At 65.1% G+C, this 44,110-nt stretch carries 41 protein-coding genes and 3 tRNA genes; 32 read left to right on the forward strand and 12 right to left on the reverse strand.

Features of this window, described 5'->3' with window-relative positions:
• From ASE59_RS01875 to ASE59_RS01890, 4 genes are all read right to left on the reverse strand, one after another.
• Window positions 1–1,164 (reverse strand): dihydroorotase (locus ASE59_RS01875; RefSeq protein ID WP_056451418.1); only part of this gene is annotated, 1,164 nt, incomplete at its 3' end.
• A complete protein-coding gene (locus tag ASE59_RS01880) occupies window positions 1,161–2,150 on the reverse strand; it encodes an aspartate carbamoyltransferase catalytic subunit (protein WP_056451420.1) in 990 nt (329 codons plus the stop codon). The genes ASE59_RS01880 and ASE59_RS01875, both read right to left, overlap by 4 nt.
• Before the next feature lie 40 nt (window positions 2,151–2,190).
• Entirely contained in the window at window positions 2,191–2,661 is a 471-nt protein-coding gene (gene ruvX, locus ASE59_RS01885; protein WP_056451422.1) for a Holliday junction resolvase RuvX, read from the reverse strand.
• Complete coding sequence (locus ASE59_RS01890; protein WP_056451424.1) at window positions 2,658–3,767, reverse strand: DUF3089 domain-containing protein; 1,110 nt, start codon at window positions 3,765–3,767, stop codon at window positions 2,658–2,660. The genes ruvX and ASE59_RS01890 overlap by 4 nt, the downstream gene beginning before the upstream one ends.
• Window positions 3,768–3,871: 104 nt before the next feature.
• Between ASE59_RS01890 and gatC the strand changes: the two genes are divergently transcribed.
• The 4 genes from gatC to ASE59_RS01910 are packed head-to-tail and all read left to right on the forward strand — an operon-like array spanning window position 3,872 to window position 7,791.
• Window positions 3,872–4,159: an Asp-tRNA(Asn)/Glu-tRNA(Gln) amidotransferase subunit GatC gene (gatC, locus tag ASE59_RS01895; RefSeq protein WP_056451426.1), complete on the forward strand. Its 288-nt coding sequence runs from the start codon at window positions 3,872–3,874 to the stop codon at window positions 4,157–4,159.
• On the forward strand, window positions 4,159–5,640 hold the full coding sequence (gene gatA, locus ASE59_RS01900) for an Asp-tRNA(Asn)/Glu-tRNA(Gln) amidotransferase subunit GatA (RefSeq protein WP_056451428.1): 1,482 nt from the start codon (window positions 4,159–4,161) through the stop codon (window positions 5,638–5,640). The genes gatC and gatA overlap by 1 nt, the downstream gene beginning before the upstream one ends.
• 40 nt (window positions 5,641–5,680) lie before the next feature.
• Window positions 5,681–7,165 (forward strand): Asp-tRNA(Asn)/Glu-tRNA(Gln) amidotransferase subunit GatB, encoded by a 1,485-nt coding sequence (gene gatB / locus ASE59_RS01905; protein ID WP_056451430.1) that lies wholly within the window; start codon window positions 5,681–5,683, stop codon window positions 7,163–7,165.
• Window positions 7,165–7,791 carry a peptidylprolyl isomerase gene (locus ASE59_RS01910; protein ID WP_414899151.1) on the forward strand — a complete coding sequence of 209 codons (627 nt, stop codon included), beginning with the start codon at window positions 7,165–7,167 and terminating at the stop codon, window positions 7,789–7,791. The genes gatB and ASE59_RS01910 overlap by 1 nt, the downstream gene beginning before the upstream one ends.
• 122 nt (window positions 7,792–7,913) lie before the next feature.
• Here ASE59_RS01910 and ASE59_RS01915 read toward each other — a convergent pair whose 3' ends face one another.
• Complete coding sequence (locus tag ASE59_RS01915; protein ID WP_056451432.1) at window positions 7,914–8,132, reverse strand: hypothetical protein; 219 nt, start codon at window positions 8,130–8,132, stop codon at window positions 7,914–7,916.
• 1 nt (window position 8,133) lies between these two features.
• Window positions 8,134–8,352: a hypothetical protein gene (locus ASE59_RS01920; RefSeq protein ID WP_056452694.1), complete on the reverse strand. Its 219-nt coding sequence runs from the start codon at window positions 8,350–8,352 to the stop codon at window positions 8,134–8,136.
• A gap of 137 nt (window positions 8,353–8,489) precedes the next feature.
• Between ASE59_RS01920 and ASE59_RS01925 the strand changes: the two genes are divergently transcribed.
• The 7 genes from ASE59_RS01925 (at window position 8,490) to ASE59_RS01955 (ending at window position 15,454) form a co-directional block, all read left to right on the forward strand.
• Window positions 8,490–8,574 (forward strand) — tRNA-Leu (locus ASE59_RS01925).
• Between the two features lie 66 nt (window positions 8,575–8,640).
• The gene (gene tig, locus ASE59_RS01930) at window positions 8,641–10,257 is read left to right on the forward strand and encodes a trigger factor (RefSeq protein ID WP_056451434.1); all 1,617 of its coding nucleotides are present in this window, start codon (window positions 8,641–8,643) and stop codon (window positions 10,255–10,257) included.
• A 110-nt stretch (window positions 10,258–10,367) separates the two neighbouring features.
• A complete protein-coding gene (locus ASE59_RS01935) occupies window positions 10,368–11,294 on the forward strand; it encodes a glycosyltransferase family 2 protein (protein WP_056451436.1) in 927 nt (308 codons plus the stop codon).
• Between the two features lie 93 nt (window positions 11,295–11,387).
• Window positions 11,388–12,017 carry an ATP-dependent Clp protease proteolytic subunit gene (locus ASE59_RS01940; protein WP_056451438.1) on the forward strand — a complete coding sequence of 210 codons (630 nt, stop codon included), beginning with the start codon at window positions 11,388–11,390 and terminating at the stop codon, window positions 12,015–12,017.
• A 127-nt stretch (window positions 12,018–12,144) separates the two neighbouring features.
• Window positions 12,145–13,410 (forward strand): ATP-dependent Clp protease ATP-binding subunit ClpX, encoded by a 1,266-nt coding sequence (gene clpX, locus ASE59_RS01945; protein WP_055756400.1) that lies wholly within the window; start codon window positions 12,145–12,147, stop codon window positions 13,408–13,410.
• Between the two features lie 100 nt (window positions 13,411–13,510).
• Window positions 13,511–14,221: an HAD family hydrolase gene (locus ASE59_RS01950; RefSeq protein WP_056452697.1), complete on the forward strand. Its 711-nt coding sequence runs from the start codon at window positions 13,511–13,513 to the stop codon at window positions 14,219–14,221.
• 66 nt (window positions 14,222–14,287) lie between these two features.
• Window positions 14,288–15,454, forward strand: a complete 1,167-nt coding sequence (locus ASE59_RS01955; RefSeq protein WP_235515605.1) for a calcium:proton antiporter — start codon at window positions 14,288–14,290, stop codon at window positions 15,452–15,454.
• Here the strand turns inward: ASE59_RS01955 and ASE59_RS01960 are convergent.
• Both ASE59_RS01960 and ASE59_RS01965 read right to left on the reverse strand, forming a co-directional pair.
• Window positions 15,438–15,644 (reverse strand): hypothetical protein, encoded by a 207-nt coding sequence (locus tag ASE59_RS01960; RefSeq protein ID WP_235515606.1) that lies wholly within the window; start codon window positions 15,642–15,644, stop codon window positions 15,438–15,440. The two genes, ASE59_RS01955 and ASE59_RS01960, sit on opposite strands and share 17 nt — an antisense overlap.
• Window positions 15,645–15,670: 26 nt before the next feature.
• On the reverse strand, window positions 15,671–17,371 hold the full coding sequence (locus tag ASE59_RS01965) for a M1 family metallopeptidase (RefSeq protein WP_235515607.1): 1,701 nt from the start codon (window positions 17,369–17,371) through the stop codon (window positions 15,671–15,673).
• A gap of 94 nt (window positions 17,372–17,465) precedes the next feature.
• Between ASE59_RS01965 and lon the strand changes: the two genes are divergently transcribed.
• The 5 genes from lon (at window position 17,466) to ASE59_RS01990 (ending at window position 25,350) form a co-directional block, all read left to right on the forward strand.
• On the forward strand, window positions 17,466–19,949 hold the full coding sequence (lon, locus tag ASE59_RS01970; protein WP_056451444.1) for an endopeptidase La: 2,484 nt from the start codon (window positions 17,466–17,468) through the stop codon (window positions 19,947–19,949).
• A gap of 184 nt (window positions 19,950–20,133) precedes the next feature.
• A complete protein-coding gene (locus ASE59_RS01975) occupies window positions 20,134–20,406 on the forward strand; it encodes an HU family DNA-binding protein (RefSeq protein WP_055756411.1) in 273 nt (90 codons plus the stop codon).
• A 51-nt stretch (window positions 20,407–20,457) separates the two neighbouring features.
• A tRNA-Val gene (locus ASE59_RS01980) sits at window positions 20,458–20,532 on the forward strand.
• 268 nt (window positions 20,533–20,800) lie between these two features.
• Window positions 20,801–22,429, forward strand: a complete 1,629-nt coding sequence (locus ASE59_RS01985) for a hypothetical protein (protein WP_056451446.1) — start codon at window positions 20,801–20,803, stop codon at window positions 22,427–22,429.
• A 104-nt stretch (window positions 22,430–22,533) separates the two neighbouring features.
• The gene (locus tag ASE59_RS01990; RefSeq protein ID WP_056451448.1) at window positions 22,534–25,350 is read left to right on the forward strand and encodes a TonB-dependent receptor domain-containing protein; all 2,817 of its coding nucleotides are present in this window, start codon (window positions 22,534–22,536) and stop codon (window positions 25,348–25,350) included.
• Window positions 25,351–25,404: 54 nt separating this feature from the next.
• Here ASE59_RS01990 and ASE59_RS01995 read toward each other — a convergent pair whose 3' ends face one another.
• Complete coding sequence (locus tag ASE59_RS01995; protein WP_056451450.1) at window positions 25,405–26,082, reverse strand: prolyl hydroxylase family protein; 678 nt, start codon at window positions 26,080–26,082, stop codon at window positions 25,405–25,407.
• Between the two features lie 81 nt (window positions 26,083–26,163).
• On the opposite strand from ASE59_RS01995, the gene ASE59_RS02000 reads away from it, so the two are divergent.
• Together ASE59_RS02000 and ASE59_RS02005 are read left to right on the forward strand one after the other, a co-directional pair.
• Window positions 26,164–26,240 (forward strand) — tRNA-His (locus ASE59_RS02000).
• Window positions 26,241–26,266: 26 nt separating this feature from the next.
• Window positions 26,267–27,316 (forward strand): Glu/Leu/Phe/Val family dehydrogenase, encoded by a 1,050-nt coding sequence (locus tag ASE59_RS02005; protein WP_056451452.1) that lies wholly within the window; start codon window positions 26,267–26,269, stop codon window positions 27,314–27,316.
• Window positions 27,317–27,391: 75 nt separating this feature from the next.
• Here the strand turns inward: ASE59_RS02005 and ASE59_RS02010 are convergent, their stop codons facing one another.
• Together ASE59_RS02010 and ASE59_RS02015 are read right to left on the reverse strand one after the other, a co-directional pair.
• Window positions 27,392–29,167 carry a cation:proton antiporter gene (locus ASE59_RS02010; RefSeq protein WP_056451454.1) on the reverse strand — a complete coding sequence of 592 codons (1,776 nt, stop codon included), beginning with the start codon at window positions 29,165–29,167 and terminating at the stop codon, window positions 27,392–27,394.
• A gap of 106 nt (window positions 29,168–29,273) precedes the next feature.
• Window positions 29,274–30,494 (reverse strand): NADP-dependent isocitrate dehydrogenase, encoded by a 1,221-nt coding sequence (locus ASE59_RS02015; protein ID WP_056451456.1) that lies wholly within the window; start codon window positions 30,492–30,494, stop codon window positions 29,274–29,276.
• 121 nt (window positions 30,495–30,615) lie between these two features.
• Between ASE59_RS02015 and ASE59_RS02020 the strand changes: the two genes are divergently transcribed.
• Together ASE59_RS02020 and ASE59_RS02025 are read left to right on the forward strand one after the other, a co-directional pair.
• Window positions 30,616–31,347 (forward strand): phosphatidylserine decarboxylase, encoded by a 732-nt coding sequence (locus ASE59_RS02020; RefSeq protein WP_056451458.1) that lies wholly within the window; start codon window positions 30,616–30,618, stop codon window positions 31,345–31,347.
• 1 nt (window position 31,348) lies between these two features.
• Window positions 31,349–32,116: a CDP-alcohol phosphatidyltransferase family protein gene (locus ASE59_RS02025; protein WP_056451461.1), complete on the forward strand. Its 768-nt coding sequence runs from the start codon at window positions 31,349–31,351 to the stop codon at window positions 32,114–32,116.
• Here the strand turns inward: ASE59_RS02025 and ASE59_RS02030 are convergent.
• Window positions 32,079–32,303: a hypothetical protein gene (locus tag ASE59_RS02030; protein WP_056451463.1), complete on the reverse strand. Its 225-nt coding sequence runs from the start codon at window positions 32,301–32,303 to the stop codon at window positions 32,079–32,081. The two genes, ASE59_RS02025 and ASE59_RS02030, sit on opposite strands and share 38 nt — an antisense overlap.
• A 255-nt stretch (window positions 32,304–32,558) precedes the next feature.
• Between ASE59_RS02030 and rpsB the strand changes: the two genes are divergently transcribed.
• The 12 genes from rpsB to rpmE all read left to right on the forward strand — a co-directional run bounded on the left by rpsB (window position 32,559) and on the right by rpmE (window position 43,895).
• Window positions 32,559–33,344, forward strand: coding sequence for a 30S ribosomal protein S2 (rpsB, locus tag ASE59_RS02035; protein ID WP_056451465.1), 786 nt, complete (start codon window positions 32,559–32,561; stop codon window positions 33,342–33,344).
• Between the two features lie 90 nt (window positions 33,345–33,434).
• Entirely contained in the window at window positions 33,435–34,364 is a 930-nt protein-coding gene (tsf, locus tag ASE59_RS02040; RefSeq protein WP_056451467.1) for a translation elongation factor Ts, read from the forward strand.
• Window positions 34,365–34,508: 144 nt separating this feature from the next.
• Window positions 34,509–35,231, forward strand: coding sequence for a UMP kinase (gene pyrH / locus ASE59_RS02045; protein WP_056451469.1), 723 nt, complete (start codon window positions 34,509–34,511; stop codon window positions 35,229–35,231).
• A gap of 18 nt (window positions 35,232–35,249) precedes the next feature.
• Complete coding sequence (frr, locus tag ASE59_RS02050) at window positions 35,250–35,807, forward strand: ribosome recycling factor (RefSeq protein ID WP_056451471.1); 558 nt, start codon at window positions 35,250–35,252, stop codon at window positions 35,805–35,807.
• Window positions 35,808–35,851: 44 nt separating this feature from the next.
• Window positions 35,852–36,568 (forward strand): isoprenyl transferase, encoded by a 717-nt coding sequence (locus ASE59_RS02055; protein WP_056452706.1) that lies wholly within the window; start codon window positions 35,852–35,854, stop codon window positions 36,566–36,568.
• Window positions 36,565–37,368, forward strand: a complete 804-nt coding sequence (locus ASE59_RS02060) for a phosphatidate cytidylyltransferase (RefSeq protein ID WP_056451473.1) — start codon at window positions 36,565–36,567, stop codon at window positions 37,366–37,368. Before ASE59_RS02055 ends, ASE59_RS02060 begins: the two co-directional genes overlap by 4 nt.
• The gene (locus ASE59_RS02065) at window positions 37,365–38,522 is read left to right on the forward strand and encodes a 1-deoxy-D-xylulose-5-phosphate reductoisomerase (protein WP_056451475.1); all 1,158 of its coding nucleotides are present in this window, start codon (window positions 37,365–37,367) and stop codon (window positions 38,520–38,522) included. The genes ASE59_RS02060 and ASE59_RS02065 overlap by 4 nt, the downstream gene beginning before the upstream one ends.
• Entirely contained in the window at window positions 38,519–39,652 is a 1,134-nt protein-coding gene (locus ASE59_RS02070) for a M50 family metallopeptidase (protein ID WP_056452708.1), read from the forward strand. Before ASE59_RS02065 ends, ASE59_RS02070 begins: the two co-directional genes overlap by 4 nt.
• A 61-nt stretch (window positions 39,653–39,713) precedes the next feature.
• Window positions 39,714–42,479: an outer membrane protein assembly factor BamA gene (gene bamA, locus ASE59_RS02075; RefSeq protein ID WP_056452711.1), complete on the forward strand. Its 2,766-nt coding sequence runs from the start codon at window positions 39,714–39,716 to the stop codon at window positions 42,477–42,479.
• Window positions 42,479–43,096 carry an OmpH family outer membrane protein gene (locus ASE59_RS02080; RefSeq protein WP_056451478.1) on the forward strand — a complete coding sequence of 206 codons (618 nt, stop codon included), beginning with the start codon at window positions 42,479–42,481 and terminating at the stop codon, window positions 43,094–43,096. Before bamA ends, ASE59_RS02080 begins: the two co-directional genes overlap by 1 nt.
• Window positions 43,097–43,146: 50 nt before the next feature.
• Window positions 43,147–43,569, forward strand: a complete 423-nt coding sequence (gene fabZ / locus ASE59_RS02085; RefSeq protein WP_056452714.1) for a 3-hydroxyacyl-ACP dehydratase FabZ — start codon at window positions 43,147–43,149, stop codon at window positions 43,567–43,569.
• Window positions 43,570–43,664: 95 nt separating this feature from the next.
• On the forward strand, window positions 43,665–43,895 hold the full coding sequence (rpmE, locus tag ASE59_RS02090) for a 50S ribosomal protein L31 (RefSeq protein WP_056451480.1): 231 nt from the start codon (window positions 43,665–43,667) through the stop codon (window positions 43,893–43,895).
• Window positions 43,896–44,110: the final 215 nt, after the last annotated feature.

Genomic DNA, 44,110 nt, shown 5'->3' on the forward strand with positions numbered 1-44,110 from the left:
GCCCTGCACCGGCAGCCCGTCGAACGGCGTGTTCGCGGCCTTGCCCGCCAATGCATCGGCCCGGACCTGCCACGGCGTACCTTGATCGATGACGATCAGGTCGGCGGGGGCGCCGGCCGCCAACGTCCCCGAATGCAGGCCGAGCAATTTGGCGGGGTTGCGCGCCAGCAACGCGAACAGGCGGTCGAGTTCGATCAACCCGTCGCGCACCAGCCCCAGTCCCAGCGACAACAGCGTTTCCGCCCCCGCCATGCCGGGTTCCGAATCGGCGAAGGGCAGGCGCTTGGCCTCCGGTCCACGCGGGTCATGGCCCGAACACAATACGTCGATTGTCCCGTCCGCCAGCGCGGCGCGCGCCGCCCGGCGATCGCTTTCGTCGCGCAGCGGCGGCGAGAGATGCGCGAAGGTGCGGAAATCGCTCATCGCGATGTCGGAAAAATACAGATGGGCAGGGGTGATGCCGCACGTCACGCGAACCCCGCGCCGCTTCGCCGCACGGATCAGATCGAAGCCGGCGGCGGTCGTCACCTGCCGGAAGTGCAGCCGCGCGCCGGTATCCTCCGCCAGCATCAGGTCGCGCGCGATCGCCAACGCCTCGGCCGTGGCCGGCGCCGCGGGCAGGCCCAGCCGGGTCGCAGTCTCGCCCGACGTCGCGACCGCATCACCGGCAAGGCCACCATCCTCGGCATGGGCGACGACAACGAGGTCGCAGTCCCGTGCATAGGCGAGGACCTTGCGCATCACCCCGCTGTCCGCGATCCAGCGTCGCCCGGTCGCCACCGCCACCGCGCCCGCTTCGGCATTGATCGCCATTTCGGCAAGGTCGGTGCCGCGCAGACCCTGCGTCGCGGCCGACAGCGGGTGGATCCAGATGTCGGGCTTGCCCATATGTGCCGCCCGCGCGACGATGCCCGGATCGTCCAGCACCGGCGCCTGATCGGGCATCAGCCCGACGCGAACGATCCCGCCCGCCCGGCACGCGGCGGCATCGATCCCGAAGACGCCGAGATCGACGATCGCGGGCGCCAGCAGCTTGCCCGAAATGTCGATGCGTTCGGCATCGGCTGCGTAGGGGGCGATGACGTCACTCGTTATCGCAAGGTCGCCGCTACGCACGCCGCCATCGGGGCAGACCAGCGTGCCGCCGGTGAAGATCATGTTCATGCCCAGCCCTCCACGCCGCGGCTGCGCCGGGTCAGTACGTCGAGGCACGCCATGCGCACCGCGACGCCCATCTCGACCTGTTCGGTGATGGTCGATCGTTCGGGATCGTCGGCGACGTCGCTAGTGATCTCGATCCCCCGATTCATCGGTCCCGGATGCATGACGATCGCGTGCGGCTCGGCGCGTTTCAGCCGTTCGCGGGTCAGGCCGTAGCGGAGGTGATATTCCCGGCTCGACGGGATGAAGCCGCCATTCATCCGCTCATTCTGCAAGCGCAGCATCATGACGACATCGGCCCCTTCCAATGCGGCATCGAAGTCGGTGAATGGGGTGACGCCCATCGATTCGATCGCCTGCGGCATCAGCGTCGTTGGGGCGACGACGCGGACTTCGGCCGCCAGCGTGGTGAGTGCGAGGATGTTCGACCGTGCGACGCGGCTGTGCAGAATGTCGCCGCAGATCACGACCCGCCGGTGCGCGATATCGCCGAGCCGGCGGCGGATGGTCAGTGCATCCAGCAGCGCCTGCGTCGGGTGTTCGTGCCAGCCGTCCCCGGCGTTGAGCACCGGGCAATCGACCTTGTCGGCGATCAACTGCACCGCACCCGACGAACTGTGGCGGATGACGATTACGTCGGCGCGCATCGCGTTCAGCGTGACGGCGGTATCGATCAGCGTCTCGCCCTTCTTCACGCTCGACTGGCCGGCATGCATGTTGACGACATCGGCGCCCAGCCGCTTGCCGGCGATCTCGAACGACAGCAGCGTGCGTGTGCTGTTTTCGAAGAAGGCGTTGATCTGGGTCACGCCGTCCAACCGGTGGTCGCTGGGACCGCGGCTGCGATTGGCGTCGATCCATTGTTCCGCTTCGTCGAGCAGGAACAGGATCTCATGGGGCTGCAACCCCTCGATCCCGGTCAGGTGGCGATGCGGGAAAACGGCACCCCCATCGATCATGGCGGCGGGGCGGTGGTCTGAACTAGGCATCGAGGCGATCGGTTAGGCCGGGCAGCGCCGCGACGCAAGGTCAGCCGAGTGGCACATTGACCAGCGCGTCGATCGCGCCTTGCAGGATGTACGCGGCGGCGAGTTTGTCGACGCGTTCGGCGCGTTTCGCGCGGCTGAGATCCTCGGCGATCATCTGCCGCTCGACCGCGACCGTCGACCAGCGTTCGTCCCACAGGAAGATCGGCAGGCCGGTAGCGTCGAGATTGCGGGCAAAGGCGCGGACCGATTGCGTGCGCGGCGAATCGCTGCCGTCCATGTTCAGCGGCAGGCCGATGACGATGCCGCGTACCGATTGCTGGCGGATGAGGGTTGCGAGCTGCGCCTTGTCGGCGGTGAATTTGGTGCGGTTCACCAGCAGGGCCGGACTGGCGAAGCTCCAGCCGGCGTCGCACAGCGCCGTGCCGATCGTCTTGGTCCCGACGTCCAGCCCGATCAGCCGTCCGCCATCCGGCAGCGCGTCGCGAAAGACGGCGCGGTCTTCGGTAATCATCGTTTCTCCCAAGCAGCCAGCCGGCGCAGCGCGTCGGCGCGGACATTCGCCCAGAACAGGCTGTAATCATACACGTGCCAGTTATTGCCCGGCAGCACATAGGGGCCGAGATCGGGCGGATTGTCGCCGATCAGCAGGAAACCGCGTTCGTCGCAGCGCGCGGGGACCAACCCCGGTGCCATGGTCGCATCGGTCAACGCCTTGTCGGGGATCAGCGTACCCTGGTTGACGCTCGCCGGCGCGGCGGCACTGGCGGTGCCGGTCAGCGGGTTCGTGCAGACCATCGGCGTGCCCTTTCGCGGGCGGCCGTCGAAGCCGGTCGAGGCGTCATATTGGTCGACGATCAACGCCGGGTCGGCGGGTTCGGCGAAGCTCTGCCATGACAGGATGCAACCGGCCTGACCGGCTGCGGCGCATTCGGGCAGGCCAAGCGCGGTCAGATCGGTCGCCTTCGACACCGGCCAACCGACGACATAGGCGGCGACGATGCGGCGGGCGAGGGGCGTCCCGGCGACCTTTTCGCGCAGCAGGCGCGTCAGGTGCAGCGCGCCCTGGCTATGTCCTGCAAGGATGATGGGACGCTTCGGATCGGCCTCGGCGACGAACGTGTCGAACGCCGCCGCGACGTCGCGATAGGCGAGGTCGAGCGCCTGCGTCGCCGCGGCATCGCCGGTCAGGAACGCGCCGAACGTCGCCTGCCGATAACGCGGCGCCCAGACCCGGCCGGCGGCGCTGAACGCGCTGGCCTGTCCGCGCAGGAACACTTGCGCCCGGCCATTGGTCTCGCTGTCGTTCAGCGCCGCGTTCCACCGGTCGGTGCCGACGAACGAAGTCGGGTGGACGAAAAAGATCTCGGCATTGCCGGGTGCGGTTCGCGCAAGCCCCTGCGGCAACCAGTCGACCGGCGTGTTGATCAGCCCCGGCCGGGCGAACCACATCGCGCGGTCGGCATAGGCGTTGCCGGGCATCGCCGGTTCGGCGCGGAACGCCACGCTTGGCACCATCGCGCGGCGCAACAGGTCGTTGCCGAACAGGCGAAAGGCGAACATCGCGGCGATCGCCAGGACGATCAGTGCCGCCACGACATACAGGAATTTGCGCGCCAACCGTCTCTCCGCCGCTATCGCCGCCTTGGTGGGCGAAGCGGCGTTCCCGCGCAACCGCTTTGCGGCGCTTGTGGGGGGCGCGGCAGGATGCTAGCCGCCGTGCCATGTCCGTCGAACCTGCAACCGTCAAACGCGTGGCCGGCCTTGCCCGTATCGCGATCACCGATGCCGAAGCCGAAAAGCTGGCACCCGAACTCGGCAATATCCTCGGCTGGATCGAGCAATTGGGCGAAGTCGATACCCACGGCGTCGAGCCGATGACTGCGGTCATCCCCAACCATCTGCGCCTGCGCGACGACGTCGTCACCGATGGCGATGTCCGTGACCGCGTGCTCGCCAATGCGCCGCAGGGCGAGCATGGCTTTTTCACCGTTCCGAAAGTGATCGAATAGTGTCGAATCTGACCGACCTTGGCGTCGCCGCGATCCGCGACGGCGTACGCGGCGGCGATTTCTCCGCCTGTGATGTCGCCGATGCGTTCATCGACGCGGTCGCCGCTGCGAAGCCGCTCAACGCCTTCCTCGTCGAAACCCCCGACCATGCCCGTGCCGCCGCCAAGGTGGCCGACGAGGCGCGGGCAGCGGGTGAGACGCTCAAGCCGCTGGCCGGCGTGCCGATCGGCATGAAGGACCTGTTCTGTACGCAGGGCGTCGAGACGACGGCAGCGAGCGGCATCCTGAAAGGCTTCGTGCCGCAATATGAGTCGACCGTTTCCGGCAATCTGTGGAATGCCGGTGCGGGGATGCTCGGCAAGCTGAACCTCGACCAGTTCGCGATGGGATCGTCCAACGAAACCAGCGCGTTTGGTAACGTGATCTCGCCATGGCGGCGGCCGGGCGATACCGCGCCGATGGCGCCGGGCGGGTCGTCGGGCGGGTCGTCGGCGGCGATCGCGGCGCGGCTGTGCCCGGCGGCGACCGGTACCGATACCGGCGGCTCGATCCGTCAGCCGGCTGCGTTCGTCGGCATCACCGGCATCAAGCCGACCTATGGCCGCTGCTCGCGCTATGGCGTGGTTGCCTTCGCCTCGTCGCTGGATCAGGCCGGGCCGATGGCGCGCGACGTGCGCGACTGTGCGATCATGCTGGAGGCGATGGCCGGGTTCGATCCGAAGGATTCGACCTCGCTCGATCTGCCGGTGCCGGCGTGGGAAGCGGGGCTGAACGCCGACCTGCGCGGCAAGCGCGTCGGTATCCCGAAGGAATACCGCGTCGACGGTATGCCAGCGGAGATCGAGGCGCTGTGGCAGCAGGGCATTGATTGGCTCAAGGATGCGGGCGCGGAGATCGTCGAGGTTTCGCTGCCGCACACCAAATATGCGCTGCCGGCCTATTACATCATCGCGCCGGCCGAAGCGTCGACGAACCTCGCCCGCTATGACGGTGTGCGCTTCGGCCAGCGGGTGCTGCCCGAGGGGGCGGGATTGCAAGACATGTACGCTGCGACCCGCGCCGCCGGCTTCGGTGACGAAGTGAAGCGTCGGATCATGATCGGCACCTATGTGCTCTCGGCCGGCTTCTACGACGCGTACTATACGCAGGCGCAGAAGGTGCGGACGCTGATCGCTCGCGACTTCGAAGCGGCGTTCGAACAGTGCGACGTGCTGCTGACCCCGACCGCGCCGTCGGCGGCGTTTGCGCTGGGCGAAAAGAGCGCCGATCCGATCGCGATGTATCTGAACGACGTCTTCACCGTGCCGTCGTCGCTTGCCGGCTTGCCCGCGATGAGTGTTCCGGGCGGCGTCGACAAGGACGGGCTGCCGCTCGGGCTACAGATCATCGGCAAGCCGCTTGATGAGCAGGGCGTGCTGAACGCCGGTCTGGCGATCGAGCAGCGGGCCGGGTTCGTCGCGCGTGCGGATAAATGGTGGTGATTGGCCGCGCCGCCTTCGGGCGGTGCGAGAGGAATGCGAAATGACTGAATCGAACTACCGCATCCGTGGCGCGACCGGCGACTGGGAGGTCGTGATCGGCCTCGAAGTCCATGCGCAGGTCACGTCGAACGCCAAGCTGTTCTCCGGCGCGGCGACCGCGTTCGGTGCCGAACCGAATACGCAGGTGGCGCTGGTCGACGCGGCGATGCCGGGCATGCTCCCGACCCCGAACCGCGAATGCATTCGGCAGGCGGTGCGGACCGGCATGGCGATCGATGCGGTGATCAACAAATGGTCGCGGTTCGACCGCAAGAATTATTTCTACGCCGATCTGCCGCAGGGTTACCAGATCAGCCAGCTCTACCATCCGCTGGTCGGCGAAGGCGTAGTCGAGATCGTGCTCGACGAAAAGGACCCGAACAGCGTCCGCAAGGCGATCGGTGTCGAGCGCATCCATGTCGAACAGGATGCCGGCAAGCTGATGCACGACCAGCATCCGACGCGCTCCTATGTGGACCTCAACCGCTCGGGCGTAGCGCTGATGGAAATCGTCAGCCGTCCCGACATGCGTTCGCCAGCAGAAGCAGGTGCTTACCTATCGAAGCTCAGGACCATTCTCCGCTATGTCGGATCGTGCGACGGCAATATGGACCAGGGGTCGATGCGCGCCGACGTCAACGTGTCGGTGCGCCGTCCGGGCGAGGAACTGGGTACGCGGACCGAGACGAAGAACGTCAATTCGGTGCGCTTCGTCATGGCCGCGATCGAATATGAGGCGAACCGGCAGGTCGCGGTTCTGGAGGATGGCGGCCGCATAGTGCAGGAAACCCGCCTGTTCGATCCCGACAAGGGCGTGACCCGGTCGATGCGGTCGAAGGAAGATGCGCACGACTATCGCTACTTCCCCGATCCTGACCTGCTGCCGCTCGAACTCGACGATGCGTTCCTTGAGGAATGCCGCGCGAGCCTGCCCGAACTGCCGGATGCCAAGCGGCAGCGGTATGAGGGCGAACTCGGCCTGTCGGCGTACAACGCGGCGGTGTTGACGGCCGAAGTCGAAACGGCGCGCTGGTTCGAGGCGCTGCTGGCGGAATGCGGTTCGGACGTGCCAGCCAAGTCGGCTGCCAACTGGCTGATTTCGGACCTGTATGGCGCGCTGAACCGGCTAGGCAAAAATGTTGTCGACAGTCCGGTGTCACCGGCGCAGGGCGCGGAATTGCTGAAGCTCGTCGCCGACGGCACGCTGTCGGGTACGCTGTCCAAGCAGGTGTTCGAGATCATGCTCGAAACCGGGCAGGGGGCGAACGCGATCGTTGAGGAACGCGGCCTCAAGCAGACCAGCGACACCGGCGCGATCGAGGCGGTCATTGCCGAGGTCATGGAAAAGAACGCCGACAAGGTCGCCGACTATCGCGGCGGCAAGGACAAGCTGTTCGGCTTCTTCGTGGGCCAGACGATGAAGGCGATGGGCGGCAAGGCCAATCCCGGCGTGGTCAACGACCTGCTGAAAAAGGCGCTGGGATGATGAAGACGACGAGGCGCGCGCTGTTGGTGGCGATGGCACTGGCCGGTCCGGCGTTGGCCCAGACGCCGGCGCCAGAGCCGGTGGCCGAACCGCCGTTGCCGCGCGTCGCGATCGTCACGACGGCGGGCACGATGGTCGTCGAGGTCGAGACGAAGCGCGCGCCGATCACCGCGGCCAATTTCCTGCGCTATGTCGATCAAAAGCGCTTGGACGGCGTCAACTTCTACCGCGTGGTGAAGGTCGCGCCGGAGTTCGGCTTCGTCCAGTTCGGTCCGCATACCGACGCCAAGCGCAACCTGCCGCCGATCAAGCATGAGCCGACGACCCAGACCGGCCTGTCGCATATCGACGGCACGCTCTCGATTGCCCGGCTCGGTGTCGGTACGGCGCGCGGTGAGTTCACGATTTCGGTGGGTGACCAGCGGCGCGCGCTCGATGCGGCGCCGGGCGTTCCTGCGGACGGACAGGGCTATGCTGCGTTCGCGCGGATCGTCGAAGGGCGCGACGTCTTGGTGAAGATCCTCGATACGGCGGTCGATCCGGCCAAGGCGAGCAACGGTGCTTTCAAGGGCGAGATGCCCGCCGCGCCGGTGAAGGTCATCACCGCGCGGCGGATGGTTAGGTAGCGGAACTGATCCCCTCGCTGACTAGGGAGGGGCGGGGGTGGGTCCGTCCGCGAGGGAGCGGTGTGCCCGCCTCAAACCTACCCATCCCAACCCTCCCTGGGCAGGGAGGGTAGTGAAGGCGATCACTGACCGTCGCCCTCCTGATTGCGAACGACCCCACCCGATCCGCCGGCGGTGTCGGGCGAGACGGTAGGTTCGGTCGGCGACGTCGCGCCTATATCGGTTCCGCCCCGCTCGACATCGCCGTTGACGGAGTCGACCGCCTTTTCGATGTCGGTACGACGATCGGTTTCTCCTTCAGGCGGGCTGTCGGGATGGCTGCTGCGGTCACGATCGCTCATGTCAGTTTCCTTGCATGACGGGTTGGCCGGGCACCGGCGTCACGCCGGGCATCGGGCTTGGCACGTCGATATCGGGGGCGGGTACGTCGATTTCCGGTGGCGGTGCGGTGGGTTGGCCGGGTTCGGTCTGTGGAGCGGGGTGTTCGGGCGGCGGCGTGGTGGGTTCGACGCCGGGGTCGGGGGCGGGCGTTTCGGCGGGGATCGGTGGCTCGACGGGCATGGATGCGCTCTCCTTGTCGCCATCCAACGCGTCCGATCGATGCGGGTTGCGGCCGCCATGCAACTCTGCGAAGCGTGGCGACTTGCCCCGGCGTGCACGGCTGCTATAGACGCGCCCGTGCCGGCGGCGTCCGCTCGGCGGGCGTGGCGGAATTGGTAGACGCGCTGGATTTAGGTTCCAGTATCGAAAGATGTGGGGGTTCGACTCCCTTCGCCCGCACCAGTGACGCCGCCGCCCGGTCGAGGCTGGAGCCGCCCCGAATCGATTCCTTTGACGAAAGCTTCGAGAATGCAGACTGTCGAGACGTTGAACGAGGGCCTCAAGCGCGCCTACACGCTGACCATCACCGCCGCGGATATTGATTCGAAGGTCGATGCCGAGGTCAAGCGCGTTGCGCCGACCGTGAAGATGCCCGGCTTCCGCCCCGGCAAGGTGCCCGCGAACCTGATCCGCAAGATGCACGGCGAGGCGCTGGCGCAGGACGCGCTCAACAGCTCGATCCAGGACGGCATTCAGGCGCTGATCGCCGAGCAGAAGCTGCGCCCGGCCACCGCGCCGCAGGTTTCGCTCGACGGCGCCTATGCCCCGGGTCAGGATGCCGCGGTCACCGTGTCGCTGGAAGTGCTGCCCGACGTGCCGGCCCCCGCGATCGACGGACTGAAGCTGGAGCGCCTGACCGTTCCCGCCGACGAAACGGTCGTCGACCAGCAGCTCGAGCAGCTTGCCAGCAACAACAAGCGCCACGACGAAGCCGAGGAAGGCCATGAAGCCACCACCGGTGATCTGGTCGTGATGGATTTCGTCGGCAAGGTCGACGACGTCGCGTTCGATGGCGGTACCGGCGAAGGCATGGCGATCGAGATCGGATCGGGTCGCCTGATCCCCGGTTTCGAAGACCAGCTGGTCGGCGTGAAGAAGGGCGACGAGAAGACGATCAACGTCACCTTCCCCGAAGATTATCAGGCGGAAAACCTGAAGGGGAAGGCCGCGACCTTCGACTTGAAGATCACCGAAGTGAAGGTTCCCGCCGAAGGCGGTCCGGACGACGAGTTCGCCAAGTCGCTGGGTCTGGAAAGCCTCGAGCAGCTCCGCGGACTGATCAAGGGCCAGATCGAGCAGGAACTGAACGGCCTGACCCGCACCCACATGAAGCGCAAGCTGCTCGACCAGCTCGCCGCCGGCCACGATTTCGAAGTGCCGCCGTCGATGGTCGAGGCCGAGTTCGAGCAGATCTGGGCACAGCTCCAGCACGAAGCCGGCCACGAAGCCGATCCGGAAGCGGCGCGCGCCGAACTGGAAGCCGAGCGTGAGGATTACCGCCAGATCGCGGTTCGGCGCGTCCGCCTCGGCCTGCTCCTGTCGGAAATCGGTCAGGCAAATGGTATCGAGGTCAGCCAGCAGGAAATGCAGCGGTTGATCATGCAGGCTGCGCAGCAATACGGCCCGGAAGATCGCCAGCGCTTCATCCAGTATGTCCAGCAGGAGCCGATGGCGGCTGCACAGCTGCGTGCACCTCTTTACGAAGACAAGGTTGTCGACTTCCTGTTCGGCAAGGCCGAAATCACCGACCGCGAAGTGACGCGCGAGGAACTGGAAGCCGAGATCGAGAGCGAAGAAGGCGCGGTGCCGCATGTGCACGGTCCGGGCTGCGGTCACGATCACAGCCATGACAACGATCATGACCATGCCGAAGCCAAGCCGGTGACGGCGAAGGACATGGAGCCGGCCGCAGCCGACGCCCCGGCGGAAGCCGAAGCGCCGAAGAAGAAGGCTGCGACCCGCAAGGCGCCTGCCAAGAAGGCGGAAGAAGCGCCGAGCGAAGCTGCTGATGGCGAGGCTGCTCCCGCGCCTGCCAAGAAGCCGCGCGCCAAAAAGAAGACCGAGACCGAAGCCAGCGAAGGCTGACCGGGTCTGACCGAACGGCATAGGGGCCGTCCGCTTCCTGAACGGGAGCGGGCGGCCTTTTGCTGTCGGGATGCTTGCTTTCGGCGGCTCGGGGTGTTGTACGACGCGCCATGTCCATGACCGTCGCCGTCCTGCTGCCATGCTACAACGAAGAAGCCGCAATCGGCGCGACCGTCGCTGGTTTCCGCGCCGCGCTGCCGCAGGCGACGGTCTATGTCTATGACAATAATTCCACCGATCGGACGGTGGAGGTCGCCCGCGCCGCCGGCGCGGTGGTGCGGAACGAGCGCCTTCAGGGCAAGGGCGCGGTCGTGCGACGGATGTTCGCCGACATCGATGCTGATATCTATGTCATGGCTGATGGCGACGCGACCTATGATGCGGAGGCTGCACCGCAACTGGTCGCACGGTTGATCGACGAGCAACTCGACATGGTCGTCGGGCAACGGGTCAGCGAGGCGGTGCTGGCCTATCGGCGCGGCCACCGGTTCGGGAATGCCATGCTGACGGGCATGCTCGCGCGCCTGTTCGGACGGAGTTTCACCGATATCCTGTCGGGTTACCGGGTGTTCTCGCGACGCTTCGTCAAGAGTTTTCCGTCGCTGTCGGCCGGGTTCGAGATCGAGACGGAGATCAGCGTCCACGCGCTCGAACTGCGCATGCCGGTAGCCGAAGTCGCGACGCGCTATTTCGCACGGCCGGAGGGGTCGGCGTCGAAGCTGTCGACCTATGGCGACGGGTTTCGCATCGCCCGTACCATCGCCACGCTGTACCGGATCGAGCGGCCCTTGTGGTTCTTCGGCGCGATCGGGCTGGCCTTGGCTATGCTGGCGGTAATCCTCGCGGTTCCGCTCGCCATCACCTATGCGCAGACTGGGCTGGTGCCGCGCTTCCCGACGGCAATCCTTGCGACCGGCCTCGTCATTCTCGCCTCGCTCTGCCTGTTCTCGGGGTTGATTCTCGACACGGTGGTGCGTGGCCGGCGTGAAGTACGACGTCTCGCCTATCTCGCCCACCGGGCGCCCGGCGGGCACTAACCATCTTTCCGGGTGCACTGCGGCAGGGTCGCCTCTTGCGTCGCCTCTCGCGAGCGCCGATGTAGGGGGCGAAATCTACTCAGCGGGAACCCAATGCACGCTATCCACGACGCCCTCGTCCCCATCGTCATCGAACAGTCGAGCCGCGGCGAGCGCAGCTTCGATATTTATTCCCGCCTGCTGCGCGAGCGGATCGTGTTCGTGACCGGCGGCGTCGAGGATCATATGGCCTCGCTCATCACTGCCCAGTTGCTGTTCCTCGAATCGGAAAATCCGAAGAAGGACATCTGGATGTACATCAACTCGCCGGGCGGGGTGGTGACGGCCGGCATGGCGATCCATGACACGATGCAGTATATCCGTCCGCGCGTCGGCACGGTCTGCATCGGCCAGGCGGCGTCGATGGGCAGCTTCCTGCTCGCAGCGGGGGAGCCAGGCATGCGCGTCGCGCTCACCAATGCCCGCATCATGATCCACCAGCCCTCGGGCGGTGCGCAGGGCATGGCGTCGGACATTCAGATTCAGGCGAAGGAAATCCAACGCATCAAGGATCGGATGAACGCGCTGTACGTCAGATACACCGGAAAGCCGCTGGAAGAGATCGAACGCGCGATGGACCGCGATACCTTCCTCGAGGCCGAAGAAGCCAAGGCGTTCGGGCTGGTCGATCAGGTGTTCGACAAGCGTCCGGGCGCGCCGGAGGAAGCGACCCCGGCGGCGTAAGCGGCTTGGCCGACCGCGCCTCACTGGGCGGCGCGGTCGGGTAAAGTTTTAAGGCATTGCCGGATATGAGCCTGTGTGTATCCTGACAGGCGGAAAGACGCGTCACGGGACGCGGGAGATGAATTGAATGACGAAGCTCAGCGGCGGCGACTCCAAGAGCACCCTGTACTGCTCGTTCTGCGGGAAATCGCAGCATGAGGTGCGCAAGCTGATCGCGGGTCCGACCGTGTTCATCTGCGACGAATGCGTGGAACTGTGCAACGACATCATCCGAGAGGAGACGAAGTCGGCGCTGGTGGCGAAGAAGGATGGCGGGGTTCCGACGCCGCAGGAAATCTGCAACGTGCTCGACGACTATGTCATCGGACAGAAGCAGGCGAAGCGCGTCCTTTCGGTCGCGGTCCACAACCATTACAAGCGGTTGAACCACGGGCAGAAGGGTGCAGACGTCGAACTGGCGAAGTCGAACATCCTGCTCGTCGGGCCGACCGGTTGCGGTAAGACGCTGCTGGCGCAGACGCTGGCGCGCATCCTCGACGTGCCGTTCACCATGGCCGACGCGACGACCCTGACCGAAGCCGGCTATGTCGGTGAGGATGTCGAGAACATCATCCTGAAGCTGCTTCAGGCATCGGATTACAACGTCGAGCGGGCGCAGCGCGGGATCGTCTATATCGACGAAATCGACAAGATCAGCCGCAAGGCCGAAAACCCGTCGATCACCCGCGACGTGTCGGGCGAAGGCGTGCAGCAGGCGCTGCTCAAGCTGATGGAGGGCACCACCGCCTCGGTGCCGCCGCAGGGTGGCCGCAAGCATCCGCAGCAGGAGTTCCTGCAGGTCGATACGACGAACATCCTGTTCATCTGCGGCGGTGCGTTCGCGGGTCTGGAAAAGATCATCGCGGATCGTCTGCAGGGCAAGTCGATCGGCTTCGGCGCCTATGTCGCCGCGCCGGAAGAGCGCCGCACCGGCGAGGTACTGCGTCAGACCGAACCGGAGGATCTGCTGAAGTTCGGCCTGATCCCTGAATTCGTCGGCCGTCTGCCGGTGATCGCGACGCTCGAGGATCTCGACGTGGCGGCACTGATCAAGATCCTGACCGAACCGAAGAACGCGCTGGTCAAACAGTATCAGAAGCTGTTCGACATGGAGGGCGTGAAGCTCGGCTTCAACGACGAGGCGCTGGTCTCGGTGTCGAAGCGGGCGATCGAGCGCAAGACTGGCGCACGCGGGCTTCGATCGATCCTCGAAGGTATCCTGCTCGACACGATGTTCGACCTGCCGTCGATGGACGGTGTCGACGAGGTCGTCGTCGACAAGGACGTGATCGAGGGTCGCAAGGAACCGGTCCGCGTCTATGCCGAAAAGAAGAAGGCGGGCGACGCGGCATAGGCCGCGCTTCCTGACCGTCGATAAGTGGGCGTCGGGCAACCGGTGCCCGTTTCGTTTGTGCGGGCTATCGGCGCGGCATGTCGTCGGCTATCGGCGGGGCATGCCGATCGAACTCATCTGCCTCGATGCCGACGACACGCTGTGGCACAATATGCGGCATTTCGAAGAGGCGCAGGATGCCTTTGTCGCAATGCTCGAACCCTTCGCTGCTGCCGATATGGCGATGGAGACACTGGAAGCGTGCGAGGCGCGTAACCTTAAACTCTATGGCTATGGGGCCAAGGGGTTCACGCTGTCGATGATCGAAACCGCGCTCGAATTGGGCGGCGAACGACTGCCGAGCGGAGTGATTGCCGACCTGCTGGCGGCGGGACGGCGGTTGCTCGCGCATCCGGTCGAACTGCTCCACGGAATCGAAGCGACGCTCGACGCACTAGCCGAGCGCGGCCGACTGGTCCTGGTGACCAAGGGCGACCTGCTGCATCAGGAAGCGAAGCTGGCGGCCTCCGGCCTAGGCGACCGGTTTTCGGGGATCGAAATCGTTAGCGACAAGACGGTCGATACGTTCGCGCGGCTGTTCGATCGTTACGGTGTACCGGCGGAGCGTGCGGTCATGGCCGGTGATTCGATGCGATCCGATGTTCTGCCGGCGCTGGCCGCCGGGGCATGGGCGGCGTTCGTGCCACAACCGCTGGCATGGACCCATGAGGCTGCCCAGCCGCCATCTGACGAGGTCCGGTTCCGACAACTGTCCGCGTTGAGCGAGTTGCCCGACTGGATCGATACGATCGGCGGGGGGCCGATGGTATAAAGCCGCCATTCAGGGAAACATCCGGCCAGCCATGTGTTGCTTTTGCGTAACGATCATGGAGGCACGATGTCGGCGGCAAGCGACCACGAAGCGATGATGGCGGCGGAACGTGGCGAAGCCGTCGTTACCCCTGCGACCAAGCGGGCGTTGCTCGATCGAACGGCACTACCATGGTGGTCGTTGGTGATACCCGTACTGGGCCTGATCGCGATCATTCTGAATCTCGCGAAGGCGGGAGGCATCGGCGCGGGGTTGGCGGCGACTGTCATGATCGGCTGCGTGATCGCCGCGGTTCATCATGCCGAAGTCGTTGCCCACAAGGTTGGCGAGCCGTTCGGGACTTTGGTGCTGGCGGTCGCGGTTACGGTGATCGAGGTTTCGCTGATCGTATCGTTGATGCTGTCGGGATCGGGCGACGTCGCGACGCTGGCGCGCGATACCGTTTTTGCCGCGATCATGATCATCCTGAACTTCATCGTCGGAATCTGCGTGCTGGTCGGCGGTATCCGCCATCACGAGCAGCGCTTCGTCCTGCGCGGGGTCAGTGCTGCATTGTCGGTGCTGGCGGCGATGGCGGTCATGTCGCTGGTCCTGCCCAACTACACTTCTACGGTCGCCGGGCCGACGCTGTCTGCGTCGCAACTGGCGTTTGTCGCGGTGGTTTCGGTCATCCTGTATGCGACGTTCGTGATGGTGCAGACGGTGCGGCATCGTGATTATTTCCTGCCCGCGACCGACGGTTCGCTGCCGAAGGACGCGCATGCCGAACCGCCGAGCGCCGGTACTGCATGGATCGCGTTCGGCGTGTTGCTGGTCGCGCTGGTCGGGGTCGTGCTGCTGGCCAAGGATCTGTCGCCGACGATCGAGGCAGCAGTGCTGGGAGCGGGGCTGCCGCTGGCGGTGGTCGGCATCCTGATCGCGGCGCTGGTGCTGGCCCCCGAAAGTCTCGCGGCGGTGAAGGCGGCGCGCAAGGATCGCCTCCAGACCAGCCTGAACCTCGCCATGGGGTCGGCGCTGGCGACGATTGGGCTGACCATCCCCAGCGTCGCGATCGTGTCGCTGGTGATGGGCTGGCCGCTGTCGCTGGGCATTGACGGCAAGTCGACGGTGTTGTTCGCGCTGTCGTTGCTGGTATCGACCCTGACGTTGGGCAATGGGCGGACGACGGTGCTGGCCGGTATCGTCCACCTGACGATCTTTGCCGCCTATATCTTCATCACCGTCGTGCCGTGACCTGTCGGGCGGCAAGCGCCAGTCCGGCGGCGATCTGTAGCAGGGCATAGGCGCGACGGCGGCCGGGATGGCCGACAAAGGGTCGGACCAGCCATTCCGCACCGCCCGCCTGTTCCTGCCACAGTTCGACATGGCGGCGCGGCTGCAACAGGCCGAGCATCCCGTCGCCGATCATGAAGGTCGCGGCCATTTCCGCCGCACGTTTCCCAAGCTGTCTCATGGGGTTGCAACGCGTGGGCGCGGGATCGGTGCCTGCATCCGTTCGACGGCGATCGACCGGCGCAGCAGCCGCGCCATCGGGTCGATCGCCACATGTGCATCGGCGGGTAGGGCGATCGTCGCGCTGCCATCGGCCATCGGCAGCGTCTGCACCACACCATCGACTTCCACCTCGACCGGCAAGGGGAAGGGACCGTCGCCCGGCACCTTCCACCGCAGCGTCAGGGCGTTGCCGTCGCGGGTCTCGACCAGGTCGGGCAGGGTGCCCCGCCGCAGATAGACGTCGAAGAACCACCGCAGATCGCGGCCGCTTTCCTGCGCGACCGCAGTCTCGAAGTCGCGGGTCGTGGCCAGGCGGGGGCGGAAATTGCCGGGCTTCGGATCGGCTCGGCCGTAAACCAGCCGCCGGGTCGCCGCGAAAAACGCCCGGTCGCCGATCAGGTGGCGCAGGCTGTGCAGCATCCACGCCCCCTTGAAATAAACGTCGGTGCCCGGCCCGGCTTTGCCCTCCATCGCCCGGGCGGTGCGGGGTACGCCCGACACCGCGGGCACCTTGGCGGCGATACGGTCGCGCTGGATCAGCATCATCGCGATATAACGGGCGTCGCCCTCGCGCCATTTCGCGTAGAGCGGCTGCATATAGGCCGCAAAGGATTCGTGGAGCCAGAAATCGTCCCAGTCGGCCGCCGTCATCTGGTTGCCGAACCATTCGTGGCTGAACTCATGCTGGAAGAGCCAGTCGAACCCCTCCGGTGCCGGCTTGTAGCCATTGCCATAGGCGTTGATCGTCTGATGTTCCATGCCGAGATAGGGTGTCTCGACCACGCCGACCTTCTGATCGGCGAACGGATAGGGGCCGATGACGCGTTCGAAGAAGTCGAGCGTCGGCGCGAACTCGGCGAACAGTCGCCCGGCTTGCGCCTCCTTGCCGGTCAGGTGCCAGAGATGGAGCGGAATGACGTTGCCGTATCGGCTGCGATACTCGCTCTTGATCTCGCTATAGGGTCCGACGCTGATCGCGAGCGCGTAGGGGTTCACCGATCCCGAATGCCAGTGCCATGTCGTGCGTCCGTCCGGCAGCCGGTCGATACCGCGCAACACGCCATTGGCCGGGGCGGACAGGCCGGCGGGGACGGTAAAGTGCAGGTCCGCTACCGCCGGCTCGCCCGCCGGGAAGTCGAGGCAGGGCCACCACAAATCGCACCCGGTCAACTGCGCGGTGGTGCCGAACCAGGGCTTACCCTGCCATTCGCTCCAGACGAAGCCGTCGTCCCACGGCGCCCGCTTCGCAACGCGCGGCTGCCCGGCATAGCGGATTTCGACCGTCGCGCGCTGCCCGGCGGTCAGCGGGTGGTCAATCGTGATTTGGCCGCCGCCCTGTCGCCAATTCGCCGTCGGCACTACGATCCCGCCGAGCGTGACCGCCGAGACGGTGAAGGCGTCGTCGAGGTCGATGACGATTCGCGGAGCCTCCGCCCTTGCATCAAGGGTCAACACCGCCCGGCCGGACAGCGAGCGCCGTTCGGGCAAAGCCTCGATCGCCAGATCGACATGCGCCAACCGCAACGCGGCACGTTCGGCCGCGACTTCACCCCCCGAACGCAGTGTCATCGGGTGGACCGGCGGGATAGGAGGCAGTTTGGGGGCAGGTGCCTGCGCGCCTGCGCCGGCCAGCAGCAACGCCAATGCGATCGTCACGATTCAGCTTCCCATCGACCGGAGATTGATGGGGCGGTAATCACCACCATATAGGTGCGTGGGTCCGGCAGTTCGGCCGGGTCGTGGAGTGTCCATGTCCGAGAATACCAATTCCGTTTCGTCCGAGCCGCTGAAGCTGCCGGTGCTGCCGCTGCGCGATATCGTCGTCTTTCCGCACATGATCGTGCCGCTGTTCGTCGGGCGCGACAAGTCGGTTGCCGCACTGGAGGCGGCGATGGCGGGATCGAAGGAAATCTTTCTCGTGGCACAGCTCGATCCGGGTGAGGACGATCCGTCGCGTGAGGACCTGTACGATGTCGGGGTCTCGGCCGAGGTCATGCAGATGCTGAAGCTGCCCGACGGCACCGTCCGGGTGCTGGTGTCGGGCAAGGCGCGCGCGACGCTGACCGAACTGGAGACGGTCGACAATTATCTGGTCGCGACGGTTACGCCGGCGAACACTGGCGACACGACGCTGGAAGCTGCTGACGAAGGCAGCGAAGAGCGCGTTGCCGAAGCGGTCGCGCAGCCGAGCGCCGAGTTGAAGGCGCTGATGCGCTCGGTCGTCGATCAGTTCGAAAATTATGCCAAGCTCAACAAGAAGCTGCCGGCCGAAACCGCGGTGCAGCTGTCCGAGCTGGACGATGCATCGCGCCTTGCCGATGCGGTCGCGGGCAATATCGCGGTCAAGGTCGCCGACAAGCAGGCGCTGCTGGTCGAGGCCGATCCGCACAAGCGGCTGGAGATGGTGTTCGCCTTCATGGAAGGCGAGCTGGGTGTGTTGCAGGTCGAGAAGAAGATCCGCAGCCGCGTGAAGCGGCAGATGGAGAAGACCCAGCGCGAATATTATCTGAACGAGCAGTTGAAGGCGATCCAGCGCGAACTCGGTAACGAGGGCGAGGATGGCGATGGCGACGAAATCGCCGAGCTGACCCAGAAGATCGCGACGCTGAAGCTCAGCAAGGAAGCGCGGACGAAGGCGACGTCGGAGCTGAAGAAGCTGAAGACCATGGCGCCGATGAGTGCCGAGGCGACGGTCGTGCGCAACTATCTCGACGTGCTGCTCGGTTTGCCATGGGGCAAGAAGTCCAAGCTGAAAAAGGACATCGCGGTCGCGCAGACGGTCCTCGACGAGGATCATTACGCGCTGGAGAAGGTCAAGGACCGGATCGTCGAATATCTGGCGGTGCAGGCGCGGACCAATAAATTGAAGGGTCCGATCCTGTGCCTCGTCGGCCCGCCGGGTGTCGGCAAGACCAGCCTCGGCAAGTCGATCGCCAAGGCGACGGGCCGCGAGTTCATCCGCCAGTCGCTCGGCGGCGTGCGCGACGAGGCCGAGATTCGCGGCCATCGTCGGACCTATATCGGGTCGCTGCCGGGCAAGATCGTTACCAACCTTCGCAAGGCTGGTGCGTCGAACCCGCTGTTCCTGCTCGACGAGATCGACAAGCTGGGTCAGGATTTCCGTGGCGATCCGGCATCGGCGCTGCTCGAGGTGCTCGACCCCGAACAGAATGCGAAGTTCAACGATCACTATCTGGAGATCGACATCGATCTGTCGGACGTGATGTTCGTGTGCACCGCGAACACGCTGAACCTGCCGCAGCCGCTGCTCGACCGGATGGAGATCATCCGGCTGGAGGGCTATACCGAGGACGAGAAGGTCGAGATTGCCGAGCGGCATCTGGTCGCCAAGCAGGTCGATGCGCACGGCTTGAAGGCCGGTGAGTTCGAACTGAGCCAAGCGGGCCTGCGCGACCTCATCCGCTATTATACGCGGGAAGCCGGCGTCCGGACGCTGGAGCGTGAGATCGCCAAGCTGGCCCGCAAGGCGCTGCGGCGCATCCTCGAAGGCAAGGCGTCGTCGGTTACCGTTACGCCGGAAAACCTTTCGGAGTTCGCCGGCGTGCGCAAATATCGCTTCGGTGTGGGCGAGGAAGAGCATCAGATCGGTGCGGTTACCGGCCTTGCCTGGACCGAAGTCGGCGGCGAATTGCTGACGATCGAAAGCGTTACCGTGCCGGGCAAGGGTTCGGTCAAGACGACCGGCAAGCTCGGCGACGTGATGAAGGAATCGGTCGAAGCGGCGTGGAGCTACGTCAAGGCCCGCTCGCCGGGCTATGGCATCAAGCCGAGCCTGTTCCATCGCAAGGACGTGCACATCCACCTGCCCGAAGGCGCGGTGCCGAAGGACGGTCCGTCGGCCGGCATTGGTCTGGTCACGTCGATCGTGTCGACGTTGACGGGTGTGCCGGTCCGGCGTGAGGTTGCGATGACCGGCGAGGTGACGCTGCGTGGTCGCGTGCTGCCGATCGGCGGCTTGAAGGAAAAGCTGCTGGCGGCGTTGCGCGGTGGCATCACGACCGTGTTGATCCCGGTCGAGAATGAAAAGGATCTGGCGGAAATCCCGACCAACATCCGCACCGGGCTGGAAATCATTCCGGTTTCGCATGTCGATGAAGTGCTGCGACTCGCATTGACCGAACCGCTGACCGCGATTGATTGGACAGAGGCGGACGATCTGGCCGCGCAGCCGCCGGTGCCGGTGCCGGGTATCGCCGAATCGCGGCCGCATTGATCGGGGGGCGGGGCGGTCATCACCGTCCCGCCGGCTTCGCCCAAGCGACGTACGGCGGCGATATTACGCAATCCATTGGATTGCGCTCACTTTGCCAATTTGCTTTGACAGCGTTCGACGCAGCGGCCTTATTGCCGCGTTCGAGTCTGACTATATTTTTTCGAGACGAAGGGGGTTCCACGGGATGAACAAGCAGGAGCTGATCGGGCAGGTCGCCGACCATTCGGGGCTTACCCGCGGCGATGCGATGAAGGCGGTCGAAGCGGTGTTCGACGTCATCTCGGCGGCGCTCAAGAAGGGCGACGAAGTGCGCCTCGTCGGATTCGGCACGTTTTCGGTGTCGAAGCGCAAAGCGTCGACCGGCCGTAATCCGCGCACCGGCGAACCGATGACGATCAAGGCGTCGTCGCAGCCGAAGTTCAAGGCCGGCAAGGGCCTGAAGGATTCGGTGAATTAAGGTCTGGACAGCATGGCCGGACCCCTTTAGGGAGCCGGCCTCCGGGTTTCCGGGCGCGTAGCTCAGCGGTAGAGCACACCCTTCACACGGGTGGGGTCACAGGTTCAATCCCTGTCGCGCCCACCAGATCAACGGCCGTCCGGCACGTCAGACCTCTGTTTCGAGGCGACGTGCCGGGCGGCCGTTTCTGATTCCGGCTGCGTGCAACCTGTTCGCGCTACCATGTCATAAAACCGAAACCATAACGTCTCCGAAACTTCATCGGAATCGCATGTTCCCGTCATGCGCCATCCCTAACGCGGCGGCCGTGGGTCGGCCGAAGGGGGAGCCTTGGACGATCGCCGGGTTTCGCGCCCGCACAACGACCAACCAAGTTTCGGGAGTTTCATCGGTGATGGCCAGCAGCAAGCGCTTCGGCTTTATTCTCATGGCGACGACGGCCTGCGCGGCGCTCGCCGGGTGCAGCGGCGCCGATGGCGTCGCCTCGCCGGGTGCCGGCAGCATCAACGTGACCGTGCCGGCGCCCACCCCGACGCCCACCCCGACCTCGACCGCGCCGAGCGCGATCACCGCCGCGCAGTTTGCCGCGCAGACGACGGTCAACGGCATCACGATCACGTCGGACGAACAGTTGGCGATCGTCAACGCCGGTACCAACAACAACGTCAATGGCGTCGGTTCGGTGCTGAACGGCGTGTATCCGGTCGGGGCGACGTCGCTGACGACCGCGACCGATCCGTCGACGATCAACAGCTTCTTCACCAGCACCAACTATGTCGGCGCGCTGAACGGCCCGACTGACACGGCTTTCCAGGGCTGGACCTGCAACTCGACCTCGGCCGAGTTCGGTGGTTCGGGCGCGCGCTGCACCGCGGTGCCGTCGATCGGCACCTATGCCGCTGCGACCTCGGTCTGCCCGACCGGCACGACCGACGACGGCACGAACAGCTCGTCGAGCCCGACGCTGCGCTACTGCCGCCTGCCGCAGAACATCACGACCGACCTGTCGCTGCCGAAGATCGCAGGCGTCGTCTATCGCCTGCGCGGTCAGACCGAAGTTGGTCGCGACGAAGGGAGCGTTGGCGCAAGTGGTGTGACGCTGACGATCGCCGCCGGTTCGGTGATCGCTGCCGACTCGTCGGAAAATACCAACGACCTGCTGCTGGTGAACCGTGGTTCGAAGATCTCGGCCATCGGCACCCGCGACGCACCGATCGTCTTCACCTCGCAGCAGAACCTGGTGAACAACGGCGTGTCCGACGCGTCGCAGGGTCAGTGGGGCGGCATCATCCTGCTCGGCCGTGCGCCGACCGCGGTCTGCGCCACCGGCACCGGCCCGAACAATGCTAACGGTTCGTCGACCACCTGTCAGCAGGCGATCGAGGGTGTGACCGGTCGCTTCTATGGCGGGCCGAACGCCGCGGACAATTCGGGCCAGATGTCGTATGTCCAGATCCGCTATTCGGGCATCGCGATCAGCGACGGCAACGAACTGCAGGGCCTGACGCTGGGCGGTACCGGCAGCGGCACCGTGCTGGATCATATCCAGAGCCACAATTCGGCCGATGACGGCATCGAAATCTTCGGTGGCACGACGAACCTGAAGTACATCGCCATCACCGGCGCCGACGACGACGGCTTCGACATCGACAACGGCTATCGCGGCTTCATGCAGTTCATGATCGCGGCGCAGCGTCTGGTCGGCGCGACCGCCGACTCGTTCTCGACCGAGATCGACTCGAACAACGGCGAAGACCTGCTGCCGCGTACCTACAGCACCTATGCCAACTTCACCTTCATCCAGACCGCGCTCGCCCCGGCGGCGATCCGTCAGCGCGGCGGTTCGGACATGCGCTATGTCAACGGCGTGGTGAAGTCGGTCGGCAACGTGGCCTGCGTCAACCTGATCGCTGGCGAAACCAGCGCCTCGGATCGCTCGACGATCCGCGCGGCCGACACGACCAAGCAGGATGCCGGCCCGCCGGTGTTTTCGTCGGTCTACTTCGCCTGCCAGGGCCGTTGATCCGACCCGTCGCGTAACCCGCGATGACACGCCGATGCCGGGGCGGGCCGCTACGCCCGTCCCGGCATTCGCTCTTTTAAGAATTTCAAGGTGGATCAACGGTCATGCAGCACCGCCGCGCTTACGCAACACTCCTTCTCCTGACGTCGCAGCTGGTTGCGCCGGCCGTGCTGGCGCAGTCGACGACGCCGGCCGCCCCCGCCGCTGCGACGCCGCCGGTCGTGCAGACCGGCACCCAACCCGATACCGCAACGTCCGCACCGCAGGACGGCACGACGACCGACGCCCCCGCCGAAGTTTCGTCGCCCGGTTTCGATGAAGCCGCCGGCGAGGAAATCGTCGTCGTCGGTCGCAACATCCCGAACGTGGTCCGCGCCACACCGCAGATCGTGTCGGTCCTGTCCGAAGCCGACATCGCCCGCACCGGCGACGGCGACATTGCCGGCGCACTGACCCGCGTGACCGGCCTGTCGGTCGTCGGCGGCGGCTTCGTCTATGTCCGCGGTCTCGGCGATCGCTACTCGTCGTCGCTGCTCAACGGGTCGCCCTTGCCGAGCCCCGAGCCACTGCGCCGTTCGGTCCCGCTCGACATTTTCCCGACGTCGATCGTCGGATCGGCGCTGGTGCAGAAGACCTATTCGGTCAACTTCCCCGGCGAATTCGGCGGCGGTGTCATCAACCTGACGTCGAAGGCGATCCCCAAGAAGAACTTCCTGTCGATCGGCGGATCGATCGCCGCCGATACGGTCACGACCAGCGAGCTCGGCTATGTCTATGCCGGCGGCAAGAGCGACTGGATCGGCTATGACGACGGAACCCGCGGTGTGCCGTCGTTCATCCGCAATGCCGACAAGGGTTCGGGTCTGATCCCGGTCGCGCAGGTCGCCCAGCTCGACAATGCCCGCACCTCGCTGTTGCAGGTCAACAACCAGCTGCCCGCCAATCTGTCGGGCGAAATCGCTGGCGGATCGGTGTTTGATATCGGCAGCGACCGGCTGGGCGTCATCGCGTCGCTGGGCCTGTCGAACACCTTTCGCACGCGCGATGCGACCCAGCAGGACAGCGTCAGCGAGAACGGCACCGTCCGCAACGACTTCCGCACGGTGCTGACCGACAACCGGATCGTTGCCAACGGGCTGGTCGGATTGGGCTATGAGTTCAACGATAACACGCTGCGCTGGACCAACGTCTACATCCACGACACGCTGAAGCAGGGGCGTCTTGCCGCCTCGGACAATTACAACAATTTCAGCGGCCTGCGCGTGCAGCAGAACACCAACTGGTTCGAACGTCAGCTGATCGAGAGCCAGCTGGTCGGCGAATTTAAGTTGACCGACGCGTTAAAATTCGACGCCCGCGGCGCCTTCGCCAATTCGAAGCGCAATGCGCCCTATGAGCGCCAGTTCGACTATCTCTGCTCGAACCGTACCACCAACGGCTATCCGATCACCGTTACCGATGCCCCGGTATCGCGCGGCTTCAACTGCAACGGCGCCTATCAGGTGACGCAGCGCTTCTCGCCCTTCGCCAGCGTCGTGTTCAGCGAGCTGAACGAAGACCTGTACACGGGTCAGGCGGACCTGGCGTACAAGCTGCCGACCGACCGTCCGATGACCGTATCGGCGGGCTTTTTCTATTCGAACACCGATCGCTCGTCGCGCCGCCTGCAGTTCAACTATCAGACCAGCGACGGCGCCGGCACTGCGCCGGGCTTCCCCAACAATCTGTTGCGACCCGATTATCTGCTGTCACCCGATTCGCTGTTCAACGCCTGTCCGCAGCGCGGCACCGGTGCCTGCACGATCGAGTTGCAGTTTAATACCCAGGCGGGTGCCTATGCCTATGATGCCAGCCTCGAAATCCACGCCGGCTATGTCCAGGCGGAGGCCGAGGTCTCGGACGGGCTGCGCGCCGTGGCCGGCGTTCGCTACGAAACCGCGAACGAGCAGGTCACGCCGATCAACCTGACGCCGACGATCCTCAAGAACGCCTATTGGCTGCCGGCGGGCACGCTGACGTGGAATTTCGCGTCGGACATGCAGCTTCGCTTCAGCGGTGCGAAGACGATCTCGCGTCCGCAGTTCCGTGAATTGGCCCCGCAGCAGTTCCGCGATCCCGATTCGGACCGCCTGTTCTTCGGTAACCCGAACCTGCGCGACTCCGAGCTGTGGAACCTCGAAGGGCGCTACGAATGGTTCTTCGGTCGCGATCAGCGGGTCACCGCGGCGGGCTTCTACAAGCGGATCGACAACCCGATCGAACAGGCGGGTTTCTATCCCAGCCCGGACGCCACGTTGCAGACCGGCTTCACCTACCTGCCCAAGGCGACGCTGTACGGTGCCGAGGTCGAGGCGCAGAAATATGTGCCGCTCAGCGGTCTCGGCAATTTCTTTGCCACGCGCCGCCTGCTGCTGCTCGCCAACTATACCTATACCCAGTCGCAGATCACCGCGGACGGCACCTGCGTGCCGAACCCGGCGGCGGCGCTGGGGTCGCCGGGGATCGGCGGCTGTCAGGCGGGTTTCGGCCGGGCGAACGCTCTGTTCCGTGATGGCGCACCGCTGACCGGACAGTCGGACCATCTGGTCAACGTCCAGATCGGCGTCGAGGATACGGCGGCGCTGTCGCAGCTGACGTTGCTGTTCAACTATGCCAGCGACCGCGTGACCAATCGCGGTCCGTCGAACCTGTCGGGTGCGGGGTTCCAGCCCGATATCGTCGAACGTCCCGGCATTCGCCTCGACCTAGTCGGGCGGCAGGGCTTCGAGGTTGCCGGGGCGCAATTGGAAGTGAAGGCCGAAGCCCGGAACCTGACGGGCACGCGCTACAGCGAAAGCCAGAATTTCAGCGGTAATCAGGTCTATATAAACCGCTACGATCTGGGTCGGGTCTTCTCGCTTGGCATCACTGCGCAATTCTGATCGGGTGACAGATGCGGGACGGGCCGTCGGCAGCGATGCTGGCGGCCCGTTCGTTTATCCCCAGGGGCGTTCGCGAAACCATTTGGTCAGCACGTACTTCGTGCCTTCGCGAACCTTCATCCCGTGGTGCAGTGTCGCCGGATTGGGACTGCCATCGGCGCGCAGATTGTTCCACGCCAGCAGCTTGCCGGTTTCGGGCTGAACGATCTTGTCGATCGCCTTGAACCGCGTCGCACCACCTGCGCCCGGTTCGTTCAGGTACAGCATCACCGTCCACGTCCGGTTGCCCGCGAGCGAGCAGTAGCGAGCAAAGTCGCCGCCCTGCGGGTCGAAATAGTCGGTATGCGCCTTGAACTCCTGCCCGACGGCATAGCGTTGCCCTTGCAACGGCTCACCATGCGCCGGGTCGAGGCCGCAAAAATCGAGAATCAGTGCTTCGGCAGCCGCGGTGACCGGATCGCTCGAATCAAGGTCACAGGTCTCGCTGGTGCGAAAGGTAGGGTCGCCATTGGCATCGGCGATGGTCGATGGACGGCGCTTGGCATCGATCCGTTCGATCAGGGCGGCACAGAGGTCGGACGGGATCAGGGCGCGGCGGATGAACAGCGACAGCTTGGCGCTCGGTACCCGCTGCACGCCCGGCCGGGTCATGATGTGGTCGACCACCGGTTCGCTGGGAAAGCCGGAGCCGAGATTCGGGCAGGCGGGGGCGGGGGGCGGGGCCGTTTCCATGGTCTTTTTTCTGCCAGAACGATTGTCGGCACGCCACTGCTTGACCGATGCGTACGGCCCGGCTAATCGCGCCCTTCCACGGCGACCGTAGTTCAATTGGTTAGAGCGCCGGCTTGTGATGCCGGAAGTTGCGGGTTCAAGTCCCGTCGGTCGCCCCATCCCTTACAGCGCTGGAGCCGCCGCCGTGCAGACCGATTGGGGTTACCCCGACTTCGATGATCACGAAGGCATCCACCTGTTCTCCGATCACAAGACCGGCCTGCGCTGTGTCATCGCGGTGCACTCGACCGCGCTCGGACCGGCTGCGGGCGGTGTACGCTTCTGGCGCTATGCCGACAGCGATGCGGCGGTCACCGACGCGCTGCGCCTGTCCCGCGGCATGAGCTTCAAGAACGCGATGGCCGGCCTGCCGATGGGCGGCGGCAAGGGCGTGGTGCTGGCGCCCGAGGGCGGCGCCAAGACCCCTGAACTGCTGGGAGCATTCGGTCGTGCCGTCGAATCGCTCGGTGGGCGCTATGTGACGGCCGAGGATGTCGGCATGTCCGAGGCCGACATGATCACGATTTCCCGCGCGACCAAATATGTGTCGGGCCTGCCGGTCGCGGCCGGCAATGCCGGTGGCGATCCGGGGCCGTTCACGGCGATGGGCGTCTATCTCGGCGTCCGCGCCGCCGCCAAGCGGGCGCTGGGCAGTGACGACATGCGCGGCGTGCGCGTCGCGGTGCAGGGTGTCGGTTCGGTCGGTGGCGGTCTGGCGCGGCTGCTGGCGAAGGACGGTGCGGTGTTGACGCTCGCCGACGTCAACGAAGCCCGCGCCGAAGCGCTGGCCAGCGAACTGGGCGCAACGACCGCCGATCCGGCATCGGTGCTGATGCTGGATGCCGATATCGTCAGCCCCAACGCGCTGGGCGCCGTGCTCGACGCGGCAACGATCGCAGCCCTCAAGTGCAAGGCGGTGGCCGGCGGCGCCAACAACCAGCTGGCGACGGCAGCGGACGGCAAGCGCCTGCAGGAGCGCGGCATCCTCTACGCCCCCGATTACGTCATCAACGCCGGCGGCATCATCAACGTCGCGCTGGAGTATCTGGGGCAAGGCGACCGTGCCGAGGTCGAGAGCCGCATCACCCGCATCCCCGACCGGTTGGTCGAGGTGTGGGACGAAAGCGACGCCAGCGGTATGCCGCATTCGGAAGTCGCCGATGCGATCGCCCGCCGCCTGATCGGTCGCAGCTAAGGCCTTTCCAGTCGACGCAATTGCGAAGCACCGCTGCGGCTTGACGTCGCAGCGGCGCTTCTGTTTGGAGAGCCATCAGGCCGGGTCGTCGACCCGCCGCAACCGGCGGATGCGCGGCTCACGTTCGATGCTGGCCTGTTCGCGGATCGATTGGCGCAATTCGTCGCGCTTTTCGTGGATCGATGCGATCACCGGTCCCATCGCGACACCCAGATCGACCAGTACCGCTTCCGACAGTTGCAGCGAGCTTTCGAGCGTTTCGGGGACCGCATCGCTGACCCCGGCGGCATAGAGTTCCGCCGCATGGGACGCATCGCGCGCGCGGGCGAGGATCGTCAGGTTCGGCACCCATCCCCGCACCCGCCGGGTCAGGCGGACCGTCAGCACCGGATCGTCCATCGTCAGCACCAGCGCCTCCGCCCGTCCCAGATCGAGCCGGTCGACCAGTTCCGATCGCGCGACGTCGCCGAACAGGATCGGGTGCCCCTCCGCCCGCGCCGCCGCGACATTGTCGATATCCGAATCGACCGCGATGTAGCGCTTGCCGTGCGTCTTCAGCATCTCCGCGACGAGGCGACCGACCCGACCGAACCCGATAATCACCACGCCCGATCCGGTCGGATCGACCGGCGGCGCTTCCTCGGTCCCGGTCCGGCGCTCGATCCGCCGCGACGCGCGCTTGCCGAGCATCGCCAGCAGCGGCGTGATGGTCAGCCCGATCGCGGTGACCGTCTGCCAGAAGGCGGCGGTCGATGCCTGGATCAACTGTGCCTGCGTCGCCGCGCCGAGCACGATCAGCGTCGTCTCCGACGGGCTGGCCATCAGAAGGCCGGTTTCGGTGGCGGTACCGGGGCGCACGCCGTTGACCCGCAACAACGCGCTCGTCACCACCGCTTTCAACACCACGACCCCGGCGATCGCACCGAGTAGCTCGGTCCAGTTCTCGATGATCGTCGCGATATCGAGGCTCATGCCGATCGTGATCAGGAACACGCCGAGCGCCAGCCCCTTGAACGGCGCGGTGATGACCTCGACCTCGCTGTGATATTCGGTCTCGGCGATCAGCAGCCCGGCGAGCAGCGCGCCGACGATCGGCGACAGGCCGGCGGCGGTGGTGACGAGGCTGGCGACGATGACGACCAAAAGGCTGGCCGAGAGGAACAGTTCGGGGCTCTTGGTCCGCGCCGCCTGTGCGAACAATTTCGGCAGGATGAAACGTCCGGCAAGATATAGCCCGGCAACGCTGACCCCGCCCCAAAGCGCCGTATTGGCAAGCCCCGCCCAGCCTTCGTCGGTCGCGGTCGGTGCCAGCGCGCCCAATGCGAAGATGATCGGAACCAGCGCCAGATCCTCGAACAACAGCATTGCAAAGGCGGTGCGCCCGACCGGTCCGGTCGTGCCCGCCATCGGCAGCACCAGCGCGGTGGACGACAGCGCGAGCGCCAAGCCGAGGCCGATCGCCCCGGCGCTCGCCTGTCCCATCACCATCAGCGCCAGGCCGATCAGCAACCCCGACCCGAGCAGCTCGGCCGCACCCAGCCCGAACACCTGCCGCCGCATCGCCCACAGCCGCTTGAACGACAGTTCGAGGCCGATCGAGAAGAGCAGCAGGATGATGCCGAATTCGGCAAAGGGTTCGATCGAATGGCGGTCGGTGATCGTGATGTGGAACAGCCACGGTACCCGGTCGACCAGCGCGCCCAGACCAAAGGGGCCGACCAGCACGCCGACCAGGATGAACCCGATCACCGGGTTGACGCGAAACCGGGCAAAGGCGGGAATGACGAGGCCGGCGGCCCCCAATATGACCAGCGAATCACTGAACGGCGTGGAATCTATCGGCAACGGCATGCAGCCATTGTTGCGGATGCGACACGGTGGCGGCAACCGCTAACGCACGAACGGCGCCCATCCGTTGGGATGGACGCCGCTCGACTAGCCGTGAGGGCAAGGGCTTTTAGCCCTGCGAACCCATCGCCGTTTCGAGGTTGACGCGAACCTGTTCGAAGAACTGTTCGGTGGTCATCCACGGCTGGTTCGGGCCGATCAGGATCGCCAGATCCTTGGTCATGTGGCCGTCCTCGACCGTCTGGATGCAGACGCGCTCCAGCGTTTCGGCGAACTTGGTGACTTCCGGCGTATCGTCGAACTTGCCGCGATACTTCAGGCCACCGGTCCACGCGAAGATCGACGCGATCGGGTTGGTCGAGGTCGCCTTGCCCTGCTGGTGCTGGCGATAGTGGCGGGTGACGGTGCCGTGCGCCGCTTCCGCCTCGATCGTCTTGCCGTCCGGCGACATCAGCACCGACGTCATCAGCCCCAGCGAACCGAAGCCCTGCGCGACCTGATCCGACTGCACGTCGCCGTCATAATTCTTGCAGGCCCAGACGAACTCGCCATGCCATTTCAGCGCCGATGCGACCATGTCGTCGATCAGGCGGTGCTGATATTCGATGCCGGCAGCTTGGAACTGATCCTTGAACTCGGTCGCGAACACTTCCTCGAAGATGTCCTTGAAGCGGCCGTCATAGGCCTTCAGGATCGTATTCTTGGTCGACAAATAGACCGGCCAACCGCGGCCGAGGCCGTAGTTCATCGATGCGCGGGCGAAATCGCGGATCGATTCATCGAGATTGTACATGCCCATGGCGACACCGGCGGCAGGGAAGTCGAACACTTCCTCTTCGATCACCTGGCCGTCGGTGCCTTCCCATTTCATGGTCAGCTTGCCGGCGCCCGGTACCTTGAAATCGGTCGCCTTATACTGGTCGCCGAATGCGTGACGGCCCACGACGATCGGCTTGGTCCAGCCCGGGATCAGGCGCGGCACGTTCGAGATGACGATCGGTTCGCGAAAGACCACGCCGCCCAGGATGTTGCGGATCGTGCCGTTGGGCGAGCGCCACATCTTCTTCAGGCCGAATTCCTCGACGCGCTGTTCGTCGGGGGTGATGGTGGCGCACTTCACGCCGACACCGTACTTCTGGATCGCCTTGGCGCTGTCGACGGTGATCTTGTCGTCGGTTTCGTCGCGCTTCTCGATGCCGAGGTCGTAATAATCGAGGTCGATTTCGAGATAGGGCTGGATCAGCCGTTCGCGAATCCATGCCCAGATGATGCGGGTCATTTCATCGCCGTCGATCTCCACGACCGGGGTTTTGACCTTGATCTTCGCCATGCGCCTGCTCTCGATTTCTGTTGCGATTGGCGCGGCCTTACGGGGTCGGTTGGCAAGGATCAACCGCGTCGCGGATGCGCGGCGGTTGTCAGCACGGTCCGCCTTGGGTACACCACGCTTCATGGCATCGCTCGAAAAGCCCGCGGTCGGCACCACGACCGTCAAGTGGCGCTGGCCCTCGGTCCATCCCGAAGGGCGCAAATACGTCCTCATCGCCGCCGCCATCACCGCCTTCTTCGCCTTCATGGCGTGGGAGACCCTGGCATGGCCGATGGGGCTGGTGACATTATGGGTCGCGGCGTTCTTCCGCGATCCGATCCGTACGACGCCGCAGGGCGACGGGCTGATTGTCGCACCGGCCGATGGGTTGGTGACGATGATCCAGCGGGTCGAGCTGCCGCCCGAATTGCGTGGACCCAACGGCCTTGGCGATCAGCCACTGGTGCGCGTGTCGATCTTCATGTCGGTGTTCGACGTGCATATCAACCGCACCCCGATCGCGGGGACGATCCGACAGGTGGTCTATATCTCAGGTAAGTTCCTGAACGCCGACCTGGACAAGGCGAGCGATGAAAACGAACGGCAGCATGTCGTGGTCGAAAGTCTCGACGGACAGCGCGTCGGCTTCACACAGATCGCGGGACTGGTCGCGCGGCGGATCGTCGGCTTCGTGAAGCCGGGCGATATCGTCGCCGCCGGACAGCGCGTCGGGCTGATCCGGTTCGGCAGTCGGGTCGATGTGTTCCTGCCCGAAGGGGTCGAGCCGCAAGTCGTGCTGGGTCAGCGCAGCGTCGCCGGGGAAACCGTGCTGGGCCGACCGGGCCTGCCGGCGCCCAGCGGGATCGCACAGTAAGATGCACCGCCCCTTGCCCGTCCGCGGCATTCCGCTGCGCGCCCTCGCCCCGAACGCGGTCACCGCGCTCGCTTTGTGTTCCGGCCTGACCGGCATTCGCTTCGCCATCGGTGGCGAATGGGAGCGGGCGGTGCTGATGGTGCTGCTTGCCGGCGTGCTTGATGGCATCGATGGTCGCGTCGCGCGGATATTGCGCGGCGAAAGCCGGTTCGGCGCGGAGCTGGACTCGCTGTCCGACGCGATCTCGTTCGGCGTATCACCAGCACTCATCATGTATCTGTGGGCATTGCTCAACGAACCCCGCGTCGGCTGGATCGTTTCGCTGATCTATGCGGTATTCACCGCGCTACGCCTGGCCCGGTTCAATGCGCGCATCGACGTCGTCGATCAGCCGCACAAGTCGGCCGGTTTCCTGACCGGCATTCCGGCACCGGCCGGTGCCGGTCTGGCCATGCTGCCGCTGTACGCATGGATCTGGAGCGGCGAGGAAATCTTCCGCTCGCCATGGATCGTGGCACCGTGGGTCGCGTTCGTCGCGTTCCTGATGGTATCCAGCCTTGCGACCTTCAGCTGGTCGTCGCTCAAGCTCCGCCGCAACATCCGTTTCGAGGTCATTGTTGCGCTGGTCGTCGTCGCGGCGGCTTTGGTATCGGCGCCATGGCAGACGCTGACGATGGTGTGCGTCGCCTATCTGGTGACGCTACCGTTCAGCATCCGCAGCTACGGCCGGATCAAGCGGCAGCGCGAAGCGGCTGCGACGCGGACGTAACGGCGCGCTGCCGGATGACGCCGCGCCGCGAAGTGAGTCGCACCGGCGGCAACGGATCGATCGTCCATTCCGGGCCACGGCGCAGCAGGCGCAGGATGCGTTCGCTCGCCGGCAGGATCGTTGCGACGATCGTCCCCATGGCGATCAGGAATGCGGCGGCGAACAAGGTGTAAGCAAACAGGGCCATCTCGTAACTCCCCGGAACATGCGGTTCCAAAAAACCGCAAGATGTCCAACATCCACGCCGGACCACAGTTCCATGGTCCGTTTCTGAACCTGTAATGTTCTCATATCGTTCCAACGTCAAGGCTTGATCGTTGGTACGTTTTGCGCTAACGGCGCCGATCTCAACCCCACATGGGAAGCTCACATACCGGTGCCCGAGCCTTTGGCTCGATAAGGGTTCCTGCTTCCCAGAGGATCAACCGGAAGGAATTATCCTATGGCGGCACCTGTCGTCACCATGCAGGCCCTGCTCGAATCGGGCGCGCACTTCGGCCACCAGACCCATCGCTGGAATCCGAAGATGAAGCCGTACATCTTTGGCGATCGTAACGGCGTCCACATCCTCGACCTGTCGCAGACTGTTCCGCTGTTCGCACGCGCACTTGAATTCGTGTCGTCGACCGTCGCGTCGGGCGGCAAGGTCCTGTTCGTCGGCACCAAGCGTCAGGCGCAGGAGCCGATCGCCGAAGCCGCTCGCAAGTCGGGCCAGCACTTCGTCAACCATCGCTGGCTGGGCGGCATGCTCACCAACTGGAAGACGATCAGCAACTCGATCAAGCGCTTGAAGGCGCTCGAAGAGCAGCTGTCGGGCGACACGCACGGCCTGACCAAGAAGGAAGTGCTGAACCTGACCCGTGAAAAGGATAAGCTGGAGCTGTCGCTCGGCGGTATCCGCGATCTGGTTGGCATTCCCGACATCATGTTCGTGATCGACGCGAACAAGGAAGAGCTGGCGATCAAGGAAGCCAACACGCTGGGTATCCCGGTCGTCGCGATCCTCGACTCGAACGTCTCGCCCGACGGCATCGCGTTCCCGGTCCCCGCGAACGACGACGCCAGCCGCGCGATCCGTCTGTATTGCGAAGCCATCGCCATCGCCGCGACCCGTGGTGGTCAGCAGGCCGCCGCCTATTCGGGCCGTGACCTCGGCGCCATGGACGAACCGCCGGCCGAAGAAGCGCTGAGCGTCGAGCCGCAGCCGGAAGCTCCGGTCGAAGCGTAAGCTGTCACGGAACTGACGTGCGGGCGGGGCAGGGCGAAAACCGCGCTGCCTCGCCCGCAAGCATATCGAACACCAAACAGGAGCCAGATCATGGCAGAAGTTACCGCCGCCGCCGTCAAAGAACTGCGTGAGCGCTCGGGCGCCGGCATGATGGACTGCAAGAAGGCGCTGTCCGAGAATAATGGCGATATGGAAGCCGCCGTCGACTGGCTGCGCACCAAGGGTCTCGCCGCCGTTGCCAAGAAGTCGAGCCGCACCGCCGCCGAAGGGCTGGTCGGCGTTGCCGTCGCCGGCACCAAGGGCGTCGCGATCGAAGTCAACAGCCAGACCGACTTCGTCGCGAAGAACGACCAGTTCCAGAGCTTCGTGCGCGACGTTGTCGCCATCGCGCTGGAAAAGGGTGACGATGTCGAGACGCTGAAGGGGCAGACGATGCCGAACGGCGGCACCGTCGAAGACGCGCTGGTCGCCAACATCTCGACCATCGGTGAGAACCAGGTGCTGCGTCGTGCGAAGGCCGTCGAGGTCGCCAAGGGTGCGGTGATCCCGTACGTCCATAACTCGGCCGGCCCGGGCCTCGGCAAGATTGGCGTGCTCGTCGCGCTGGAATCGGACGCCGGCGTCGACGTGTTGGAGCCGCTGGGCAAGCAGATCGCGATGCACATCGCCGCTGCCTTCCCGCTGGCGCTGGACGAAAGCGGTCTCGACCAAGACATTCTGGAGCGTGAGCGTCAGATCGCGACCGAAAAGGCCGCCGATTCGGGCAAGCCGGCCGACATCATCGCCAAGATGGTCGAAGGTTCGGTGAAGAAGTTCGCCAAGGAAAACGCGCTGCTGAGCCAGCCGATCGTCATTGACGGCAAGACGCCGGTCGCCGACGTCGTCGCCAAGGCGGCGAAGGATGCCGGCACCGCGATCGTGCTGAAGGACTATGTCCGCTTCCAGCTCGGCGAAGGCATCGAGAAGGAAGAGAGCGACTTCGCCGCCGAAGTCGCTGCCACGGCAGGTCTCGCGCGCTAATACGCGCAACCTTTGCCAACTTCGCGGGCCGCGCGGGCAATCTGCCCACGCGGCCCGTTTTGCATCGGCATAACGTCGCTTGGCTTTGCGGGCATGCGCGGCTAGGGTCCGCCGCGCTCCCGATAGACCATTTTCGCAGGTGTCATGACCCGTCCCCGTTTCAACCGTATCCTCCTGAAACTGTCGGGCGAGGTCCTGATGGGATCGGGCCAGTTCGGCATCGACCCGGCGATGTGCGAGCGTGTCGCGCGTGAGATCAAGGCGGCACGCGGTGAGGGTCACGAGGTCTGCATCGTCGTTGGCGGCGGCAATATCTTCCGCGGCGTCGCGGGTGCGGCCAAGGGCTTCGAACGCGCCAGCGCCGACTATATGGGCATGCTGGCAACCGTCATGAACGCGCTGGCGATGCAGAATGCGCTCGAACAGATCGGCGTCGAAACCCGCGTCCAGTCGGCGATCCCGATGGCGTCGGTGTGCGAACCCTATATCCGCCGCCGTGCCGTGCGCCATATGGAGAAGGGCCGCGTCGTGATCTTCGCCGCCGGCACCGGCAGCCCGTTCTTCACCACCGACACCACCGCCGCGCTGCGCGCCGCCGAAATGGGCTGCGAAGCGCTGTTCAAGGGTACCAGCGTCGACGGCGTCTATGATGCCGATCCCAAGAAGGTGCCGACCGCGACGCGCTACGACACGCTCGGCTTCGGGCGCGTGCTGGCCGACGACCTGAAGGTCATGGACGCATCGGCGGTGGCACTGTGCCGCGACAACAATATCCCGATCGTCGTCTTCAACATTCGTGACGAAGGCAACCTCGCCGCCGTGCTGGCGGGTGAGGGTGTGTCGACGATCGTTCAGAACAACGCTTGATTCAAAAGGAAGTCGGTTATGGCCGCATATAACAAGGCCGATCTGGAACGCCGCATGGCCGGCGCGGTCGAATCGCTGAAGGGCGATCTGGGCGGTTTGCGCACCGGGCGTGCGTCGGTATCGCTGCTCGATCCGGTCACCGTCGAGGTCTACGGCGCGCACATGCCGCTGAACCAGGTCGCGACCGTATCGGCACCCGAACCGCGCATGTTGTCGGTGCAGGTGTGGGATAAGACGAACGTGGGTCCGGCCGACAAGGCGATCCGTTCGGCAGGGCTCGGCCTCAACCCGATCGTCGATGGTCAGACGCTGCGTCTGCCGATCCCCGACCTGACCGAGGAACGCCGCAAGGAACTGGCGAAGCTCGCCGGCAAGTACGCGGAATCGGCGCGTATCGCGGTCCGTAACGTTCGTCGCGACGGCATGGAAAGCCTGAAAACCGACGAAAAGAAGGGCGTCTATTCGGAAGACGAGCGCAAGAAGCTCGAGACCGAGGTCCAAAAGATGACCGACGCGACCATTGCCGACCTCGACGCTGCCGCCAGCGCGAAGGAAAAGGAAATCCTCGGCAAGTGACGTCGTTCGCCGCACGCACTTCGGTTCCGGCGGACGATCGCGCGGTGCCGGGGCTGCCCCATTCCACGCCGATCCCCCGCCATGTCGCGATCATCATGGACGGCAATGGCCGCTGGGCGAAGGCCCGGCGCCTGCCGCGGATCGCCGGCCACCGGCAGGGTGTGGAAGCGGTGCGGCGCATCGCGCGTGCGGCACGCGAACAGGGCGTCGAGGCGCTGACCCTCTACGCCTTTTCCTCGGAGAATTGGCGGCGCCCCGAACAGGAAATCGGCGATCTGATGGGGTTGCTGCGCCATTTCCTGAAAAGCGAGATCGACGAACTGCATCGCGAGGGTGTGCGGCTGCGCATTCTCGGAAATTATCAGGCGTTGCAGCCCGATCTAGTCAAGCTGATCGAGAGTGCGGTCGCCCGCACCGCGACCAACACCGGTCCGATCCTCGCGATCGCGCTGAACTATGGCGCGCAGGCCGAACTGGTCGCGGCGGCTCGTCGCCTGGCGGAGCGTGTCGCGGCGGGGATGCCGGTGTCGGCGATCGACGAGGCGGCGATCGACCGCGAACTCGACACCCGCGACCTGCCACCGCTGGATCTGATGATCCGTACCTCGGGCGAACAAAGGCTGTCGAACTTCCTGTTGTGGCAGGCAGCCTATGCCGAATTGCTGTTCGTCGACACGCTGTGGCCCGATTTCGACGGCGCGGCGCTGGCCGAGGCGATCGCCGCCTATGGCCGGCGACAGCGCCGGTTCGGGGGCTTGTGACGCCCGAACCCGTCACCGATCCCATAGCGCGCCGCAAGTCCGACCTCGCCACCCGTACGTTCGCCAGCGTCGGTATGATCGCCGTCGCGGCGACCGCCTTGTGGATCGGCGGGTTCGCCTTCTGGCTGTTGGTGGCGGTCGGTACCCTGTTCATGATGGCCGAATGGGCCGATCTGCATAAGGTGTCCCGCGAGCATAAGCGGCTGGCGCAGCTGGCGTTGACCGTGCCGTTGGCGATCCTGTCGCCGCTGGCGGCGGGGGCGGGGTTCCTTGCATTCGGCCTCATCATCGGCGCCGCGTTCTTCGTTGTGATCACGACCCGCCTGCCCAAGCTCGCCCGGGGCATTCTCTATTGCGGTTTCCCGGCGCTGGCGGTCGTGTTTCTGCGCGACCGGCCTGACGGGTTGTTGCTCGCCTTCTGGGCAATGGCATTGGTGTGGGCCTGCGACATCGGCGCGTATTTTGCCGGGCGGACGATCGGCGGGCCGAAGCTGGCGCCTACGATCAGCCCGAACAAGACCTGGGCCGGGCTGATCGGCGGGGTCATCGCCGCATCGGTACTGGGCGGTGTGCTGCAATATGCCGGATTGCCGCTGCATCTGGCGCTGGCGACGCCGTTGCTGGCGGTGCTGGCACAGGCGGGCGACCTGTATGAAAGCCAGTTGAAGCGTACCGCCGGGGTCAAGGATTCGGGTAACGTCCTGCCGGGGCATGGCGGGGTGATGGACCGGCTCGACGGACTGGTGCCGGTCGCGCCGGCGGCGGCGTTGATGCTGTTGGCGGGATTATATTTGTCATGAAGCGCGTTAGCATATTGGGCGCGACCGGATCAGTCGGCACGTCGACGCTCGACCTGATCGAGCGCGCGCCCGACGCGTTCGAGGTAGAAGCGCTGACTGCCAATCGGGACGTCGGCAAGCTGGCGGCGGCGGCGCGGCGCGTCGGCGCGAAACTGGCGGTGGTCGGCGACGAAGCCTGCCTGCCGGCCCTTCGCGACGCGCTGGGCGATAGCGGCATCGAGGCGGCTGGCGGCGAGCAGGCGGTCATAGAAGCCGCGGCGCGTCCCGTCGACTGGACGATGGCGGCGATCGTCGGCACGGCGGGTCTCAAGCCGGTCATGGCGTCCCTTGCCCGTGGCGGCGCGGTCGCGCTCGCCAACAAGGAAGCACTCGTATCCGCTGGCGACGTGATGATGGCAGCGGCTCGCCAAGCCGGCACCACGCTGCTGCCGGTCGACAGCGAGCATAATGCCGTCTTCCAATGCCTCGACGATTGCCCACCCGAGCGTATCCGTCGCATCATCCTGACCGCGAGCGGCGGCCCGTTCCGTGAACGCTCGCTGGCGGAGATGCAGGGCATCACCCCCGAACAGGCAGTGGCGCATCCCAATTGGTCGATGGGCGCCAAGATTTCGGTCGATTCGGCGACGATGATGAACAAGGGCCTCGAACTGATCGAGGCCTATCACCTGTTCCCGGTGACGCCCGAGCAGCTGGACGTACTGGTCCACCGGCAGTCGGTGATCCATTCGATGGTCGAATATGTCGACGGGTCGACACTGGCACAGCTCGGTTCGCCCGACATGCGCGTGCCGATCGCCCATGCGTTGGCATGGCCCGACCGGATGGAAACGCCGTGCGAACGGCTTGATCTGGCACGGATCGGTCGGCTGGATTTCGAAGCGCCCGATATGGAACGCTTCCCCGCACTGGCGCTTGCCCGTGCCGCGCTGTCGGCAGGCGGCGGACGTCCGGCGATCCTGAACGCCGCCAACGAGGTCGCGGTCGCCGCGTTCCTCGACCGGCGGATCGGCTTCCTCGAAATTGCCGCAATCGTCGGCGATGTCTTGCAACGCTTCGACCCGGCAGGGCCGCAGACGCTCGACGCCGTGCTGGCGATCGATGCCGAAGCGCGTGCATTGGCACGGGAGCGTGTGAAGGATTGCGCGGCTTGATCGAATCCCCGGGGTTGCTGATTACCGTCGTGGCGTTCCTGCTGGTGCTGGGTCCGCTCGTGTTCCTGCACGAATTCGGTCACTATGCGGCGGGGCGCTGGTTCGGCGTGAAGGTCGATGCGTTCGCGGTCGGCTTTGGCAAGGAAATTGCCGGCTTCACCGATCGCCATGGCACGCGGTGGAAATTCGGCTGGCTGCCGCTCGGCGGCTATGTCCGCTTTGCCGGTGACATGAACCCCGCGTCGCAACCCGATGCCGAATGGTTGCAACTGCCCGCCGCCGAACGCGCACGGACGTTTCAGGCAAAGCCCGTGTGGCAGCGCGCGATCATCGTCGCGGCGGGACCGGCGGTGAACCTGCTGATCGCGGTTGCGATCCTTGGTGGGTTCGCTGCGGCATACGGTGTCGACCGGACCCCGGCGACGATCGGGCGGGTGGTCGAGGGTAGCGCGGCGGAGCGCGCCGGATTGCAGGCCGGCGACCGTATCACCGCGATGGGCGGCCGGTCGATCGACACCTTCTCCGACCTGTCCTTCTACACCGTTATGCGCCCCAACGAACGGGTCCGCGTCGACTATCTCCGGAACGACGCGCCGCGCGAGACCGAAGCGACGATCGGTCCGGTGCGCCAGCGCGACCGGTTCGGTAATGAGGCCGAGATCGGCCGCTTCGGCATCGAACGCGGCGACCCGGTCTTCGTGTCGGTCCCGATCTGGCAGGCGCCGGGCGAGGGTGTGCGGATGGTCGGCAGCATCCTGCGCGGGACGGTTGACGGGCTGGTTCAGATCATCACCGGTCGGCGATCGGTCGAGGAAATGGGCGGGCCGCTACGCATCGCCAAGGCGTCGGGCGAGCAATTCTCGCTTGGCTGGCCGGCGCTGGTGACGTTCGTGGCGTTCGTTTCGATTAATCTTGGATTCATCAACCTGTTGCCAGTTCCGATGCTGGATGGCGGGCACCTGTTGTTCTACGCCATCGAGGCGGTGAAGCGCGGGCCGGTCCGTCCGCAGACGATGGAATGGGCGTTTCGTGGCGGATTGGCCCTGTTGCTGGCATTGATGATCTTTGTCACGGTGAACGATCTGGGGGCGTTCGGCGTGTGGCAGGGGCTGGCCGGCTTGATCGGCTGACGTGGTTAGGGCAGGGCGCGCACGTCCTGTGATGAAAGTTCCTCCGGTTGGGGTGGGTTTGGTGACGCTAAGCAAGTTTTCGATTCACGGCGTGCGCGGTGTCGCGCTGCTCGCGGGCACGATGCTCTCGAGCACGGCCTTCGCGCAGGCGCAGCGCGCGCCCGCCGCTGCCGCGCCGGCAGTGCGCCCCCCCGCCGTCCAGGCTCCGGCTGCCCCGACCGCGCCGGTCCGCACCATCCGCTCGCTCCGCGTCGAAGGATCGCAGCGCATCGAACCCGATACGGTGCTGTCCTATACCAAGCTGCGGGTCGGCATCCCCTACACCGCCGAGACCCTCGATCAGGCCATCAAGGACCTGTACGCATCGGATCTGCTCGCCGATGTGGCGATCGAAGGCGCCGAAACCGGCGACATCATCGTCCGGGTCCGTGAGAACCCGATCATCAACCGCGTGGTGCTGGAGGGCAACAAGCGGCTGAAGGACGACAAGATCACCAAGGAGATCAAGCTCGCCCCGCGGCAGATATTCACCCGGACCGCCGTCCGTGCCGACGTGGCGCGCATCATCGAACTGTATCGCCGTCAGGGCCGCTTCGCCGCGAATGTCGAGCCGAAGATGGTCATGCTCGACCAGAACCGCGTCGACGTGATCTTCGAAATTCAGGAAGGGGCGAAGTCCAAGGTCCGCCAGATCAACATCCTCGGCAACGAGGTGTTCAGCGACAGCCAGTTGCGCGGCGAAATGGCGACCAAGGAATCGCGGCCGTGGCGCATCTTCAGCTCGAACACGAGCTACGATCAGGACCGGTTGGCCTATGACCAGCAGAAGCTGCGCCAATTCTACCTGACCGAAGGCTATGCCGATTTCCGCGTCATTTCGGCCGTTGCCGAACTGACGCCGGACAAGGAAGACTTCATCATCACCTATGTGGTGGAGGAAGGTCCGCGTTATAAGTTCGACGACGTGAAGGTCGAAAGCGCGATCCGCGACTTCGACAATGCCGCGCTGACCAAGACGCTGCCGATGAAGAAGGGCGACTGGTACAACGCCAAGCAGGTCGAGGACACGATCGACCAGCTGAGCGAATATGCCGGCCTGTTCGGCTATGCGTTCACCGACGTTCGCCCGGATTATGTGCCGGACCGCGAAAAGCATACGATGTCGATCACCTTCGTCCTGAACGAAGCGAACCGCACCTATGTCGAAAAGATCAACATCACCGGCAACACCCAGACGCAGGACCGCGTCATCCGCCGGGAATTCCGCGTCGCGGAGGGCGATGCCTTCAACGCGTTCCTCATCAAGCGTTCGCAGGACCGCATCAATTCGCTCGGCTACTTCCAGGACAAGTTCGAGATCGAGCGCACCGAAGGGTCGTCCCCCGATCGCATCGTGCTCGGCGCGAACGTCGAGGAGAAATCGACCGGCGAACTGACGTTGTCGGCAGGTTTCTCCAGCCTCGAACGCTTCATCATCCAGGCGTCGATCCGGCAGCGGAATTTCCGCGGCAAGGGGCAGGACCTTCAGGCGTCGGTCAACTATTCGACCTATCAAAAGTCGGTCGAACTGGGCTTCACCGAACCTTATCTGTTCGACAAGAATATCGCACTGGGCGGGACGATCTTCCGCCGGGATCTGAATTCGTTCAACTTCCTCGGCACCGGCCGAAACTCGCTGTATTCGCAGGTTTCGACCGGCGGCCAGCTCGTGGCGAGCGTGCCGCTCACCGAATTCTGGACGCTGTCGGGCCGCTATCAGCTGAGCCAGGACAATGTCGGGCTGGACGAAGGCACCTATTTCACCAACGGCGTCTGCGACCCGCTGAAGGCCGGGCGTTATCTGTGCGATTCGATCGGCAACCGGTTGACCAGCATGGTCGGCGCGAACCTGATTTTTGACAATCTCAACAACCGCCTGCGTCCGTCGCGCGGGCAGCGGCTGGTGACCGGACTCGATTTCGCCGGGCTGGGCGGTGACGTCCGCTTCGCGCGTATTCGCGGCGATTTCGACAAATACTGGAATGTCGGCGGCTTCATCCTGTCGGCCGGCGTCGAGGGCGGCTATATCCACTCGCTGCAAAAGAGCGCGGGCGAGGGGATCGATCCGGTCCGCATCGTCGATCGCTTCTACCTCGGCGAACCGCAGTTCCGCGGTTTCGACATTCGCGGCGTCGGCCCGCGTATCCAGCGTCAGCAATATACCGGTTCGGTCGCCAGCGGCGATCAGACGTTGGTCACCGCGCGCGAGCAGGTGCTGAACGATCCGCTCGGCGGCAAGGCCTATTATCTCGGCAAGATCGAGCTTGAACCGCCACTCGGCTCCGGCATCGCCGAACTCGGGTTGCGGCCGTCGATCTTCGTTCAGGCGGGTGCGCTGTTCGGCGTTACCCGGCCGCGCCCGACATTGGCGTTCGAGCAGGCGCGCAATGCCGACGGTACCTTGCAGTTCAACAAGGACGGTTCGCCGTCGCTGCTGCCGTTCAGCTCGCCGATCACGACGACCGGCGGATTGCAGGTATATAACAACCAGTTCACCGACGGTTCGGGCGCCCCGGCGATCCGGCAGACGACGTGCGCGGTCGGCTATGCCGCCACCATCGGTGGCACCTGCGTCGGTGGCGAGCCGAATACGGTCGCGATCAATACCACGCAGCCGTTCCTCGAACAGTTCCTCGGCGACTCCGCCCGGCCACGTCTGTCGATCGGTATCGGCGTGAACTGGAACTCGCCATTCGGACCGCTGCGGATCGATCTGGCCAAGGCGCTGCTGAGCCAGCCGGGCGACGACCGTAAACTCATCACTTTCAACGTAGGAACTCAATTCTGATGCGTAGCTTCACCAAGGCGGCTGTCGCCGCATTCGTTTTCGCAGCACCGACCGCCCCGGCATTCGCGCAGGCGCTGCCCGACGCGAAGATCGCTGTCGTCGATTCGGAGCGCCTGTTCCGTGATTGCACCGCGTGCAAGGCGGCGACCACCCAGTTGCAGGCGCAGCGTCAGCAGTTGCAGTCGCTGGCGACCTCGCTTGGTCAGCCGCTGCAAGCAGATGCGCAGTCGCTGCAGGCCGCAGTGACCGCTGCCAAGGGCAATCCGGACGCGGCGCTGCAAGCCCGTATCCGCACCTTCGAACAGCGTCAGCAGCAGGCGCAGCAGCAGATTGGCCAGCAGGAACAGCAGGTTCAGCGCAACATCGCCTATGTCCGTGAACAGATCGGCACCCGCCTCGGCCCGATCATCACCCAGATCGCGCAGCAGCGCGGCGCCACGCTGGCCGTGGACAAGGGCAACAGCTTCTACAACGCGCCGGCGACCGAGATCACCGATGCGGTGCTGACCGCGCTCAACGCCGCGCTGCCGAGCGTCAGCGTGACCGCGCCGGCACAGGCTGCTCCGGCCGCTACCGCGCCCGCCGCCGGCACGCGTCCGGCACCGGCAGGCCGCTGATCGTGGAAGGGGAGGCGACCTCGATCGGACCGCTCGACATCACGCGTGTGATGGCGGCGATCCCGCATCGCTATCCCATGTTGCTGGTCGACCGTGTCGCGGAGTTGATTCCCGACCGGTCGATCACCGCGATCAAGGCGGTGACGATCAACGAAGGCTTCTTCCAGGGGCATTTCCCCGGCCGTCCGATCATGCCGGGCGTGCTGATCGTCGAGGCGCTGGCGCAGGCCGCCGGCATCCTCGCCGTCGAAAGCCTCGGCCTCGCCGGTTCGGGCAAGCTGGTCTATTTCATGTCGATCGACGGCGTGAAATTCCGCAAGCCGGTCGAACCGGGCGTGTTGCTCACGCTGGAGGCGGAATTCGTGCAGAAGCGCGCGCGCGTCTGCAAGTTCGCGGGGAAGGCGCGCATCGACGGCGAACTGGCCGCCGAGTGCGAATTCACCGCGATGATCGCCGATCCGCCCAAGGCGTAAAGCACCGCCGATCATTGCTATTATGGGCGCGTCCGTGTACGGGCTCGCCTTCCCATTTCCAGGCTGGTCGGAACCAGCCATGACGGAGAAGACCGATGAAGAAAGACACGCACCCCGACTATCACACCATCAAGATCCAGATGACCGACGGCACCGTGTTCGAAACCCGCTCCACCTGGGGCAAGGAAGGCGACACGATGCAGCTGGACATCGATCCGCTGGCGCACCCGGCATGGACCGGCGGCCGTGGCCAGATGCTGGATTCGGGTGGTCAGGTCGCACGCTTCAACAAGCGTTTCGGCGGTCTCACGCTCGGCAAGAAGTAAGTCGGGCGCAGCGAAACGCTGCGTCGACCTTCGCGAAAAGGGCCGCGGTGGCGTTTGCTACCGCGGCCTTTTCTGTTGTCGTAGCCCGAAGAGGCGTGTGTTCTCCCCTCCCTGGAAGGGAAGGGAAGGGCTGGGGGTGGGTAGGCCCGCGAGGGAAGGTGACGGTGCTACAACGGGCCGACCCACCCCCGCCCCCTCCCTGTCAGGGAGGGGAG

The organism is Sphingomonas sp. Leaf10, assembly GCF_001421245.1.
Taxonomy (GTDB): Bacteria; Pseudomonadota; Alphaproteobacteria; order Sphingomonadales; family Sphingomonadaceae; genus Sphingomonas.

Bases quoted from the DNA above. Each gene is read 5' to 3' on its own strand.
- ASE59_RS01880 (WP_056451420.1), bottom strand. From the start codon at position 2,150: ATGCCTAGTTCAGACCACCGCCCCGCCGCCATGATCGATGGGGGTGCC.
- ruvX (WP_056451422.1), bottom strand. From the start codon at position 2,661: ATGATTACCGAAGACCGCGCCGTCTTTCGCGACGCGCTGCCGGATGGC.
- gatC (WP_056451426.1), top strand. From the start codon at position 3,872: ATGTCCGTCGAACCTGCAACCGTCAAACGCGTGGCCGGCCTTGCCCGT.
- gatB (WP_056451430.1), top strand. From the start codon at position 5,681: ATGACTGAATCGAACTACCGCATCCGTGGCGCGACCGGCGACTGGGAG.
- ASE59_RS01910 (WP_414899151.1), top strand. From the start codon at position 7,165: ATGAAGACGACGAGGCGCGCGCTGTTGGTGGCGATGGCACTGGCCGGT.
- ASE59_RS01915 (WP_056451432.1), bottom strand. From the start codon at position 8,132: ATGAGCGATCGTGACCGCAGCAGCCATCCCGACAGCCCGCCTGAAGGA.
- ASE59_RS01920 (WP_056452694.1), bottom strand. From the start codon at position 8,352: ATGCCCGTCGAGCCACCGATCCCCGCCGAAACGCCCGCCCCCGACCCC.
- tig (WP_056451434.1), top strand. From the start codon at position 8,641: ATGCAGACTGTCGAGACGTTGAACGAGGGCCTCAAGCGCGCCTACACG.
- ASE59_RS01935 (WP_056451436.1), top strand. From the start codon at position 10,368: ATGTCCATGACCGTCGCCGTCCTGCTGCCATGCTACAACGAAGAAGCC.
- ASE59_RS01940 (WP_056451438.1), top strand. From the start codon at position 11,388: ATGCACGCTATCCACGACGCCCTCGTCCCCATCGTCATCGAACAGTCG.
- clpX (WP_055756400.1), top strand. From the start codon at position 12,145: ATGACGAAGCTCAGCGGCGGCGACTCCAAGAGCACCCTGTACTGCTCG.
- ASE59_RS01950 (WP_056452697.1), top strand. From the start codon at position 13,511: ATGCCGATCGAACTCATCTGCCTCGATGCCGACGACACGCTGTGGCAC.
- ASE59_RS01955 (WP_235515605.1), top strand. From the start codon at position 14,288: ATGTCGGCGGCAAGCGACCACGAAGCGATGATGGCGGCGGAACGTGGC.
- ASE59_RS01960 (WP_235515606.1), bottom strand. From the start codon at position 15,644: ATGGCCGCGACCTTCATGATCGGCGACGGGATGCTCGGCCTGTTGCAG.
- lon (WP_056451444.1), top strand. From the start codon at position 17,466: ATGTCCGAGAATACCAATTCCGTTTCGTCCGAGCCGCTGAAGCTGCCG.
- ASE59_RS01975 (WP_055756411.1), top strand. From the start codon at position 20,134: ATGAACAAGCAGGAGCTGATCGGGCAGGTCGCCGACCATTCGGGGCTT.
- ASE59_RS01985 (WP_056451446.1), top strand. From the start codon at position 20,801: ATGGCCAGCAGCAAGCGCTTCGGCTTTATTCTCATGGCGACGACGGCC.
- ASE59_RS01990 (WP_056451448.1), top strand. From the start codon at position 22,534: ATGCAGCACCGCCGCGCTTACGCAACACTCCTTCTCCTGACGTCGCAG.
- ASE59_RS01995 (WP_056451450.1), bottom strand. From the start codon at position 26,082: ATGGAAACGGCCCCGCCCCCCGCCCCCGCCTGCCCGAATCTCGGCTCC.
- ASE59_RS02010 (WP_056451454.1), bottom strand. From the start codon at position 29,167: ATGCCGTTGCCGATAGATTCCACGCCGTTCAGTGATTCGCTGGTCATA.
- ASE59_RS02015 (WP_056451456.1), bottom strand. From the start codon at position 30,494: ATGGCGAAGATCAAGGTCAAAACCCCGGTCGTGGAGATCGACGGCGAT.
- ASE59_RS02020 (WP_056451458.1), top strand. From the start codon at position 30,616: ATGGCATCGCTCGAAAAGCCCGCGGTCGGCACCACGACCGTCAAGTGG.
- ASE59_RS02025 (WP_056451461.1), top strand. From the start codon at position 31,349: ATGCACCGCCCCTTGCCCGTCCGCGGCATTCCGCTGCGCGCCCTCGCC.
- ASE59_RS02030 (WP_056451463.1), bottom strand. From the start codon at position 32,303: ATGGCCCTGTTTGCTTACACCTTGTTCGCCGCCGCATTCCTGATCGCC.
- rpsB (WP_056451465.1), top strand. From the start codon at position 32,559: ATGGCGGCACCTGTCGTCACCATGCAGGCCCTGCTCGAATCGGGCGCG.
- tsf (WP_056451467.1), top strand. From the start codon at position 33,435: ATGGCAGAAGTTACCGCCGCCGCCGTCAAAGAACTGCGTGAGCGCTCG.
- pyrH (WP_056451469.1), top strand. From the start codon at position 34,509: ATGACCCGTCCCCGTTTCAACCGTATCCTCCTGAAACTGTCGGGCGAG.
- frr (WP_056451471.1), top strand. From the start codon at position 35,250: ATGGCCGCATATAACAAGGCCGATCTGGAACGCCGCATGGCCGGCGCG.
- ASE59_RS02065 (WP_056451475.1), top strand. From the start codon at position 37,365: ATGAAGCGCGTTAGCATATTGGGCGCGACCGGATCAGTCGGCACGTCG.
- ASE59_RS02080 (WP_056451478.1), top strand. From the start codon at position 42,479: ATGCGTAGCTTCACCAAGGCGGCTGTCGCCGCATTCGTTTTCGCAGCA.
- fabZ (WP_056452714.1), top strand. From the start codon at position 43,147: ATGGCGGCGATCCCGCATCGCTATCCCATGTTGCTGGTCGACCGTGTC.
- rpmE (WP_056451480.1), top strand. From the start codon at position 43,665: ATGAAGAAAGACACGCACCCCGACTATCACACCATCAAGATCCAGATG.